The following is a 40,482-nucleotide window of genomic DNA, read 5'->3' as shown; positions in this document are numbered from 1 at the left end:
TAAAAAAGGGTCTCCCCATCAGGGCCGTTTTTCTGATGAGGTGAGCACCATTACTGTTTTTCCAGAGTATGCCGAGGCACTGGAAGGAATTGAAAGCGGTCAGAACCTGCACGTGATCTACTGGATGGACCGTGCTGATTCAGTATCTCTTAAAGTGGTTCCCCATGGTAGAACAGAGAAAAGGGGTGTTTTTTCTACCCGAGCCCCGGTAAGGCCTAATCCAATGGGTTTGTGCCTGGTTAAACTGGTCCAAATACAAGGTAACATTTTAAGGGTCAAGTGGCTGGATGCCCTGGATGGTTCCCCTGTCCTGGATATCAAACCTTTTGTGGAAAAACTGGATTGCCCCTGATTATTTAGTTTTAACAGAAGTTTTAGACAGGAAAATACTCAATAAAGATTTTTAAAAAACTCAATAATGATTTCCCCGTAAATCAATTCCCTATAAAAGTTTTTTGTGGGAATTTAAGTTTTTTTTATAGGCAAATTTTTTTCCAAACCTATTTATTTTCCAAACATACTTATGATTAGTAGTATCAATATAACAGATAGAAATTTTAATGGATTTCACGGGTTCAACTGGAAGATATATAAAGTGAATGATTGTTCTTTTTTAGAATAATTATTTTTAGGGATAGCCTATCGAGTGGGGATAGTCCTTCCCTTAAACTGAAGGTCATCTGATTAGAGGGAGAGGGGAAAATGGACTTTAAATTGGCTACAGAACTCACCAGGGACATTAAAAAAATAAAAGGGGTTTTATCGGTAATTTACCCTGGTGCGGCTGCTTCTAAAACTTTAAAAAATGTTGATCTAGTGGTGGTTCATACTGCCCCGTCAGAATCTAATTTTAGTAGGGTAAATGACCTGGTATCAGGAAAATTCCACATAAAACAGGTAACCCTTGATGAACTTGGCACCAACCCGGAATTCACCGCAGCAATGGAGGGGGAAGGAGTTTTACTCCATGGTAAATCTGTGGATATAACTGCCGAGGGCATGAATCTAAAGTCACGCATCATATTGACCTATGACACCACCAAAATGAACCAGAACGATAGAAATAAACTTAACCGCGCTCTTTATGGGGGTATATCCACTTACAAAAAGGATGGGGAAAGAATTGTTAAGGAATACCCGGGAATAGTTAGCAAAATCAATGCTCAGAAACTGGGTAAAGGAGTTTTAATGGTGGACCGCTTTAATTCATCCCTGGTGACCCAAACCCTTAAAACATTCCAGGCCCAGTGGAAAGAAATTCCAGTATGGACCTATTGATAACTTATCCCCCTTTCAGTCCTTTTCTGTACAATAAATAATATCTCGCAATTATAACCAGAAACACGACTAAAACCAGGAACAAAACAATCAAAGTAACTAAATTCATTTAAAACACCTCAAAATAATTAAATTCATTTAAACACCTTTTTTTTATCTACTTGTGGTAGTAAATAATTGTATCCCTAAGTGATATGTGTATCCATAACTGATATCTTTTTTAGAATGTTGGGATGCCAGTAATGATCAAATGGAGAACTGGATAAAATATTAATCAGTCAGGGATTAAAATATTAACTGTATAATGAATGCTTAACAGTAAAGAAATGAAACTGACCTTGTGGGGGGTGAAATTCACCTGCCATACAAATATTTTAATGAAATTAACTGATTAAAATATCAATGGGGGTAATACAGTTGAAAAAGGTTTTAAAACGGTTTTTAAAGGGGGATTCCCACTCCCTGGACGATGAAACTGTCCAGACTATTTTAAGGGATAAAGATGTCATTGTAAGTCCTGATACTCAAAGGGAGATTAGGATTCCACCGGGACAGCATGAGGATAACAGCTGGCCAGTGTTACATGCTGGGCAAGTGGCTAAGATTGTTCCTGAGAAATGGGAACTTGAAATAGGGGGCCTGGTGGATGAAGAGGTTAAACTCAATTACCAGGAGTTCATGGACTTACCCCGAGTACAGGTCTTCTCAGACATACACTGTGTCACGTCCTGGTCTAAATTAAACAATTTATGGGAGGGAGTGAGCACATCAACCATTAAAGAACTGGTAGGAATACGTCCCGAGGCTAAATATGTTCTGGTGCACGCCCATAAGAATTTCACCACCAACCTTTCCCTGGAGGATTTTTTTGCCCCGGATGTTTTACTGGCCACCCACCACAATGGAAATGCCTTAAGCTCTCCCCATGGAGGGCCGGTGCGCCTGGTTGTCCCCCGCCTGTACTTCTGGAAAAGTGCCAAATGGGTAACTGGACTGGAATTTTTGGCTGAGGATAAACGTGGATTCTGGGAGTCAGCTGGTTATCACAACCATGGAGACCCCTGGAAGGAAGAACGTTACAGCTGGCAGGAGAATTTAGAGTAAGATCTATTTTTTTTAAACCAAAAAAGAAGTTCCAGTCGGGAGATCCAGTTATGAAAGTTTTGTTTGTTGAACCTCCAAAAGTCCTGTGGTTTGTTATGGGTGAATACATGCCACCACCTCTGGGGATACTTCAGTTAGCCGCATATTTAGAGTCAAAAAATGATAAATGGGATATTTCCGTCCTGGATTGTCAGGCTGAAGGTTTGGGCTGGACTAAGTTAGAAAGATACCTGGAGCAGGCTGAAGCCGACGTGGTGGTGGCCAGTGCCCTGGCAACCTGCAACACCTATACTATTCTCCGCACACTGGAAATAGCAAAGAAGGTAAATCCTGAGGTTAAAACTGTGGTGGGAGGCCAACATTTCACCGCTCTAGCTGATGAAAGCCTTAAAATGTATCCAGAAATCGATTTCATAATCCGAGGGGAAGGAGAAGAAACTCTAAACGATTTGGTGAGGAATTTGGACCAAATACTGCCCCTTTCTGGTGTTAAGGGGCTTTCATTTCGACACGGAACAGAGATTATTCACAATCCACCCCGCCCCCTCCTGGAAAATCTTGATGATCTCCCCTTCCCGGGTTACCACCTGGTGGAGGAACATATGGACAAGTATCATTTTAAAATGATGGCCTACTCCGGGGCGGGATATGCCCTGGTGGAGGCTTCACGGGGATGCCCCCATAAATGCACCTTCTGCTCCCAATGGCAGCACTGGCAGGGAAAATGGAGGCCTAAATCCCCAGGAAGAATTGCCGATGAGATGGAGCACATCTATAATGAGTACGGTGTCAGTTTCCTGTGGCTCACCGATGATAACCTGGGCCTGGGAAGCAGAACCAGTGCACTGTGTGATGAACTCATTAGCCGTGGAATTTCCCAGGATATCTCCTGGTTCCTCCAGGCACGGAGTGATGATATTGTAAGGAATCAGGACATCCTTCCTAAAATGAGAAAAGCCGGTAACTACTGGATAATGGCGGGATTGGAACGCCACGACTCCACGGCACTCATTGATTATCACAAGGAGATTAAAGCTTCGGATGCCAAGCTTTCCATGGATTTATTAAAGGAAAACGATATCTTTTCCCAGGCCACGCTCATCACCGGGGATCGCCGTGATTCCCATGAATCCATCCAGGAGTTAAGGGATTTTGTTAACTACGTGGACCCGGACATAGCTATTTTTATGATCCTGACACCATTTCCTGGAACACCCCTCTATGAAGCTGCAGTGAAGCAGGGATGGCTGGAGGATGATAACTGGGCCAACTTTGACATGGTTCATGCCGTTATGCCCACCCAACATCTTTCCACCACCGAAGTCCAGGAAGAATTATACCAGTGTTACCGAAGCTTTTACGGTAGTATGAAGAGGCGAGTTTCTGGATTGTTCTCCCGGAATAAATTTAAAAGACAAACCTATCGTTACATGGCTGGCCAGGGGCTAATGCAATCATTCCGAGACATGTATCAAATTTGAGGGATTCCCTTGGATAAAAAGTTAATGGATCACTATAATTCACGGGATCAGTCCCGTATTCTAACATTTATTTCTTTCATGGGTCTTTTCATCCTGTTAGGATTGTACCTATTCGCCCCGGAACCAGGAACTATTTACTGGTTTCAGAAACCCCTCATATTTACCATATTTGTGGCCATCTGTATTTTGGGAGGGCTGGCTACTGTATACCCTTCTTTCTGTAAAGGGGTGCTGGAATTTAGAAAAGAAGACTTTTCTACAAAAGGCTTCTCTACAAAAGATGATTCTTACCCCATCTGTTTCCAGGGACACCACCCAGACTGTGGTCACTTTGAATCCCACACCTTCCGTATCCATGGAAAAAAATACTGCCCGGGGTGTTCCGGTCTGTTTGTGGGGGTGGTGTTGGCAGTAGCTTTTGTTTTAATCTATTATTTTAAAGGTATGCCTCTCTTATACGGTAATATTTCCTTTGGAATAGGGTGGGTAATGGTTTTTATATCCTTGTTATCCTTAACATTACGGGTAATGGGGACTAGATCAAAATTTACTGCCAATCTATTCCTGGTAGTTGGATCAGCGCTCTTAATCATTGGCCTGAACACATTTAAAGGCAATATACTGGTCGAATGTTATTTCCTTCTTTTAGTAGTATTCTTTATATTGACCCGTACAGTTACTTCTAAAAACAATCATGAAAGGATCTGCCGCAGTTGCCAAAAAACAGGGTGTCTTTATGATTCATATTAATTTTTAGGAGAATTTTGAAAATAAATCTGAGAAAAATTTGAAAACACTTTAAGGAAATTTAAAAATAACTTAAGAAAGTTAGAAAAGAATTAGGGAATATAAAATAACTTTAAGGGGATTAGAAAAGAATTAAAGAAATTTAAAATACTTTACGAAGAATCATGAAAGAAATTAAGGAAATTGGAAAATAAATTTAAGGGAATTATATATATATATATATCTATACAAAATAGGGGTTATATACCTCAATACAAAATAGGAAAATGGTGATTGCACCTATCAATCACCGATAATACTGTATTTATTCCAACAACCACTTATCCAGTGACGATTTATTTACTGCATTTATTTCCTATTTTAAGGGGACTTTTTGGTTCAATGTCTTTATTTTCTCTGGGAGCGGTAAACAGCACCGATCACTATTAACAGTCCAATGATGATGATAAACGCTGGCCAGACATATTGCCAGATGTTGGTAAAACCGGTAAAGGCGGTTACACCCACCAAGATTAATATAACTCCTCCAATGACAGGTCCTATAATGTTTCCATGGGGCAAACCGAAACATTCATTCTTCTGACGGTAGTAACGGTCGTCACGGTGATGTCGGCGCCTTCTATCATAATCAGTTACATCCCGTAATGGTTCTCCACATTTAGAACAAAATTCAGCATCATCTTCATTTTTAGTGCCACAGTTATGACAGTACACCATGGTCAATACCTCCTTATTTTAAACAGGAATATTTCATTTATTTCCCTGCTGCTTTTAAATCAACGTATAATGATATCTATTTCCCACTATTTATATTTGCCAACATTTAATGCTTTAAATTATTCATATTTCATCTGGTCGATGTGATCTTGGAGGATATGTTAAATGTTCATCTTACAGCTCCGTAAACGATTCAAGGCCGCCGCTATCTCGTACTGGCGTGGTCTGGCCAGGTTATGGGGGTTCTTCCTGCCAGGGGGTGCCAGGTAATCAAGTCCATTCCGGTTAATTTCCTCATCCAAGTCATCCAAAACATTTTTCACGGTTACTGAAGAGTTTTTGTGGGGATAATTTCTGGCCAACTGGTAAAGAGCGTAGCTAATGGCTCGTGTTTGGCTGGATTCAACCAGCTGTTCCACCGATGACAGATCAACCATTAAAGCACCAATCATCAATGTGGAAATCCCACGGCTATCAAGTTTCAACCTTTGGCCCTTGTAGGGCTGTATTGATTCTGGACGGGGGTGGCGTTTTTGGTAATGAAATTTCCCTGGTGCTTCTGCTTTACGGTTAATGGGCATTTCCCGGGCAATGTTACGGGCATCCCTGGTTACATCCCGGGGCTGGTAATGGTCCATCATAATCACGGTATCTGCTTCCTGGAAGTAATCCCCTGATCCACCCATAACCAGTACCGTAGACACACCCTGATCATGGTAAAGCTCCCCTACCCGGTCAATGAATGGGGTAATGGGTTCCTTATCCTTGTTAACCAAACGCTGCATCCTTTCATCCCGGATCATGAAGTTGGTAGCTGAAGTGTCTTCATCAAACAGGAGAAGCTTTGAACCAGCTTCCAGGGCCTCAATGATGTTGGCGGCCTGGGATGTGGAACCCGATGCATTTTCCGTGGAAAAATCACTGGTATCCCCGACTCCCGGGGGGTTGTGGATGAAACTGCTGACATCTACCTTTTCAATGCGCCGTCCATCTTCAGCCCTGATTTTAACGGCGTCTTCTCTGGTTATCACTAGTTCCCGACCATCTCCTGGGAGGTGGTTGTACACCCCCAGTTCCACGGCCTGGAGCAGGGTGGATTTTCCATGGTAACCCCCGCCTACAATGAGGGTCACCCCCTCGGGGATTCCCATGCCCTGAACAAGATTTCCATCTGTTGTTTCCAGAGAAACGGTAATAGTATCAGGAGATCTGAATGCCACTGCACGGGGTAATGGTTTAGGGGATATGCCGCTTTCTCGGGGAAGGATAGAACCAGTGGCAATAAAGGCCACCAGTCCCTCCTTCACCAGCTGCTGGCGGATATGTTCTGCATCCTCGTAGCCCTGCACATGCCGTGCTATCTCCCGAGCAGGTAAATTCCCATAAAAACAGGAGCAAGAAACAATTTCAGGTAGTACCCGTGTTAATAGTTTTTGGGCTTCACTTCCCATTATCCTACGGCCACGGGCTGGTAAACCCAGTTCAAAACGTATCTCCAGAACACGGGGGCTGATGTTAACGCAGCTGCGCTCCATGACCTCCTGCCTACCCTGATCTATACGTAAGATTCCACTTTTACCACTACCTTTTCTTCCCTTCACCCTTTTTTCAATACCCTCCGCGAAGGCCCGTGAAATATAATCCTCCAGTGCAATTTTTCGGGTTTTATTCTGGTATAACTCCCGTGGAAATGAATGATCAGGGATTTCAACCCGCAGTAGGGAGGGGCTGGCAAAGGGATCGCGTTGCACATGATCTATAAAAAGTGTAAAATAATTAAAATCATAGCTACCCTTTAAATCCAGGTAAGCCTTGTATCCTCTTCCATCAATCCGATTGAGGATGGAAATTATTTCTTCTCCAATTTTCATCTATTATCCTCTGATTTTCCCTGTTCTTTTGTATTATTGTTAACAATTCTTTGATTATATATTTTTAGGGTTTTTGCACAGTTGCCATCATTCCTTTACATTCTTAAACCGGGTTATTTTGGCCTTAAATTGTTCTTAAAGGAATAGAAACTTTTATCTAATTTAATGTCTTTTAAGGGGAGGGGGCTGTGGTTTTCATTCACCATGGGAAAAAATAGAATCCTTTATTTATACCATCCTTTTTTATATATCTTTAAGAAAGTTATAAAGTACTTACTAAATTGGTAGTAGAGATCATAATAAGCACTTATTATAATCACCGGCTGTTGATTTAGGGAGTTATCATCACTGATTTAGGGAGTCAGAATAATGCCGAAAACTACATTTTTCAACCGTCTACACCGGATCAGAAATTATCTAGCGGGGGATGAAGAAGTCCCCATAATGTACGTTCATGCTTTGGTGGCAATTATTGGTAGTGTCAGTGTTCTTTTAATCATGCAATTCGGGGAACTGCCAATGTCCTCGGTGCAGCACAGTCTCCTGGTGCTGGTGGAGAAGGCATGTGTCATTGTGGTCATTGCCTATGTAATCAGTCGTTTAAGAGTTTTCACCGAAGTACTGGAGGGTAAATTCACTCTTAAAAATCAGGCTATCCTTATCGTTATTTTTGGAGCCATATCCATCTTTGGAACCTATTCCGGGGTGGATGTTTTCGGGGCTATGGCCAATGTACGGGATCTGGGCCCCATGGTGGCCGGACTCATCGGAGGCCCTATAATGGGTTTGGGAGCAGGACTCATCGGTGGCCTCTATCGTTTAAGTTTAGGTGGTTTTACCGCTGTTCCCTGTGCCATCTCCACTATTTTAGCTGGACTTTTAGCTGGGCTGATATTCCTTATCAACAAGCGTCATTTTGTGGGGATATTCTGGGCGGTGGTCTTTGCAGTTTTAATGGAATCCCTGCACATGCTGATTAACCTGGCCATTGCTCAACCGTATTACATGGCCCTGGCTGTGGTGGAGGAGCTCACCATACCTATGATAGTCTCCAATGCCCTGGGAATCTTTATATTTGCATTCATAATATCCAACCAGCTCCGGGAACGGGAGACCATCCGGCAGAGAGATCTCTATTTTGATGAACTGGAAAGAAAAAAACATGAGTTAGAGGTGGCCAACAAAATCCAGAAAAGTTTCCTACCCGAACAACTACCTGTAATTCCAGGTTTTAGTGTTGCAGCCTTCAACATGCCGGCACATGAGGAGGGTGGAGATTTTTATGATTTCATACCTTTATCTGAGGATAAAATTGGCCTGGTGATTGCTGATGTGAGGGGGGAAAGTTTTCCTGCTTCGCTGTTAATGGCACTTTCCAGAACCATATTAAGGGGGGAAGCCAGGAACCAGGATCCTCAAAAACTTATGAGATACCTTAATAACCTCATTGCGGTCGATATTGGTCCTGAAATATTCTTAACTATTTGGTATGGGGAGTTGAACCTTAACGAAAGGTGTTTAACCTATGTGAATGCCGCCCACATTCCACCTATAATATATCGCAATGAAACCAGCCAACTGGAGGAATTGGTTCGTGGGGAAAAATCATTGGGTAGACTGGAAAATATTGAACTGGAAAAAAACCGGGTAAAAATTGAAAAAGAAGACCTTTTAATCTTTTACAACGATGGTATGATTAAAGCATTGGAAGAACCAGGAGTATCTGGTGATGAGGTACTGCGAAGGCTGGTCTCCAGCAAACATGATCTATCCCCCCAGGAACTGGTGGACGAGATAAGATTCAAGGTAATGGATTCAGGTATAAAAAGGGATGATCTGGCCCTGGCTATTTTAAAGGCAGATTAAATCTCTCGTTTTAATCTTCTTTATCATAGTTCATCCTTTAATTCTTTTTAAAATTTCATTTTTTTAATCTTTTTTTCTATCTTTTCTTATCCGATGGATTTACTCTAATAGATTATGTAACCAGGTTTTCCAGGAGGATCTTAAGGCCGATGGCAATTAAAATGGCTCCTCCTAGTATTTCTATCCGGTTTCCCAGGAAGTGACCCATCTTCTTCCCAATGTAACATCCCAGGAAGGATAATCCAAATGTTACCAGGCCTATAATCAGGATGGGCATTAGAATGGGGGTGTTAAGGAATGCGAAGCTTACTCCCACGGCAAAGGCATCTATACTGGTGGCCACCGAAAGAATTAAAATATCTTTCAGGGAAAAAACTTTACAAACATCTTCATCATCTTCTTCCCTTAAACCTTCGTAGATCATTTTTCCTCCAACCAGGAGTAGGAGGAGGAAGGCTATCCACGGGGCCCATACCTCTACCAGGGCTGCTAACTGTTCCCCGGCCAGCCATCCTGCCACGGGCATTAAGGCTTGGAATCCTCCAAAAAATAGGGCAATGATGAAAGCATGTTTGAAATTACATTTTAAGGTCATTCCTCTGGTAATAGATACACTGAAGGCATCCATGGCCAGACCAACTGCCAGGAAAAACATAGAAAAAATATCCATAACTTACTTCATGTACTGTCCAGTATATATGATTATGGTCACTACTTTAGAATTTATGGTCACTACTTTAGGATCTTCACCAGAATAGGGTTTAAATTTTCATTAGGAAACAAATTAGACGTTGTACCGAATTAATTTCACAAGTAATTAAAGAGGGTGTTAGATTGGATCATAGCCAAAACAGAGGTCAGGGAAAAGAAAAATGGGGAAAGAATAAAGAAGAATTATTAGAAAGGGGGTTTGAACTTTTCCAGCGGGGAAGTTACCAGGCAGCTCTCTTATACTTTGATGATGCCTTAGAACTGGACCCGAATAATAGCCAGATATGGGATCTGCGGGGAGTTACCCTTTCCCACCTGGGACTGATGGATGAAGCCCAGGAATCCTTTGAAGTAGCCCTGGATATTAAACCAGATAATGCACAGGCCTGGTCTAACCTGGGAATTTTATATGCATCCCAGGGCCGGTTTGAAGAGGCGGTAAACTCCTTTGATCACTCCCTGGATCTGGAAAAAGCTAATGATGAAGTTTGGAATAATAAAGGATCGGCCTTATTTGGTTTGAAAAAATATAAAGAGGCCTGTGATTCCTTCACTAAAGCCACTGGGATCAATCCCCATAATGCACCCGCCTGGGCGGGTAAGGGATCGGCCCATAACTTCCTGGAAGAATACCCGGAAGCCATCGCTGCCCTGGAACGATTCATTTACCTGGCATCCAGCACTCTTTCACCACAAGTTGAAGAAGCATGGGCCCTGTTATTGGAGTTAAAAATGAAAACAGCAGGCCAAAATAAAGAAGATAGTTTAAAAAGGGAGAAATAATAATCTAAATCACATTAGTTTAAATTTTAACTCATTATTATTTATTAAATTATTAGAACGCAGTTTTTAATAGGTTATGGTGTAAATATAATTTTTATAAAAATAAGGCTGTATAAATAGAAAGCTTCCAGAGATTAAGGGGGTTTGTAGGGGGGAAAAATGGCTTATATCTCTGGAAGCAAGTTTCTGGTTTCAACCAAAAATAGAGTTAAGCGCTAGGTTGAAACCTATATGGGGTTTTAACGTGTGTATATCCCCACTTTATAGTGTACATGAACCTAACTCCAACGTTGTTTCATGTAAAACTTAACATGAGAAATAACACACAATATGAGTGTAGTTACCACACCTTATATAAATGTTTCGGTTAATATCAATAACTAATTGGGATCAATAATCTGGGGGAGAATTTCCTTTAGAATTTCCATATTTTCTTTTCTAAGGGGTATTACCTGTCTTTCATTTTTATAATCAAATTTAAAGCGGGTAATTGGTGATCCATATTCAATATTTGAGATCTCACTTAAAGGGTATACCAGTACCTTACCCGTGCGTTCGGTGCCCCAAAAGTTTTTACGGTACTCAATCAAGGCATCTTTGGTTAATTCCAGGTCAAAGGAATCATCTTCTAAAAATAATACCGTCTGGGTAAGGTCCTTGTCACAGACTAAGCAGTTCAGGGAACCATCGGGGTTGGCCACTCCACATTCCGGGCAGATAAGTGTAAAAAGAACCAGGTCGGGATTAGCATCGGTAAACTCCGGATCATCAGGGTGATAACTCATACTCTAACCTGGTCTCATTTTACTATTAAAATTTTGTTAAACTTTAGGAAAAAAAGAGATGTCCAGAGGAAGGGCGGCGGGGTTCTTCCTCAGGACAGGGTTTTGTTAAGGCGGTGGATAAGGCAAAATCCAGATGAACATCTTGTAGTATTTTTAATCAATATTCATATTTTATGGTAATGTTGTTCATCACCATTATGGATTATTACCTCATAACAATTTAGTTTTCACAAACACTTATAATATTGAAGTTGTTTGGTGATAATAATCACAAATTGCTTTCCAACCAAAATGAATTAACTCAAAACAAGCTATGGACTACAATAAAAGCAGTAATTCCTATATCATGGTGAATAGAGGGGGTGAATAGTCATTTTTCAGCCGCACTAATGTAAATGGGCAAAACTCCTGTCAATTATTACCTATTCGGTTATATAGTCATTTTAAATCTTTTTTTCCCCCGTCGTTATCAGGGTTTATCCTGAGTCAGGAGTCCAGTCAGAAATATCAGTGGCTATACCGATCCGGCGATAAATTTCCTTATTCTGATTTATAACTGGATATGCCCGGACTTTTATTCGACGTTTTTCTCCATCGGGACGTATGACACTGCATTCAATTCCTTCTCTATGGGAGGTGGTTTTACCATTTTTTCCAAAAATGTAGGAGATGAATTTTTCCTGATCACGGGGATGGATGGATTCAATCCAGGAACGAGGGTTCTGATAAAGGTTAGAGATAGATCGTCCCCATATTTTATGGTATGATTGGCTCATGTACAGTATCTGTCCAGTAAGTGGGTCAATAATCCAGAAAACTTCGTCAATATTCTGGGACATTAACTGGAATATATCCTCCCTCATCTTCAATTTAAATTCATCCAGTTTCCTCTGGGTAATATCCCGGATAATGAAGGTGGTATAAACGTTACCTTCTGCTTCCCACGTGTTCAGGGACATTTCAAGTGGAAATTCACTCCCATCTTTCCGCATACCAAATGATTCGAATATATTCCCCACACCCAGGTCATCCTGGTGGAAAAAGTCTAGTTTAACCTGAAACTCTTCCATGTATCGCTGGGGAATGAGGGTGTCTATGTACTGGCCCATTATTTCTTCGGCTCGGTAATCAAAAATTCTTTCTAGGCTGTTGTTGGAAAATATAATCCTTTCTTCACCATCAATGATGATAATGGCATCCACTGCTGTCTGGGCCAGGTTCCGGAACTTTTCTTCACTGGTCTTCAGGGCATACTCCACCCTTTTCCTTTCAGTAATATCATTCAAGACACATATCAAACCGATTATCCGGTTTTTATTATCTTTTATGGCATTAGCCTGCATGTATGCCGGGAAAATCCGACCAGATTCAGTAACCATCTCCAGCTCCCCATCCCATCTGTTACCATTCATAATAGTCTGGTATATGTATCTCCCCAGCTCCAAATCGGCAAATAGCTTCACTGGTCCCAGGGGGATGTTCAGCTCCTCCACTGAATATCCGAATAGTTCGTTAAAGGCCCGGTTCTGATAAAAATTAGCACCATCCGGCATGGCTATGCTAATGGCATCCCCGGCACCTTCAATGCCAGCCAGTATCCGTAATATCTGACGTTCAGTTTTTTTGCGCTCGGTGATATCCCGGGATATGGCCATGATCATCTCCCTTCCCTGCAGGGTGAACACATGATTGCTGATCTCGGTGGTGAGCAGGCCACCTTCTTTGGTAACCTGAATTGCTTCAAATGTGGCTTTTCCCTTGGAATTAATGGTTCTCATGACTTCGTACAGTTTTTCCTTTGTTTCGGGGGTTATGACATCCAGGGGACCCATTTCAAGTAGTTCTTCCTTGCAGTAACCCAGTCTCTGGCAGACCACATCGTTAACTTCATAAAATTTACCGGGAGAACCATCTTCCTCAATCAGATGCAGGGATATTCCATCGTTGGCATTGTTGAACACTTCACGGAACTTCTCTTCACTCTTTTTCAGGGCATTTTCCACCATTTTCATGGGGGTGATATCCCGGGCAATGAGCTGCACTGACCCTACTTCTCCATTTTTCAGGGGCATGGGCTGGATGTTGGTACTGAAAAAATATTCTTTACCTCGGATAATGGATTTATTCTCAAAAATACGGCCCTCACCAGTATCTATAACCTTTTTTATATTGTTCATTTGTAAGTCGGCGATTTCCGGGGGGAAGAGTTCCCACATGGTCTTTCCCTGGAATTTTTCTTCTTCACAGGAAAAGAAGATGGCTGCACTTTTATTCACCAGGGTAAATTTTCCCTGGTAATCAACAATGGCAATGGGATCATCGGCATTTTCAATTAAAATACGGTATTTATTCTCACTTTCGTGGAGAGCCCGTTCCACATTCTTCTTGTAAAAGGCGGTTTGCATTGTTAATATAAATTCGCGGGGTTCAAAAGGTCGTGATAAGTAGATTTCCTTCTGGTTTATCTGGATACCTTCCAAGGTGTTGTTAGAGTTGGAGGTAATAAAAATTAATGGAATATCTAATTCTCTAATTTTTTCTAAAATAGTGTGCAGCTGGATATTATCCTGTAGCTTCTCATCCATTATAACAAGGTCTAATGAAACCGGATCAATGGACTCCGGATAAACCGGGTTATCTTCTGTTTTTACCTTTGAATTTTCGCAGTGTAACTTTTCCCACCCCTGATTTTTCCAGTTAAACACTGTGATGAGAGGGTGATACTGTGGGCGAGGGTCTGGATAATTTTACCAGTCTCAGAATCATCTGTCATGGCGAGAATTAGGATTGGTTCCGGCATGATAATTACCAGTTTTTGTTGGTTTTCCTACATGTTATTAATTACTAATGGGGAAAAAATGGAAAGTTATAATAACCAAAAATAATCACATCCACATAATTATTACTTTCCTAAGATATTATTTTTGCTTAAACTAATAATAATGGCGCGGGAATATTAACCTGGTTCAAATTAATACTCTTTCTTTGGTTCATTTTCTCCAGTCCCTATAAATGAAATCATAGGGTTTTATATTCTACTTCTTTTAAAATAAATTCTAAATTTCACTCATTTTAATAATACACTCAGAAGGGTTACTATATTTACAGGCAATGATAACATGGCGAGTACAAACAATTACGTGGTTGACCTCCAGGAGGAAGATAGGGCCATTGAAAAAATTGGGGGCAAAGCACTTAACCTGTGCAAGATGTCATCCGCCGGGTTTAAAGTCCCCTATGCATTCGTGGTTTCCGTGGATGCCTACGATTATTTTATTAAAAAAGAATTAGAATCAGAGATATCCCAAATACTAAATTCTATTGATTTTAACAGTGAAAAATCCATAGCTAGGGGATGCTCTTCCATAAAAGACATTATAACCAGTGGAACGTTGCCTACCAATTTAAGGGAAGAAATCCAGCAGAAAATAGAAGATCTTCCCCCGGGATACTATGCAGTGCGGTCCTCGGCAGTGGCCGAAGACCTTCCAGATGCCAGTTTCGCCGGGCAACTGGACAGTTTCTTAAACACGGCCCGGGAAAATATTTTAGAGAGAGTAGTTGATTGCTGGGCATCCTACTGGAATGATCGTGCAGTTAAATACCGTCATGATTCATCCATTGGACATTTAGACACTGAACTAGCTGCGGCGGGGATAGCGGTGGTGGTGCAGAGGATGGTTAACGCCGATATTAGTGGGGTGATGTTTACTGCCAATCCAGTCAACGGAAGCAATGACATAGTTATTGAATCCACGTGGGGCCTTGGTGAAGCAATAGTCTCGGGGATAGTTTCACCAGATTCCTTTGTTCTGGGAAGAGAGGGCAATCTACTTGAAAAAAACATACAATCAAAGGACCAGGGATATTTCCTTAAAAATGGTGAAAACAGGTTAATACCCATTCCTGAAGAAAAACAAAAAAAATCAAGCCTCAATACAGAAATACTTAAAAAATTACTGGCTAAGGGAGTGGAACTGGAGGAATTTTTCGGTGTACCCCAGGATATTGAATGGGCATTGGAATGTGGGGAAAAGGAAGCCCAGATATATATACTGCAGTCACGTCCCGTTACCACCCTCACCGGTGAGGGGGATGATATTTTGTGGACCCGGGCCTATGGAGATGAGTATTGGGCGGATGCCACCACCCCTCTCTTCTACGATGTCATGGGGAAAATGCTCACTGACTACGTGAACCATGAGGGTGCCCGGATAATGGGTTATAAAGAAATCACCGACACTGAACTTCTGAAACTCCATAAATCGAGGGTTTACTTCAATAGTTGGGTTTTGGAAAAGGCTTTTTCCTACTATCCTAAATTCGCCCGGTCCCAGGAACTGTTGAATTACTTCCCCCTGGAGGATCAAAAAAGAATATCCCAGTACCCCTCCATACTGCATAAAACCCTCCTTTCCCAGATTTTAATAGCCATCCGCGACCCAGACGGAATGATGCACCGCACAGATAAGGCCTACCGGAAATGGGCCCAGGGATTCATTCATAAGTGTTCATCCTTCGATGAAACTAACCTGGAAAAACTCACTGACCAGGAACTACTCACCCTCTACATGGATATAGAACAGTCCGGTATCAAACATTACCAGTTGATACGATACGGCATGGTCTCTCATTCCATAGCCACCAACCTCATGGTTAAGAACTGGCTGGTGAAATGGCTGGATGATGTGGATGGCTCCCTCTACGCGGGGTTGATCTCGGGGTTGGATGATAACAAAACAGTGGAGATGAACATCAGCCTTTCAGATCTGGCCCAAATTTTAAGAAAAGACCAGGATTTACTGCAGAAAATCAATGTCATTGACGATTTGGGCTCCTTGAGTAATTCTGATGTTGAAGATTTAATTTCCTCTAATCCATCCTTTAAAAAAGAATTCCACCAATTTATCACTGATTACGGGCACCGTTCCAACACCCGGGAAATATTGTACCCCCGTTGGAGGGAAGATCAGGCCTATGTACTGAGTGTCATCAAACTCCTCTCTTCATCTGACCTTGATCTTCGCAAAAAGGAACTGGAAAGCCGTGAACATAGATTTAAAACGGAAAAAGAAGTATTAATGAGGATTAAAAAGGTGAGAGGTGGGTTTTTAAAGGCCAAACTTTTCTTCACAGTCTTGAAACTGGCCCAGACCTATCTGACCTTCCGTGAAAATCAGAGGTTCTACCTGGATCACCTGCTTTTCCGCCAGAGACTTATGCTCCTGGACTTCGGTCGCAGATTAAAGGAGAAAGGAGTCCTTGATGCGGGGGAGGATGTATTCTTCATATATGAAAAGGAATTATTCCAGTTTTTCTCCATAGATAACCCGGGAGTACAGGGAAGTGTTACTTCCCAGTTAGTAGATGATTCCCAGTTAAGGGATGAGATTCTAGAAAGGAAAAGAGAATTCTACCGGTACCAGTGGTCATTACCACCAAAATTCTTGAAAAACGGGATTGAATTTGATGATACAGTTACGGAATACGATGCCAGTGCAGTTTACGGTGCAGCAGCCAGTCCGGGTATATTCCAGGGAGTGGCCCGGGTGGTGGAATCCATTGAAGGTTTATCTCACCTGGAAGATGGTGAAATTCTCATAACCAGTAACACTGACCCGGCCTGGACAGCGGTATTCTCCAAGATAGGGGGTCTAGTCACTGAAACCGGAGGAATCCTATCTCACGGTGCAGTCATATCCCGTGAATACCGAATTCCTGCCGTAACTGCAGTAAAAGGAGCCACTAAAATTTTTAAAACCGGGGAAAGGTTAATAGTGGATGGTAACGATGGAGTGGTATACAAAAAGGAATAGAATGGGAAATTAAAGCGGTGAAAAAAGAATTGAAATGATTTTTTAAAATCAGGGACTGATTTGTCTTCTCCTAAATGAGAACTTATAAGTGAATATTTAAAATTTAAATGAATATCAGAAAATCTGTGGAAGGGTTGATAGTTATGGATGGTCAGGAAGAACTGAAAAACCACGAAGAATGGAATGAAAGCTACTATTTTAATTTTTATGACAGGAAAAATCAGGTAACTGCCTTCATGAGGATAGGGAACAAGGTCAATAAAAATGAAAAGTCAATGTTCTTCTTTTTAATGACCCCCCAGCAGACAGCAGGGATTAAGCTGGAAACACCCTGTGATGATAAACCCTTAAGCATTGCTGGGTTAGAGTACCAGGAGCTTGGACCAGGGAAATGGAATCTCCAATTCAATGGTTCTATCTTTAATCCACTGGAAAAGGTCCCCACCGAGTTCAAGGTTAAGATGGATGTGACCTGGCAAGCTCTAAACCCGGTTATGGATTACGTGGACTGTGTGGATGAAAAACAGGCTGAAATGTCCTCCAATGTGGCCTCCGAACACTATGAACAGTTCGGAAGAGCACAGGGTATAATCGAGATTGATGGTGAATCATTCCCGGTTGAAAAGGCACTGGGTGAAAGAGATTTAAGCCGTGGTGTAAGGGAATGGGGATCCCCCAAGATGTGGATGTGGATTAACAGTGAATTCTCAACGGAAGAGGCCTTTAACGTGACCAAACTCTCCACTGATGAAGGGGATGTGGACGCCGGATATTTCTACACGAACTCCGCCAACCAGCCACTGGTAAAATCAGATATAGATGTAAAGTTCAACCAGGGAATCCCCTCTAGATTCAGTATGGTTCTGTACGATAAACAGGGATCACAGTACCCGGTGGAGGGGGAAGTGGTTAGAATGGGGATGGTACCCGTGGATGAGCAGATGATCCTCATAGAAACACTCTCCAAATACCAGTGGGAAGGTAAGGAAGGTTATGGTATAGCGGAGTTTCTGGTTCCTAAACCCTAAGAGGGACTATTTTATCATATTTATTTTAGTTAATGTTTATCACACCCGTTATTTTTTTAAAGTATTATGATGGCTAATTTGAATCTTAGACATATTGTATGCACTTAATAAATTGTACAGTTTATATAATAGTTGATTTTGCAATGAGTTGAAAAATGTATGTTATCAAAAATTAGTTCCATGGGATTAGTAGTACTTATTGTTCTTTTTGTTGTGTTTCTTTCAGGATGTACCTTATTTGATGATGTAAAAGAAACGGAATCTGATGGTGTTAACCATTTTGAGGGTAAAGGCATATCTTTTAGTGCCCCAAATACTTGGCATTCAGGTCAAGTGAAAAATGAATCCTCTGATTACTTGTTTACAATAGGGAGAGGAACAGGTCAAAATATTGATTTTATTAGTTTTCATAAGGGTTATTCCAATAAAACATTATCTGAACAGTTTAGTTCTTATAGAAAAGGAATTATAAATGATAATTTCACCATATATTCTGAAAAAGAACTTACTGTAGATGGTCTTCCTGCATATCAAATCACAACCCTTAACGTAGAGAATATACCACTAGTAACAACAGGCTTTATAAAAAATGGAATTTTATATACTATTTATGCTATTCCCAGTACCGGTAAAAATCTTACCAGCATTGAACCCGACCTTGAAATGATACTAAACACTTTCCATGCAACATAACAAATTAAGAGGCATTATCCTTATTTCTCCTTTTTAACCTGTTAGTCTATATTCTGATACCCTACTCCTAATATTCATTTTTGTATCATTTTATGAATATGGCGCGAGTCCATTGCTAATCAAAGGAGATTAGTTTGTATTGGAATGTTATCTTCTCATCTTTCAAAAAGCACACTTCAACAGTAAAAGTTTTGAATTTTTTTACGACAATTTTAATTTCTTAACTTATTTCGTTATAGAATCGTTTAACGAAGTCCTGGCTGGTTTGTTCCACAGCAGATCACCATTAAAAAAAATACGTGGAATACCAAATCATAAATATCTAGTTAAATATCAATAAAATATTAGAAATTGATTTTTAGGGAGGAATTAAGGTAAAGGGTAATTACCGTATTTTCAGGGAAATATTTGATAAATCCCCCATTGGAATGCTTTATCATAATAAAGAGGGGAAATTATTGGATATAAATCTAGTTGCTTTAGAATTATTGGGAATTTCCCAGTTAGAAGGTTTACCGGATATAAATCTATTCAACAACCCGATTATTCCCTGTAAAAAGGATGAAATCACCGAAGAAGGTGTGACAGAATTCCAGATTAAGGTGGATTTTTCTAATGTACCCGATTATATTTCCCTGGCCCAGAATTCTGTACTTTTAAAAGTAACAGTGTCTAATATTGATTCTGGTTATCTGGTGCAAGTCCAGGAATCATATTCCCCGAAAGAAGCAGAGGAACTTCTCAGCACCGAAGAAAGGTACAGAAGTTTTTTCGAGGAGGATCTAACTGGAGATTTTATTGCCACACCGGAAGGTGAATTAATAGAATGCAACCCTGCTTTTGCCGAGATTTATGGTTTTATCAGTCCTGAAGAAGCTTCTAAATCTAACATAGTGGATTTTAACCCTGCAGACTGGAAGGATTTAATAAGGCATCTGGAAACCAGGCATAAAATTAAGGGCCGCCAAACCACCCACCGGCGACAGGATGGAACGGAAATTCACATTGTCAGTAATGTTGTGGCCCGGGTGGATGAAAATGGCCAAATAACCCAGGTTAAGGGTTATGTTTTCGATGATACCGAACGTAAAGAAGCTGAAGAGGCTTTAAAACGCAGTGAAGAGAAGTATCATCGTCTTTTTGACGAGGATTTAACTGGAGATTTCATTGCCACTGTTGAGGGGGAGATTTTAGAATGTAACCCTGCTTTTGCGGAGATTTACGGGTTTAGCACAGTTGAAGATGCACTGAAATGGAATATATCTCATTCAAACCCATTTGACTGGCCTTACATGGTTACTCGCCTTAAAAACGAAGGTAAAATTTTGGGATTTCAAAGCTGGCAGCGAAGATCCGATGTTATGAGGATCCATGTGGTGGCTAACATGGTGGGTATATTCAATGACTCCGGAGATCTCACCCAGGTCAAGGGTTACATATTCAATGATACTGAACGTAAACAGGCTGAAGATAGACTGGAAAGTGGTAAAAAGCAGATTACTCATATTTTAGATAGTATTCAGGATGGGTTTATGGCTCTGGATAATCTGTGGAATTTCATATACGTGAACCGTTGTGCTGCAGATTACCTGGGAATTGATGCCGATGATCTTTTGGGCAGAAACATATGGGATCGTTTGCCTGATTTTGTGGGAACCATCTATGAGACTTCATTCCGTGAGGCCATGAATCAACAAAAAGTTCTTCATTTTAAAGCCCCCGGAATTCACAAAAGGAGCAATTGCTTTGATTTTAGTGTTTATCCTTCATCAGAGGGAATTTCTATTTATTGGAGAGATATTACTAAGTAAAACTAGTTCTTACAGTTAAGGCCATGTATTTTAAAATTCTTCTTCAAATTTCATTTCCCTAAAGGTAATGTTAAATAATGTTCCGTTGTCCTGTTTTAAATCAACCAAACCCCCTAGTTGGGCAGCTAATTTATTAACGAACCACATACTCAGGGTCTTGTCCTGAAGGTTAAAACTTTCCAGGAGAACTGGTGCATTATCGTAAACTGTCATTAAAAAAGATTCACCTTGGGGGATGATTTTAACGGTAATCTTATCCATTTCCCTGAAACTTTCCCCCTCACTGTCTTCAGAGGAAGTTGATTGCAGGTTGCGCCTTATGGAACTGGTTACCAGTTCATTGATCATCAGTCCACAGGGAATGGCAGTGTTGATATTCAGCATAACCTTGGCGTTTACTCTTACATTAACCCGGTTGTTATCCACTCCATATATTCTAAACAGGTCTATTACTAAACTTTTAATGAAATTTTCCATGTTAATGTTAGTTAAATCCTTTGATCGATACAGTTTATCATGTATTCGTGTCATGGAATTGACATGATTCTGGATCTCCTTAAATAACTCCAGTGAGGGGTCATGATCAATGTAATATGATTGGAAGTGTATCATGGCACGTATTATCTGCAAATCACTCTTTATTCGGTGTTGAATTTCCCTGAGGAGTACTTCCTTCTCTTCCAGGGCTTCCAACAACTTTTTTTGTAATTTTATCTCTTTGGTGACATCTTCAAAGGACTGCACTGCACCGATTACATCACCTTTAAAATCTTTAATGGCCATGGCTGTGAAATGCAACCATTTACCCTTCTTTCCCATCCTGGGGAAAAAGGCCACTGCTTCACAGGAATTCCCCAAACCCTTGGATTCACTCTTTCCCTGATATTTAAGCATAAATTTGGAACCATCTTCAGTTCCATACCATTTGGGGATATCCTCTAAACGTCCATTAACTATAAAATCAGCCATACATGGTCTTCGAGTATTGTAAAATACTTTCCATTGCTTATTTGTGCCTAAAATATTGTCAGCCGTGATATTACTCAGTTCTTCCAGTGCCTGGTTCCAGTAAACGATTTTATGGTCCTGGTTTATGATGAACTGGGGAGCAGACGAAGTATTGATTATATCATTTAAATTTACCTTAGTTTTTGCCAGTAATGCCTTTAATCCGGCTTTATCTATGTTTTCACCTAACCCTGTATTTGGGTTTGTGGGTGCTGACTTCTTTTTTAACATGTTAATCATCCTTTATCCGCTGATTAAAAAAATAAAATAGGTAGAACGTTATTCTACCTTAAATGGGGTTATCCGATCACTGGACTTGCAAGGGGAGTCAATAGTAGTATAATTGTTATTATTATCCCAATTACAATTAATGGTACTCCTGCTTTTAGTATCTCCTTAATTTTCACGTACCCTGTTCCGTAGGCCATGGCCACTGTTGGATCAGCCATTGGAAGCATGAATGATAGTGAACAGGCTATTGCTACTGGTACGGCGTATTGTCCTACAGGTAATCCTTGGGTTTGTGCCAGGGTAACTGACAGTGGAACTAGTATTGCGGCCAGGGCAATATTGGACATTACTTGGGTTATACAGACGGCAATTATCATCAGAACCACCATGATCAGGATGGTTGATGGATTACTTCCTAAAACACTTACAATATCCGTTATAAGCCATTCTGCTGCTCCAGTATTCAGTAATGCCGCTCCAAGGCTTAATGCTCCTCCGAAGAAGACAATTAATCCCCAGTCAACACCGTTCTGCGCATCTCTCCAGTCAAGCACTTTGAAAACAAAGAAAAGCACAGCACCGATTAAAGCAACTGAATAACTGTTAAGTCCAGTCCAACTTGCAGTGACCCACAGGGCGATGGTAAATAGGAGTATACCTAAGGAAATTTTTTCCACACGTTTCATGGGTCCTAATGATTCCAATTTATTGGAGATGGTCTTATTCCCACCTACTATTCCGCTTACTTCTGGTTTGAATACTCTACTTAAGAGTTTCCAGATAATAAGCATCATAATAATAGCCAGTGGGAATCCAAATACCATCCAGTTGGCAAAGGGGATGTGGGTGTAGGCTGCGGCCATCAGGTTGGGAGCCGTACCTATTTCCGTTCCAAATCCACCGGCCAGTGAACCGTAGGATGCACCAAGTACCATGGCTTTTGCAAAGTTACTTTTACCCTTTTCCGGGTCGTCAACACCCATTAAGGGGATGATTTCCTTGATAATAGGGAGTAGCATGGCAAAAGCCACCACATTTTCGATCCAGGCAGATAAAATACCAGTGGAGAATACCGCCACAAAGATACTTCTATCGGGGCTGGTACCGAACTTGTTTAACATGGTATAGGTTAAACGTGTGGCTAAACCGCTTTTACGGATAGCCTCGGCAATGATAAAACCACCTATCATTAAGAAAATGATGGGATTGGCAAAACCAATTACAGCACTATCAAAACTTTCAACACCGATTATGGGCTGTATAAAAAGTATTATTAAGGAAGTAACAGCGAGATGTACTGTTTCAGTGGCCCACATTATCACGGCAAAAACAAGTAAGGCAATTGCTGCATGTCCAGGATAGCTTAAACCTTGCATGGGAATTAACATTATCACTATAAAAGCAATGATGGCCAGGGGCATTCCCATAACTTTTAAGTTTATATTCGTTTTTAAGCCTCCCTTTATTTTATTTTAACAGGTAACCTAAAATCTTAACCTAATATATACTTATTTTATAATGTTTAATCATTATTAATACTTTTTGTCTGGCTAACATTAATATCAAGGATATAGTAATACTTGTTTTAAACAAGCAGGCTAATATATTCAGTAATTCTCATAGGAAATTAATTCTAATAGGAAAATAGTGGATATTGGATTGAGGTCAACTGGTTTATTGGTAGTGATGAATAAAGTAAAGATACATTTTCATGATAGAATGGAAGGTGATGAGAATGAACTGGAATTTATGGGCAGTTATTTTATCAATACTAGTAGTGATTATTGGTTTGTACGAGATTTTTGCTTTGGGAGAATACACCTGGACCAACTATCTCAGCACATTCCTTTTCGCCGTGGTAGTGGTGTTAATTTTAAATAGCATGAATAAAACACAGTAATTTTTGATTTAGATTGAAATATTTTATTTTTATACTAAAATAAGTTTTGTAACTAAAATAAGATGAAGGTAGTTTAACCCTCATCTTAGGTATTTGGACAGTTGGTACCGTCACAGTTTCCAGTACCGGCGTTGCCATTTCCCTGGCCATACTGGTACTGGTGGCTTTGATCACAGTTTCCAGTTCCTGCTGCACAGTTCTTCTGACCGTACTGGTATTGATGCTGATTTCCATCACCAGCAGAGTCACAGGATCCCTGGCACTGATTCTGGTTGCCATTACAGTTCTGTCCCTGACTCTGGTCGGTGGTCGTGGTGCTGTTGTCAGTATCATTCAATGCAAAGGCGGGAACCATGCTGACCATCATCACCAGTGCACAGATCAGTGCTGCTTTTTTTGGTATTTTCACCATATTTTTCACCTCCGTGGTGTTGTGCATTAGAGTATCTCCTGGTAAGATAAATGATTATTCCAAGTTAATGCCCAGATCTTACCCATTTTGCACTATATGAATGCTCACATTTTAATACCAAACATTGTTGATCCTTTTATTTTATAAATAAATAATTGGGCATGATTATGGAAAGATTTGGGTATAATCTTGGAATAATTACTTTTATATAGTTGATCTATTTAGTAGTGTAATGGATAATTAGGGCTTTAAACTAATATTCATTAATTATTTTGAGATACTGGTGATTTTAAATGGTAACCACTATCTTAAATAATTTTAAAACGTTGAATAATATTCAATCCATTCAAAAAGCCTTTAAAATCCATTAAAATAAAAATTTAACCGAAAAATTAGATTTTGGAAATGGAAATAATTACGGGGGCACAATTCATGGTTTACGATATGATATTACCAGCTTTACCTTTTATAGGTGGCTATTTATTTACCTACAGTCTTTACCGGATGAATATAATCAGAAAAGCAATACACATCAATGTATGGAATTTTATAGTTGGACTAGCCTTTTTAATATCTGCAGGAGCCGGTTTCCTTCTGCTTTTGTTAATGGAATTAGGGATCAAGTTATCAATAAGCCCGCAGTTACTGTACTGGCACGTAGAACTAGGTGTAACTCTGGCCCTGGTAACTGTATTCCACATCCATACCTACTGGAAATCAGCTAAGACCATGTTTGTCCCGGCCAAGAAAAGGGTGAAAACATGAAGAAAGAATCTCCCTGCCAAATGAAAAAGGGCCCAAAATCTAGTTTAGGCAGTAAACTAAATCTATCCAACCATAAAATCCAATCAAAATTATGGGGGAGGAAGATAAAATCCGTATTGGAAAGCGTCTCTTTGAAAGAAAGACTCCTGATGGTAGCTTCTACCATTCCTTTCATAGCAGCCAGTACCATGTCTTCTTCATGTGCCACCTCCTGTCCCTACGGAATGGTGAATGATCCCTACCCCGGGCAGTGTCCTAGATACGTGGACCTGGATGGGAATGGAATATGTGATCTATCCCAAACCACCACTACCACGGCCGATGACACGTCTACCACCAGTACTACGAGTGATGATACTTCCACCACCGATGGAGCCACTAGTACTGACACTGGGCATGGAAACGGGGCAAATGCTGATGATGGTGCCCTTGTTAATCAGACCGACGCAAACTCCACCGTACCCCAAGATTCCCCAAGTTTAGATAGTGGAAACCTTGACGGAGATGCAACCAATTACCAGGTGTTACCGGTAACCATGATCATTATAGGAAGTTACCTAGTAACTTATTTCCTATTTAAAAAAGGCATATTAAACCGCACTAAACATCGAAGAATTTGGAATTTACTGGTAACTCTGGGATATATCGGAAGTGGTGGTACGGGGATCATATTGGCGGTTTTAATAAATCTGGGCATAAGAACTGCTTTAAATCCCTCTTTAACTTTCTGGCACGTCGAATTATCCGTTCTCATGGTGGTGGCGACCTTAATCCATCTGCACATCTATAGAAAACCCTTTAAAAACATGTTCAGAGTCCTTTTTGGTTTTAGAACAGGTTCTGGAAAGAATTCTAATGCGTTGAGAGGGAAATCCAAATAATTTTCCCTTTCACGGTTTTTATAGAGAGAACTAAATTAATTCTACAGAAGAACATTTTTAATCTTAAGCCTTTTTTATCCTAAGCCTTCTTCATCTTAAGTTATCTTTTATAAACCTCTAATTTTATTTAAGTTCGGTAGTAGAATATTCATGGCCTAAAATGGACTGAAAATTTGCAGGGGGGAAGTAGAGTATAAATTTAAATCTACAGTAGAAATATTTAAGGGAAAAAAATCCTTGATTTTTTTTTAACTACCTTTTTTGGTGAATTCACGAACAACTATAAATGCTGGTGATGTTTTGTTATAGTAAATCCACAAGCCTCAGGAAATATTTTAGCAATTTATCTTAAATTTATATGGCCGGTGAACAAAGTTTTAGTAAACAAATGAATAACGGGGGAGTGAATTCATGAATATATCCTCACAAAGGGATGGCGGAGTGCTGATAATATCACTTCAAGGTAGACTGGATGCTTATGGTGCATTAGAATTAAATGAATCCCTAGAAAGCCTGATTACCCCTAAAGATACTGTGGTTATTTTTAACATGGGCCAAGTCAGTTATCTCAGCAGTGGAGGTATCCGCAGTTTACTGGGAGCTGAAAGAACCCTCAAGGAAAGGGAAGGATGCATACATCTCTGCAATTTGAAGTCTTACCCGCTAGATGTACTAAAAATGGCGGGCTTTGACCAGATATTCTCCATAAAGCCCACGGTAAAAGATGCCCTGCAATCAGGATCAACAGCCCCATACTCGGAAAGGGTGAACTGGATAAAAGTTCCCCCTTATGTTAATGAAACGATTTCATTAACCATTTTAGAATCATCAGAGGGTGATTCTAAATTAAATGTTGTGGGTGATATCTCCAAGGTACTCAATGCCACTTTGGGAGAAGAGGATATCTATTCCCGGAAATTCTCCAATACAGAATACTCCATTGGATTGGGAGGATTAGGGGAGAAGATGAAAGACTTCCTGGAGATCATGGGGGAGATGATCACCATTGGGGGGACCATGGTCTGGCTCCCTACTGACGGACATAACACTCCCGATTTCCTTATACCCGCAACAGACACTGGAATGGTGACCATACACACGGGATTTAATGTTGCTCTTGATGGGAATTTTAATGATGTTCTATTTGCCGAATCCCAACATGATGAAGGGTTTACCATGGATGAACTCTACGCATCCCTTTTTACCCTGGCCCGGGAAAGGGAACCTAACTTCAAAGGGATCATTAGTGTGACTATACAGGCAGACATTGAAGAATTTTACAGATCAGGAATTAAAATAGCCCCAATTAATAAATTCACTCCAAAAAATCATGAGATGATTATGCATCCTGATAATATTAAGTCATGGATGAATATAGGTACGGAACCTATGTTTAAAGGTGAAACAATGATTAGTTTTGGGGTGGGTGTTGATTTAACCACTGATCTATCTGGTTTTGATGAAGAAGTACTGGGGTCCCTGTTTTACATGCATCCTGCCAACACCGTAAATAAGCAGATGTTGCTCCATAACCATGCCGTGGTTTTCAAACATGTTCCCCTGGAGAAAAAGGGTGATCTAGATGGTGGCATAAAGAGTATTGTTCAAAATGGAGAATTCCGGGACATGAGTCATCTCTTGGATAACTCCAAAATGAAACGTGCTCTTTTAGGTGTTTCCTATATATCTAGTATTGTTTTTGAGAAAAATCAGGAAATAACACTGCGTGGGGATTGTAAAGGATGGAACGACACCTACCATGAAATAACCAGTAAAATGTTCCCGGATTCAACTGAAATTCAACTTACCCCCATAACCGGAGGGTACAGTGGTTCGGCGGTGTTTAAGGTAGATGCCTGGGATCGCTCGGGTAGAAAAGAAATGCCCTTTGTAATGAAACTGGGGCCCTGGTTCGAGTTAGGAAGTGAACTAAAGGGATATGAAGAACATGTAAAACGTTACATACAGAACAATGCCACCCATGTCATCGATCACTGTAAAATTGACGCCTTTGGGGGCTTATTGTACAATTTCGCAGGTATAAATGGGAGAGAAAGTACTATAAAGACCATGGAGGATTACTACGCTTCCCATGACACTGGAGAAGTTTTAAATGCCCTGGACAAACTCTTTAGAAATGTGCTCCGTAGCTGGTACGGGCAACCCAAACTGAAGGAACTCTACCTATACGAGGAATATGATTCTTTCTTCAAGTACGAGAAGATAAAAAATTTCACTTTAGAGAAGTTCGACCTTACATCCAGTGAAAAATACGTTGAACTCCCCTATAACTTGGGAACATCCATAAACCCACTTTACTTTGTGGAAAATGTAATGCCGGAACGCCGGTCCCAGGTGGTCAGTAGTTACGAAGCCTCCACCCACGGGGATCTGAACTTGAGGAATGTACTCCTGGATGATGATCTAAATATCTGGCTCATAGACTTCGCTGCAACCTGCTATTCTCATATCCTGCGGGATGTGGCCAAACTGGAAACTGCCTTTAAACTGGAATGTGTGGATATCAATTCCCTGGAAAAACTAAGGTACATGTTGAAACTGGAAGAAAGGTTCCTTAAGGCTAGAAATCTTAGTGATATACCACATTTACCACTTGATTCTCCCGAAAATCAACTAAATTTTGATAATAGGGACATAATCAAGGCATTTCAGTGTATAAGGAGGGTGAGAGAATATGGTAACATGATTACCCTTTTGGATGAAGATATATCCCAATATCTACTGGGATTGTTGTCCTATAACTTATCATCAATTTCATTTAGGAGTCTCAACGATTATGAGCGGGAATATGCCGGGATTTCTGCTTCTCTAATTTGTAACCGGTTGATGTAGGCTCATATCCTAATGGGTTTTAAAATGAGGGAAGTGAACTAATATTAACAGCAGTATTAACCGATAAATGCAGGGGCATGTTTTTACAGTTTTAAACTTCACGAGGACATAAATTTTTTAAATCCTATAATTAAATTGTACAATTAATCCCCGGCAGGTCTGAGTGTACTGAAATTTAATAATTTATGATTCTTGATAGGGGTTTTTTTAATGGAAAGATGGTTAACTCCGGGTGGATGTACAGTTTACCCCATCACAAAGGGCAGAAGTAATACTTACCTGGTTTTTGACGGTGATGATTCAATTTTAGTGGATACCAGTCACCGGGGGGCACTGAAAGGTCTCACCGATAAGCTGGATGATCTACTGGATGGAAGGAAGTTGTCCTGGCTGGTTTTAACCCATAGCCATTATGATCACGCAGAAAACACTGCAGTATTAAAGGAACGGTACAATACCAGGGTGATTGTCCATAAATCAGAATTATATGACTTAAAACAAGGTTTTTCACCGTTACCTACAGGCACTAATCCTATTACTCGCATTGTGTCTAATCTGGGTGGTAAAATTAGTAGTTTCAGTCATTATGAGCCAGTAGGACCGGATATTATTGTGGACGATGCCTACCCGGTAACACCACGAACCTACCTCATCCACACTCCGGGCCACACTGAAGGGTCAATGAGCTTGATTGTGGATGATGAAATTGCTTTGGTGGGCGATGCCATGTTTGGAGTATTCAACTGGTCAGTATTCCCCCCATTTGCGGATAATGTTTCTGCTCTCGAAAAAAGCTGGGGAAAACTTGCAAAAACTGGTTGTAAAATGTATTTACCTGGTCATGGAACTGAAAACAGTAGAGAATTACTTTTGAAACAGTGCAACAAGTATGGTGTTGAATTAGATTAAAAAAATTCCTCACAACTTTCAGCTCATGCCAATGGGGCACCTATTAGTTAACTTTATAAGGTGGATAAGCAATTTATTTATATATCGATATATTTGAATATATGAAACTAACAGGTGGTTGGAGTTGACGGAAAAAGAAATCAAAGACTTTGTAAAGGAAAGGTATTCAAAAATTGCAGCTAAAGAAGACTCTTCGTCATGTTCCTGTTGTTCTGAAACAGGAGTGGACAGAATAATCCAACAAGCTAAAGCCGTCGGCTATTCTGAGGAAGAAATAAAAAGCATCCCTGCCGAGGCCATATTTGGATTGGGATGTGGTAACCCTACGGCCCTAGCCGAGATAAAAAAGGGTGAAACAGTTCTGGATCTGGGGTCTGGTGGGGGAATAGATGTATTTCTGGCGGCCAACAAGGTTGGTGAAAGTGGAAAGGTCATAGGGGTAGACATGACGGAAAAAATGGTAGAAACTGCCCTTGAAAATGCTAAAGCCGGAGGATACCATAATGTGGAGTTTAAACTGGGTGAAATAGAGAATTTACCCCTTGAAGATAATTCCGTTGATCTGGTAATTAGTAACTGTGTCATAAATCTCACCCCAGACAAATCTGTAGCCTATAGGGAGGTTTACAGGGTTTTAAAAGAAGGAGGCAGAATATTAATTTCGGATATAGTCACTGAAGGTCATCTCCCTGACGAAATCCGGAAAAGTTTCCAAGCATGGTCGGAATGCATAGCAGGGGCCATGGAAAAAGAAGAATACATGGAAACCATAAGGAAGGCCGGATTTGGTAAAGTTGAAGTCATTGATGCCCATTTCTTTACAGAACCGGGCCTGGATGAACGCCTGAAAGGAAAATTAATCAGTATACAGATAAAGGCAATTAAAACTCCCAGTGACTCCGGGTTCATAGTTAAATCAGAGAACAATGATTGCGGATGTGAAGGGCCAGCCTTAAAACCATCTAAGACTAATGAAACAAGTGAAGGTTGTGGATGTTCTGGTGAAACTGTTCTCGAAACACCTGAAATTGGAGAAAGTGAAGGTCGCGGATGTGAGGGGCTGTCACCGGAAACAACTGAACAAATTGAGGAGAATGATGAATGTTCCTGTGGGTGTGGGGGAGAATTCCCTGATGAATCTCTGGTAGAAAATCCAAAAGAACCTGTAAATACCGTCAACAATAGTTTTTTAGAGGATTTTGAGAAATTTGCCCGGGCAATGGGTATTGTAAATATTGGATACACCCGGGTAAATCCGGAATTAGTCAACACCGAGGAACCAATCTACACCAATGCCATTGTCCTGACCTTAGAAATGGGTGAAGATATCATAGAAACACCCCCTGGTTCAAAAGCCCAGGAATTGAATGATGCAACCTATAAAAAAATGGGGAACATAACTTACGCCCTCTCTGATTTTATCCGGTCACAGGGCTTTGCTACCCAAGTGGCCCATCCATACGGAAGCATGTTAAATTTCTCACCCCTTGGTCAGGAAGCCGGTTTAGGATGGATAGGGCAAAGTGGGCTGTTAATAACGCCTGAACTGGGGCCCCGACAGAAAATTTCAGCAATACTGACCAGTATAGAAAATTTACCGGTTAAAACTCATAATGAACACTCTTGGATACCGGAATACTGTGAAAAATGTGGTAAATGCATTAGGGCCTGTCCAGAAAAAGCATTGATAGAACGAAAGACATGCTGTGGTAACAAGGAAATAGAATTTATTCAAGCTCGTTGCATTGGCTGCACACAAGGCTGCACTTACTGTATAGAATCGTGCCCATTCGATGAAAAGGGATATGCTCATGTTAAAGATATATTTGACCGGATAAATGCCAGGTTAAAGGATAGAAAAAATTAATACATTTCAGCTGAATATTTAGGAGATGGAAAAATGAGTTCTGAGAAAATAGCATTAGCTGCCTGCAGTGGAATGAGTCCCTATGGTCTGGTGGCCCGTGTAACGTCTGCAGATACGGTAAATGAGACTGAAAACACGATTTCTATTTGTATGGGTGCCACTGCTGCCGATAGAGAAGGTTTTAGAAATTTAATTAAAAAATATCCTATTATTGCCATAAATGGCTGTGATGGTAACTGCACCACCAAAATACTTAATCAGAAGGGAGTTACTCCTGCTAAAACTCTTAATGTACTGGAAGAACTCAAAGATGAAAATTTTAAACCTTCTGATGTTTCCAGATTGGATGAAGAAGGAGAAATTTGTGTTGAATTCATGAAAAAGAAGGTAAAAAATGAAATGGACGATTTAAAAGAAGAAAATAAAGGATAGGATCAATTAGTCCGTACCATCAAGGGTTTAACCTTCCACAGAATTTAGAATGAGTAAGTGAAACGAGTAGGTTAATTATTAACCCGGATTAGTGAAGTAAATGGAAACTATAAATGATATTCCCTCTTACCAGAAAATGGGCCGGAAGAAGTTTTTCACTATCTTAAGGAGAGAAACCAATTTAATTAACCTTCAGGATATAATGCGGGCCAGTTTATTCCTTATAGATGATGCTAAATATGTGCAGGGCAACTACCGAAAGGAATACCTGGAGTCTTACACCAAGGCTTTTATAATGCGAATCCAGGAGGTTAAAGCCCATCACGTAGAGAGTGATGAGCTTCTGGATATATCAGAAGTTCAAGATGCAGTCCGGCTATTACAAGAGCAGGAAAAACTGGCAGCAGAGGGGGAAGGATTTGATCCGGCCTTTTTTAAGATCTACAAGATCATCTCCCTTTACACCACCTTTATCCTGGCAGAATCGGTTCATCCGGTGGGCACACCCTTCCCTGGAGGCCTGCAGGTGAAATATGATGGGGAGAAATTTCTCTGCCCGGTGAAAGAAAGACAAAAAGATAATCCTGGTGCGGTTTGTGGGTTCTGCATTGCCGAACAGGATCCAGAGACTATGTGAATATGCTAGGTGGTTATTGTCCTGGTGGTTACAGAACATAGCCATTTTCGGTATTCCATTTTTACCCATCCCTACTAAATATCCATATATTTAAATATATCACCGCCTATACCAAGTCCATGAAATCATGTGAAATTGGTGGGGATAAGCCCGGTGAAGACCAGATCAAGAGGTTGAAAAAGATCATGGCCACCCTCCCTGATGATGAAGTCCTGTACGAAAATGCAGATACCCTAAAGGCCCTTGCGGATCCCACCCGCTTAAAGATCCTTCACCTGTTGAAACACGGTGAGTTATGTGTTTGTGAAATTATCACTGCTATGGAAAAACCTCAACCTACTATTTCACACCATTTAAACATTTTAAAAAAGGCAGGCTACTTAAAATGGCGTAAAGAAGGGGTATGGGTTCATTACAGTTTGTCTAATCCAAAAATTATCGATATCATTAACAAACTATGGGGATAATTAGGGCAGATTGATTTAAATACGGATTATTCCTTAAAAATCATTGAAACAGAAAAATAACCTTAAACCTATTTAGTGAATCTTTTCATAACTGCACGTGCGGCCTTGGTTTTAACCAGTATAGAAACTTTCATACCTTTTTTTAACACTATCTCTGGTTTAGGAATGGTTATATCACCATTTTCATAGACCGCGACAATTATAAAATCATCGGTGGGGCTGATATCCCCTATTTTTTTACCTACTACCTTTTCATTTTCCAGGTTAAAATCAAGTAATTCTGCATCGCCCTTTCCCATAACCACTAAATCAGCAATTTTGGGCCGTATAATCAGTTTTTCCACGTAACTGGCTGCAGTGATTTCCGGACTGATAACCGAGTCAATACCCACCTTGCGGAAGGCTTCACCGTGGCTGGGCTCACTTACCCGGGCAATGATCTTGGGAATATTAAATTCTCGTACCAGTATACAGGCCAGCAGGTTAGCCTCGTCATTTCCAGTGGCTGCCACAAAAACATCGGCACTGGACACGTTGGCTTCCTCCAGGGTTTTGGTGTCAGTACCATTGCCACAGATCACCAGTGCATCTAGCTCGGCTGCAGCATTAGTGCATAGATTTTCATCATTTTCAATTAAGGTCACATCATGACCATCCGAAATTAAAAAAGAAGCCAGGTTTAGCCCGACTCTTCCACCACCCATTACAACCACGTACATATTGACACCTTAAGTACAGAAATGATAATTTTGATTTTAATGTAGTTTCATACCCAATCTATTTCATACCTTATTTTCGTACAAACATAATGCTTGGTACACTATGAATGTTTCCATCACACTTGCAGGACTATGATTATTTTTGGGGATACAACAAGGATTATGTTGACAACTAGATCAGTAGGATTTAAAGATAAAATCCACCTCCCATATAAATTTTTCCTGAATACAGTGTAAATGTAGTTTAGAATGCTGCAAAATATATTAATAATAATTAAAGTTGTTTAAAATTAGAAATTATTCATTTAACCTATTTAATTAGCTAAATGGTTTAAGGAAAGTTCTTAAAAAGTTTTAAAAAAATGATGTAAAGGGGATAATACTTTAATTATTAGAAAATACTTCAGCAGGAAATAAATTTATGAATAAGGGAAGGAAATTGGCAAGAAATTGCACTAATGATTTAATCTCAAAAATAAGGATAATGGGGAGTTAAAAATAAAAATAGGCCAATATAATATTTAATCTATTTAAACTGCTCCATGGGGTTGGCGCTGTTTTTTCAGAACTATGGTACTATCTGCTGAGTTCTTGAGGGCAATACTGAAACCAGGTTCAGCACCAATCACCAGAGTTTCCTTCCCATTTTCTTTGGCAATGTTGATCAGTGGTAAAAAATCGGTGTTACGGGTCATTAAGGCTACAACATCAATGTTGGGGTTGTGTATGGCTTCAAAGGCTTCAACTGCCATTTGAACGTCTATATCTCCAGCAACAATAATGGGGGATAATCCCTGGTTAACTATGGCTTCAATAAGTTTATCCGAAGCGTACTGGTTCAGAAATACTTTTCCTACCCTTATCTTCCCGTAATCAGTGAGTAATTCTTGTACTACTTCAAGATCGAAGTCGAATTCTTTCCGTAGCATGTTAGGTCCATCAATTAATAAAGCAACACTTTTTACATTAGGTTCTCCCATTCGGGGGATGTATTCTTTAAATTTTTCGAGGTTACGCATTTTTCCTCCTGGTTCTATTCAAGATAAACACGAGCCAGGTGCTTTAAATGTATCATCTTTATATTTTTAAATAATTTATACTTTGTTATTATTACTATCATTAATAGTTTGTGGTTTTTTCACTTTTCTTAAGCAGTATAACCCATGTGATTCTGGATGTGGTTCTTTTAATTCTTTTAGAATTAATTAAGAACTAGTCTATTTTATTGATTCCCAATAATAAATAGCTATGCCCAAATTACACCCAATTATTCCGCACGTCTAAAGAATTTTAGGTGGTCCTAAATATCTTTAGTGGGGACAAATTCATCTATTTTTTTTAAAAATCTGGAATAGGGTTCTTAATTTAAAAAAAAGAGTTAAAGAAAGGTTGAAAAATGATCATTTAATTTTTATCACGGGAAGCTGTACCTCAGTCAAAAGTTCCCCTTCGGGAACTTGGGCGGGATCATTGAGGTATACTTCAGTTATTGGCCCCACAACATCATAACCATTTTCAACTGCATATTTGGCTAAACCGTGTATAATTGGCCCTACTTGGGTATAAGGTCCTTGGTGAAGGGCAGTTAGAACAGTATGCTCGGGCATTTCTTTGATACCTATTTTGCCTTCGGGCATAGCATTACCTTCAAAGAAAAATCCAATTTCATATTGCAGATCTTCTTCAGCCACATCTTCGGGGCTGTTGAGGTAGGTTCCATAGGCCTGGCCATTAGTTTTAAGGCCTTTTTCATTTATCCATTGTTTGATTTCTTCAATATACTCGGGAATCTTATCATAACTTCCGTGGTGTGGGATGTAGGCCACGTAGGTCTCTTTAATCCTTTTCTCTTTTACGTCCATGGTTACACCATAATTAACTTGGTGTTCTATTTTAAACTAGTTTTGCTCTTTATTTCATCACACTTTTTTTTAGCTTGGTTGGTTGGAATTACCCGATAATGATGCATTAAAATGGCAAAACATATTTTTCATCCATCTCATCCCATAATTATATCCGGAAGTGTAAGTAAACCATATTGTAATGAGAAATCATTCGGATTCAATAAATAACTGGGTTACCACCAGTCGTATTGAAACACTGGTGGATGGCATATTTGCCATTGCCATGACATTACTGGTTTTAAGCATCGGAGTGCCGGATATATCTTCTGCCTTAACTGAAGGGGCATTTATACACCAATTATGGCTATTATGGCCTAAGTTGTTAAGTTATGCACTCAGTTTCTGGATACTGGCGGGATTTTGGCGAGTTAACCACCAGCAGTTTTCCTTTATTAAACGTTCCGACACCAATTTGATCACTATAACTGTTTTCTGGTTACTTTTTATAGCCATGGTGCCCTTTTCCACCGAGATAATAGGAACCTTCGGCCAATACTTCAGTGCCAGTGTGATATTCCAGTTGAACCTGTTTTTTGCCGGAGTTCTGTATTGTGTAAACTGGATTTATGCCGTCCGTAAAGGATTGGTGGATGAAAACCTGGATGAATCATCCAAAAACCAGATTACCCGGATCAGCATGATTTTACCGGTTTTATCAATAATAGCTCTTCTTCTATCTTACTATTTCTTTGCCTGGGCTAACCTAGTCTATTTAGCCAGTCCCCTGGCCAAGAAATTGATCCAGTAAAAAAAACTCTCACTAAGGAATTGTGAACGAGGAATATTGTAATATAGTGAGAGTTTGGTTATTTTTTTTGAAAAACCCCTGTTATTGTATTTTCACCACTGGGAACTGGATTTCAGTTAACAGTTCACTTTCTGCTACCTCATCTGGACTGTTTAAATAACTTTCCGAGGGAGCACCCGCAATCTGGTATCCTTCCTTCTGGGTGTATTCGATTAAATCCATGTAAACTGATGCTGCCTCACCATAAGGGCCCTGGAAAATAGTGGAAACAGCTTGGTGTTCGGGGATGGTTTTGATATGAATATCCTCTGTTCCTTCTTTTAATTTGCCGGTAAATGCAGCTCCAACTTCCCAGTCCAGTTCTTCTTCGGTAACTTCGTGGGGACTGTTGTAGTAGGTGCCGTAAATGGGCATCTGTATTTCCACGTCCTGGGTCATGAGCCAGCCCACCACTTTTCCCAGAACCTCGGGGATCTGGGTATAGCTACCTTTCTGGTGTATGAATGCTACCTGGTACTGGGGTATTGTTTTTATTTCAATTGCCATAGCTAAACAACTCCATTTTCAATTCTGTGAATTAATATAAATTATGAAATAGAGATTAATGTGTAATTTTGCCAAGGGCAGTTGAAAAGTATTTTCGGGCATTTACCTCTTTTTGCCATCTATATATCCTAAAAAAATTAGCAATTAATATTGGGAGTATTCAAATGTTTTCACTTTAATTTACTCCCATTAGAGTTTAGAGCACACATATCCCACGAAATTATCGGACTCCACATTTTTGTGGTCAATTGAAAATCCTGATCCTTCCAGTAAACCTTCCATAATCCAATCATAGGTGCTGAATTCGTCTTTGATATGGATTTCTGTTTCAAGGGCCATGGAATCCCCAGCAACGCTGCGCATATCAGTCATGAATTTATTCAGGGCCTTTTCATGCTCCTGAACAGGAAAGGTAAACACCACATCAAAAAGATAGAGTTTACCACCAGATTTTAAGATATCTGCCATTTTAAGTAGTGCCACTGACTTCCAGAAGTCAGGGAGGTGGTGGAGGGCAGCCATGGTGATGATCTTATCTACGGCACCATCTTCATGTTTGTAACTTAAGAATCCGGCACAACGAGTTTCAACATTATTAATACCATGGGTCCCGGCATTTTCCTCCAGAACATCCAGCATTTTCTGGGATATATCAACACCAATGACTTTCCGGGAATATTTAGCCAGATTCAGGGCAATTCCTCCAGTACCACAGCCAAAATCAAGTACAGTGTCTTGGGGTGTAATCCCCAACATCCGAACGATTTCCTGAGCTTCTTCCGGGAAGTTCCTGAACTTCTGATGTTCTTCATTGTATCCCTGGGCTACTTTCGGATCTAAATAATCCACTCCTGCCTGTTTTTCAGTGTAGTACCATTTTGGATTGCTTTTCATGTTACACCCTCTTCTATCTTAATAATGGTTAATTAGTTCTATTATTTTTTGCCTGAATCATCTTTTATCCACCAAAGTCTTTAACCTTAATTTTTCGCTATGAACACAGAAAAACGGCTGATTACTGAAGCCAGGCAGATGATAAGTAACATGATAAGTAGAATCTGTCTTACCAATATTTTTGGGGATAGAATTGATAAAAAAATCATCAACATTAAATATGCTCCTAAGTACTTTCCCACCGGGTCGTAAACAGGTTTTTTAAGCCCGGAGGTCCCAATGAACATACAGAACATGATGATAATCAGCAGGAGAACCAGGGGATCGTACCAGCCATTGATGGTGTATGCCAGGAAACAGGCCAGAATAAAGATGAAATCTGATATCACATCAAGGTAGGCGCCAATATCTGAGGTTGCACCTAGTTTACGAGCAATATAGCCATCCAGAGCATCAGTTACGCCGGTGAAGATAATTATCATCAAGGAAACCAGGTACAAACCGTTGGTGAATGTGTAAATAAAGATTGGGGCAACTATAATTCGAATTACACTTAAAAAATTGGGAGTATGGGATTTTAAAGTCATTTTAATCCCTGCTTTTATTTGATTCAATCCTATTAGACTAAAAGGTATGATCTTTCGTGGAGTATACTTAATCTATTTTAATCTCGGGTTAACCCTCGTGCCCAATCCCTTATCTCATCCCAATCACGGTAATCGTGGCGTTTACTGCTATCTATTCCCTTTTTTTCCAGATCCTTTTTAATAAAACTCGTGGTAAGTTTGTACATTAATCCGTGTTTGGCTTCAGGGTCGTAAACACTACCAAAGAGTCCAGTGGCCACCGGGGGGTTCACCAAGTTCTTTGCTGCCACAGCATCCAAGTACTTTTCCTGACCCTCTGGTCTACTTTTTTCTTCATTTGCCGCACCACAACTGACGAAGAGGGCAACTTTCTGGGTGGCCAGGGTTTCCTTGTTTTTTTGCAGGAATTTAAGTGCCTTACTAGTCCATTTGCCCATTTTTATGCCACTTCCCACCACTACCAGATCGTAGCTAGATACATCCCGGTCCTTAATACTCCGGACATCTAACAGATCAGTTTCGTTCCCTTCTTCTTTTATAACACGGGCTATTTCTTCAGCTATTTCCGCAGCTGTCCCATATCTTGTTCCGTATACAACCAATGCCTTCATTTTTTTTCCTTCCTTTAACTTATTTAATCATTTTTAGTATTTTCATACAGATTTGCCGATATTTTTTCCAGTTTACTCATAATTTCAAACAGATCTTTGATTTCATTATCATCCAGACCGGCAAATAGTGAGGTAATATCTTTCACATCCTGGGGCCCTCTTTTCTCCCAGAAATCATGACATTCTTCTGTAACCTTTAAACGCAGTATTCGTCTGTTATTGGGGTCACGTTCGATTTTTAAGAATCCTCTGGATTCTAAACGTGTGGCCAGCTGTTTGACATTCTGGTGGGTGGTGCTCAGGGCATTGGCCACTTCCTGCATGGAAGGAGGACTCTCAAAGGCTGTTACCATGATGATCATCATCAGCCACTGTTTGGTAGTTATCTGGTCCGGGGCCAGTAATCTACCAATAACATAGCTCCACCTCTGCTGTACCAGGAATAAAACCACCAGGATATATTTTTCCATTTCCAGTCTTTCTGCATTGTATTCTGCCTTAATAATTTCTGAATCTCTCATTATTCTCAGCTCATGGGTACTGGGGGTAATCCATTAGATTTTTTATGTGTACTATTTATTTTATTATAGAAGGCCAGTGTGATAATTATGCCTCCTACTGTGGCTACCAGGAAAAACAGTTCCTGTTCCCAGACCACACTCACACCCTTCTGCATCATGAAATAGATCATGGATAGTATAGCAGTTCCTAGGAGAGATATCTTCACCATTACAATGGGCATTAGGGTATATCCCCACGGCTTTCTTTTTAAAAGTAAAACACCGGATATTATGGCTGCAGGTGCCAGAACAGCGAGATCCAGGGCCTGAATTCCCAGGGTGGTATAGTCTTCCAGTGATGCCGGAGCAACACCAGATAGGATGGATTGAATTATTATGCTGAGCCACATCACCGAAAGCAGGGTAGCCATGGATATGGTGAATATTCCGGCGATCTGGGTGGTGATTCCCGGTGAAAAACTCCTTTTTATGTTTTTCACATTTAGGGACAGTAACCCGTAGACAAAGGTGTACAGAGATAGGGAGAACAGTGCAACATAGACCAGGAAAAGTTGATTGTAGGATGCCAGAAATGACATGGATGAGTAGGTGTACAGGAAATAAAATACAACCCCCATCCAAAGTAGATTGCCTCTTAACGAATCTTTTGAAATAAGATACAGGGATAAAACCAGTATTGGCACACATATTACCAGTGAAATTAAGTCTTGTCCCATCATTTGGGCAGTTATAGAAACTGTGTCATTTTTATACAATCCTCTCCAGAACAATCCGGATAGAGTAGCTATAACTGCCAGTAGTCCGATTACAATTGAATTTATATATATTATTTTTTTATCCATTTATTCCCAACTCCATTATTGGTAATATATTACATATTTAGGTAATATATTACCTAA

39 protein-coding genes are annotated in these 40,482 nt (G+C 40.2%); 21 read left to right on the top strand and 18 right to left on the bottom strand.

Going from position 1 to position 40,482, the window contains the following annotated elements; all coding sequences use genetic code 11:
• From tsaA to QC759_RS08750, 5 genes are all read left to right on the top strand, one after another.
• On the top strand, positions 1 to 352 hold a 352-nt coding region (gene tsaA / locus QC759_RS08770), incomplete at its 5' end, for a tRNA (N6-threonylcarbamoyladenosine(37)-N6)-methyltransferase TrmO (protein ID WP_279845565.1).
• Positions 353 to 702: 350 nt separating this feature from the next.
• A complete protein-coding gene (locus QC759_RS08765; protein ID WP_048073138.1) occupies positions 703 to 1,278 on the top strand; it encodes a hypothetical protein in 576 nt (191 codons plus the stop codon).
• A gap of 417 nt (positions 1,279 to 1,695) precedes the next feature.
• Positions 1,696 to 2,382 carry a sulfite oxidase-like oxidoreductase gene (locus QC759_RS08760; RefSeq protein ID WP_052399965.1) on the top strand — a complete coding sequence of 229 codons (687 nt, stop codon included), beginning with the start codon at positions 1,696 to 1,698 and terminating at the stop codon, positions 2,380 to 2,382.
• A 50-nt stretch (positions 2,383 to 2,432) separates the two neighbouring features.
• Positions 2,433 to 3,863: a B12-binding domain-containing radical SAM protein gene (locus tag QC759_RS08755; RefSeq protein ID WP_048073139.1), complete on the top strand. Its 1,431-nt coding sequence runs from the start codon at positions 2,433 to 2,435 to the stop codon at positions 3,861 to 3,863.
• A gap of 9 nt (positions 3,864 to 3,872) precedes the next feature.
• On the top strand, positions 3,873 to 4,613 hold the full coding sequence (locus QC759_RS08750) for a hypothetical protein (RefSeq protein ID WP_052659980.1): 741 nt from the start codon (positions 3,873 to 3,875) through the stop codon (positions 4,611 to 4,613).
• 384 nt (positions 4,614 to 4,997) lie between these two features.
• Here the strand turns inward: QC759_RS08750 and QC759_RS08745 are convergent, their stop codons facing one another.
• Both QC759_RS08745 and QC759_RS08740 read right to left on the bottom strand, forming a co-directional pair.
• Positions 4,998 to 5,327, bottom strand: coding sequence for a zinc-ribbon domain-containing protein (locus QC759_RS08745; protein WP_048073140.1), 330 nt, complete (start codon positions 5,325 to 5,327; stop codon positions 4,998 to 5,000).
• 161 nt (positions 5,328 to 5,488) lie between these two features.
• Complete coding sequence (locus tag QC759_RS08740) at positions 5,489 to 7,198, bottom strand: ABC-ATPase domain-containing protein (RefSeq protein WP_048073141.1); 1,710 nt, start codon at positions 7,196 to 7,198, stop codon at positions 5,489 to 5,491.
• A 369-nt stretch (positions 7,199 to 7,567) separates the two neighbouring features.
• On the opposite strand from QC759_RS08740, the gene QC759_RS08735 reads away from it, so the two are divergent.
• Positions 7,568 to 9,064 (top strand): PP2C family protein-serine/threonine phosphatase, encoded by a 1,497-nt coding sequence (locus tag QC759_RS08735; protein ID WP_052659981.1) that lies wholly within the window; start codon positions 7,568 to 7,570, stop codon positions 9,062 to 9,064.
• A 112-nt stretch (positions 9,065 to 9,176) separates the two neighbouring features.
• On the opposite strand, the gene QC759_RS08730 is transcribed toward QC759_RS08735, so the two are convergent.
• Positions 9,177 to 9,734: a manganese efflux pump MntP gene (locus QC759_RS08730; RefSeq protein ID WP_048073142.1), complete on the bottom strand. Its 558-nt coding sequence runs from the start codon at positions 9,732 to 9,734 to the stop codon at positions 9,177 to 9,179.
• Positions 9,735 to 9,898: 164 nt separating this feature from the next.
• Here QC759_RS08730 and QC759_RS08725 point away from each other — a divergent pair, with 164 nt between their 5' ends.
• On the top strand, positions 9,899 to 10,558 hold the full coding sequence (locus QC759_RS08725) for a tetratricopeptide repeat protein (RefSeq protein WP_048073143.1): 660 nt from the start codon (positions 9,899 to 9,901) through the stop codon (positions 10,556 to 10,558).
• A 380-nt stretch (positions 10,559 to 10,938) separates the two neighbouring features.
• Here QC759_RS08725 and QC759_RS08720 read toward each other — a convergent pair whose 3' ends face one another.
• The 3 genes from QC759_RS08720 to QC759_RS08710 form a co-directional block, all read right to left on the bottom strand.
• Entirely contained in the window at positions 10,939 to 11,343 is a 405-nt protein-coding gene (locus QC759_RS08720) for a hypothetical protein (protein ID WP_048073144.1), read from the bottom strand.
• 476 nt (positions 11,344 to 11,819) lie between these two features.
• Positions 11,820 to 13,928: a PAS domain S-box protein gene (locus tag QC759_RS08715; RefSeq protein ID WP_276700213.1), complete on the bottom strand. Its 2,109-nt coding sequence runs from the start codon at positions 13,926 to 13,928 to the stop codon at positions 11,820 to 11,822.
• A 62-nt stretch (positions 13,929 to 13,990) separates the two neighbouring features.
• Positions 13,991 to 14,143: a hypothetical protein gene (locus tag QC759_RS08710; protein WP_243687306.1), complete on the bottom strand. Its 153-nt coding sequence runs from the start codon at positions 14,141 to 14,143 to the stop codon at positions 13,991 to 13,993.
• Between the two features lie 319 nt (positions 14,144 to 14,462).
• On the opposite strand from QC759_RS08710, the gene QC759_RS08705 reads away from it, so the two are divergent.
• The 4 genes from QC759_RS08705 (at position 14,463) to QC759_RS08690 (ending at position 20,691) form a co-directional block, all read left to right on the top strand.
• On the top strand, positions 14,463 to 17,159 hold the full coding sequence (locus QC759_RS08705) for a PEP/pyruvate-binding domain-containing protein (protein WP_048073146.1): 2,697 nt from the start codon (positions 14,463 to 14,465) through the stop codon (positions 17,157 to 17,159).
• A 107-nt stretch (positions 17,160 to 17,266) separates the two neighbouring features.
• Positions 17,267 to 18,187 carry a DUF7065 domain-containing protein gene (locus tag QC759_RS08700; RefSeq protein ID WP_279845557.1) on the top strand — a complete coding sequence of 307 codons (921 nt, stop codon included), beginning with the start codon at positions 17,267 to 17,269 and terminating at the stop codon, positions 18,185 to 18,187.
• A 159-nt stretch (positions 18,188 to 18,346) separates the two neighbouring features.
• Positions 18,347 to 18,880 carry a PsbP-related protein gene (locus tag QC759_RS08695; protein WP_048073147.1) on the top strand — a complete coding sequence of 178 codons (534 nt, stop codon included), beginning with the start codon at positions 18,347 to 18,349 and terminating at the stop codon, positions 18,878 to 18,880.
• A gap of 368 nt (positions 18,881 to 19,248) precedes the next feature.
• Entirely contained in the window at positions 19,249 to 20,691 is a 1,443-nt protein-coding gene (locus QC759_RS08690; protein WP_341776979.1) for a PAS domain S-box protein, read from the top strand.
• Positions 20,692 to 20,721: 30 nt separating this feature from the next.
• Here the strand turns inward: QC759_RS08690 and QC759_RS08685 are convergent, their stop codons facing one another.
• Positions 20,722 to 21,930, bottom strand: a complete 1,209-nt coding sequence (locus QC759_RS08685; RefSeq protein ID WP_048073778.1) for a PAS domain-containing sensor histidine kinase — start codon at positions 21,928 to 21,930, stop codon at positions 20,722 to 20,724.
• A 68-nt stretch (positions 21,931 to 21,998) separates the two neighbouring features.
• Positions 21,999 to 23,351 (bottom strand): DASS family sodium-coupled anion symporter, encoded by a 1,353-nt coding sequence (locus tag QC759_RS08680; protein WP_048073777.1) that lies wholly within the window; start codon positions 23,349 to 23,351, stop codon positions 21,999 to 22,001.
• Positions 23,352 to 23,665: 314 nt separating this feature from the next.
• Between QC759_RS08680 and QC759_RS08675 the strand changes: the two genes are divergently transcribed.
• On the top strand, positions 23,666 to 23,830 hold the full coding sequence (locus QC759_RS08675) for a hypothetical protein (protein ID WP_156104974.1): 165 nt from the start codon (positions 23,666 to 23,668) through the stop codon (positions 23,828 to 23,830).
• Between the two features lie 85 nt (positions 23,831 to 23,915).
• Here the strand turns inward: QC759_RS08675 and QC759_RS08670 are convergent, their stop codons facing one another.
• Entirely contained in the window at positions 23,916 to 24,269 is a 354-nt protein-coding gene (locus QC759_RS08670; RefSeq protein ID WP_231863013.1) for a hypothetical protein, read from the bottom strand.
• 405 nt (positions 24,270 to 24,674) lie between these two features.
• Here QC759_RS08670 and QC759_RS08665 point away from each other — a divergent pair, with 405 nt between their 5' ends.
• The 8 genes from QC759_RS08665 to QC759_RS08630 all read left to right on the top strand — a co-directional run bounded on the left by QC759_RS08665 (position 24,675) and on the right by QC759_RS08630 (position 33,053).
• Positions 24,675 to 25,007, top strand: coding sequence for a hypothetical protein (locus QC759_RS08665; protein ID WP_048071915.1), 333 nt, complete (start codon positions 24,675 to 24,677; stop codon positions 25,005 to 25,007).
• The gene (locus tag QC759_RS08660) at positions 25,004 to 25,888 is read left to right on the top strand and encodes a hypothetical protein (protein ID WP_279845554.1); all 885 of its coding nucleotides are present in this window, start codon (positions 25,004 to 25,006) and stop codon (positions 25,886 to 25,888) included. Before QC759_RS08665 ends, QC759_RS08660 begins: the two co-directional genes overlap by 4 nt.
• Positions 25,889 to 26,299: 411 nt before the next feature.
• Positions 26,300 to 28,741, top strand: a complete 2,442-nt coding sequence (locus QC759_RS08655; RefSeq protein ID WP_048071914.1) for an anti-sigma factor antagonist — start codon at positions 26,300 to 26,302, stop codon at positions 28,739 to 28,741.
• A 210-nt stretch (positions 28,742 to 28,951) separates the two neighbouring features.
• Positions 28,952 to 29,650 (top strand): MBL fold metallo-hydrolase, encoded by a 699-nt coding sequence (locus QC759_RS08650; protein ID WP_052659939.1) that lies wholly within the window; start codon positions 28,952 to 28,954, stop codon positions 29,648 to 29,650.
• Positions 29,651 to 29,774: 124 nt separating this feature from the next.
• On the top strand, positions 29,775 to 31,517 hold the full coding sequence (arsM, locus tag QC759_RS08645; protein ID WP_082055679.1) for an arsenite methyltransferase: 1,743 nt from the start codon (positions 29,775 to 29,777) through the stop codon (positions 31,515 to 31,517).
• A 33-nt stretch (positions 31,518 to 31,550) separates the two neighbouring features.
• Complete coding sequence (locus tag QC759_RS08640) at positions 31,551 to 31,949, top strand: putative zinc-binding protein (protein ID WP_048071913.1); 399 nt, start codon at positions 31,551 to 31,553, stop codon at positions 31,947 to 31,949.
• A gap of 100 nt (positions 31,950 to 32,049) precedes the next feature.
• Positions 32,050 to 32,586, top strand: coding sequence for a DUF2115 domain-containing protein (locus tag QC759_RS08635; protein ID WP_052659938.1), 537 nt, complete (start codon positions 32,050 to 32,052; stop codon positions 32,584 to 32,586).
• A gap of 119 nt (positions 32,587 to 32,705) precedes the next feature.
• On the top strand, positions 32,706 to 33,053 hold the full coding sequence (locus tag QC759_RS08630; protein ID WP_048071912.1) for an ArsR/SmtB family transcription factor: 348 nt from the start codon (positions 32,706 to 32,708) through the stop codon (positions 33,051 to 33,053).
• Between the two features lie 68 nt (positions 33,054 to 33,121).
• On the opposite strand, the gene QC759_RS08625 is transcribed toward QC759_RS08630, so the two are convergent.
• From QC759_RS08625 to QC759_RS08615, 3 genes are all read right to left on the bottom strand, one after another.
• On the bottom strand, positions 33,122 to 33,772 hold the full coding sequence (locus tag QC759_RS08625) for a potassium channel family protein (RefSeq protein WP_048071911.1): 651 nt from the start codon (positions 33,770 to 33,772) through the stop codon (positions 33,122 to 33,124).
• Positions 33,773 to 34,302: 530 nt separating this feature from the next.
• A complete protein-coding gene (locus QC759_RS08620) occupies positions 34,303 to 34,791 on the bottom strand; it encodes a TIGR00288 family NYN domain-containing protein (protein ID WP_048071910.1) in 489 nt (162 codons plus the stop codon).
• Positions 34,792 to 35,172: 381 nt separating this feature from the next.
• On the bottom strand, positions 35,173 to 35,634 hold the full coding sequence (locus QC759_RS08615) for an AraC family transcriptional regulator (RefSeq protein WP_048071909.1): 462 nt from the start codon (positions 35,632 to 35,634) through the stop codon (positions 35,173 to 35,175).
• Between the two features lie 181 nt (positions 35,635 to 35,815).
• On the opposite strand from QC759_RS08615, the gene QC759_RS08610 reads away from it, so the two are divergent.
• Complete coding sequence (locus QC759_RS08610; protein ID WP_048071908.1) at positions 35,816 to 36,424, top strand: TMEM175 family protein; 609 nt, start codon at positions 35,816 to 35,818, stop codon at positions 36,422 to 36,424.
• A gap of 81 nt (positions 36,425 to 36,505) precedes the next feature.
• On the opposite strand, the gene QC759_RS08605 is transcribed toward QC759_RS08610, so the two are convergent.
• The 6 genes from QC759_RS08605 to QC759_RS08580 form a co-directional block, all read right to left on the bottom strand.
• Positions 36,506 to 36,970, bottom strand: coding sequence for a GyrI-like domain-containing protein (locus tag QC759_RS08605; RefSeq protein ID WP_048071907.1), 465 nt, complete (start codon positions 36,968 to 36,970; stop codon positions 36,506 to 36,508).
• Positions 36,971 to 37,159: 189 nt separating this feature from the next.
• Positions 37,160 to 37,864: a class I SAM-dependent methyltransferase gene (locus QC759_RS08600; protein ID WP_048071906.1), complete on the bottom strand. Its 705-nt coding sequence runs from the start codon at positions 37,862 to 37,864 to the stop codon at positions 37,160 to 37,162.
• 86 nt (positions 37,865 to 37,950) lie between these two features.
• Positions 37,951 to 38,451 (bottom strand): CDP-alcohol phosphatidyltransferase family protein, encoded by a 501-nt coding sequence (locus QC759_RS08595; protein ID WP_048071905.1) that lies wholly within the window; start codon positions 38,449 to 38,451, stop codon positions 37,951 to 37,953.
• 77 nt (positions 38,452 to 38,528) lie between these two features.
• The gene (locus QC759_RS08590; RefSeq protein WP_048071904.1) at positions 38,529 to 39,062 is read right to left on the bottom strand and encodes a flavodoxin domain-containing protein; all 534 of its coding nucleotides are present in this window, start codon (positions 39,060 to 39,062) and stop codon (positions 38,529 to 38,531) included.
• A 23-nt stretch (positions 39,063 to 39,085) separates the two neighbouring features.
• Positions 39,086 to 39,583 (bottom strand): MarR family winged helix-turn-helix transcriptional regulator, encoded by a 498-nt coding sequence (locus QC759_RS08585; RefSeq protein WP_048071903.1) that lies wholly within the window; start codon positions 39,581 to 39,583, stop codon positions 39,086 to 39,088.
• A 5-nt stretch (positions 39,584 to 39,588) separates the two neighbouring features.
• Positions 39,589 to 40,425 (bottom strand): hypothetical protein, encoded by an 837-nt coding sequence (locus tag QC759_RS08580; RefSeq protein WP_048071902.1) that lies wholly within the window; start codon positions 40,423 to 40,425, stop codon positions 39,589 to 39,591.
• Between the last annotated feature and the right edge of the window lie 57 nt (positions 40,426 to 40,482).

It is taken from the genome of Methanobacterium formicicum, assembly GCF_029848115.1.
Classification (GTDB): Archaea; Methanobacteriota; Methanobacteria; order Methanobacteriales; family Methanobacteriaceae; genus Methanobacterium; species Methanobacterium formicicum.
The sequence above is the reverse complement of the archived record's forward strand: the minus strand, read 5'-3'. Positions and strand labels throughout refer to the sequence as shown.

Excerpts from the sequence above, each read along its gene's own strand:
- QC759_RS08765 (WP_048073138.1), top strand. The coding sequence starts at position 703 with ATGGACTTTAAATTGGCTACAGAACTCACCAGGGACATTAAAAAAATA.
- QC759_RS08755 (WP_048073139.1), top strand. The coding sequence starts at position 2,433 with ATGAAAGTTTTGTTTGTTGAACCTCCAAAAGTCCTGTGGTTTGTTATG.
- QC759_RS08745 (WP_048073140.1), bottom strand. The coding sequence starts at position 5,327 with ATGGTGTACTGTCATAACTGTGGCACTAAAAATGAAGATGATGCTGAA.
- QC759_RS08740 (WP_048073141.1), bottom strand. The coding sequence starts at position 7,198 with ATGAAAATTGGAGAAGAAATAATTTCCATCCTCAATCGGATTGATGGA.
- QC759_RS08735 (WP_052659981.1), top strand. The coding sequence starts at position 7,568 with ATGCCGAAAACTACATTTTTCAACCGTCTACACCGGATCAGAAATTAT.
- QC759_RS08730 (WP_048073142.1), bottom strand. The coding sequence starts at position 9,734 with ATGGATATTTTTTCTATGTTTTTCCTGGCAGTTGGTCTGGCCATGGAT.
- QC759_RS08720 (WP_048073144.1), bottom strand. The coding sequence starts at position 11,343 with ATGAGTTATCACCCTGATGATCCGGAGTTTACCGATGCTAATCCCGAC.
- QC759_RS08715 (WP_276700213.1), bottom strand. The coding sequence starts at position 13,928 with ATGGATGAGAAGCTACAGGATAATATCCAGCTGCACACTATTTTAGAA.
- QC759_RS08710 (WP_243687306.1), bottom strand. The coding sequence starts at position 14,143 with ATGCCGGAACCAATCCTAATTCTCGCCATGACAGATGATTCTGAGACT.
- QC759_RS08705 (WP_048073146.1), top strand. The coding sequence starts at position 14,463 with ATGGCGAGTACAAACAATTACGTGGTTGACCTCCAGGAGGAAGATAGG.
- QC759_RS08700 (WP_279845557.1), top strand. The coding sequence starts at position 17,267 with ATGAATATCAGAAAATCTGTGGAAGGGTTGATAGTTATGGATGGTCAG.
- QC759_RS08695 (WP_048073147.1), top strand. The coding sequence starts at position 18,347 with ATGTTATCAAAAATTAGTTCCATGGGATTAGTAGTACTTATTGTTCTT.
- QC759_RS08685 (WP_048073778.1), bottom strand. The coding sequence starts at position 21,930 with ATGTTAAAAAAGAAGTCAGCACCCACAAACCCAAATACAGGGTTAGGT.
- QC759_RS08680 (WP_048073777.1), bottom strand. The coding sequence starts at position 23,351 with ATGCCCCTGGCCATCATTGCTTTTATAGTGATAATGTTAATTCCCATG.
- QC759_RS08675 (WP_156104974.1), top strand. The coding sequence starts at position 23,666 with ATGAACTGGAATTTATGGGCAGTTATTTTATCAATACTAGTAGTGATT.
- QC759_RS08670 (WP_231863013.1), bottom strand. The coding sequence starts at position 24,269 with ATGCACAACACCACGGAGGTGAAAAATATGGTGAAAATACCAAAAAAA.
- QC759_RS08665 (WP_048071915.1), top strand. The coding sequence starts at position 24,675 with ATGGTTTACGATATGATATTACCAGCTTTACCTTTTATAGGTGGCTAT.
- QC759_RS08660 (WP_279845554.1), top strand. The coding sequence starts at position 25,004 with ATGAAGAAAGAATCTCCCTGCCAAATGAAAAAGGGCCCAAAATCTAGT.
- QC759_RS08655 (WP_048071914.1), top strand. The coding sequence starts at position 26,300 with ATGAATATATCCTCACAAAGGGATGGCGGAGTGCTGATAATATCACTT.
- QC759_RS08650 (WP_052659939.1), top strand. The coding sequence starts at position 28,952 with ATGGAAAGATGGTTAACTCCGGGTGGATGTACAGTTTACCCCATCACA.
- QC759_RS08640 (WP_048071913.1), top strand. The coding sequence starts at position 31,551 with ATGAGTTCTGAGAAAATAGCATTAGCTGCCTGCAGTGGAATGAGTCCC.
- QC759_RS08635 (WP_052659938.1), top strand. The coding sequence starts at position 32,050 with ATGGAAACTATAAATGATATTCCCTCTTACCAGAAAATGGGCCGGAAG.
- QC759_RS08630 (WP_048071912.1), top strand. The coding sequence starts at position 32,706 with ATGAAATCATGTGAAATTGGTGGGGATAAGCCCGGTGAAGACCAGATC.
- QC759_RS08625 (WP_048071911.1), bottom strand. The coding sequence starts at position 33,772 with ATGTACGTGGTTGTAATGGGTGGTGGAAGAGTCGGGCTAAACCTGGCT.
- QC759_RS08620 (WP_048071910.1), bottom strand. The coding sequence starts at position 34,791 with ATGCGTAACCTCGAAAAATTTAAAGAATACATCCCCCGAATGGGAGAA.
- QC759_RS08615 (WP_048071909.1), bottom strand. The coding sequence starts at position 35,634 with ATGGACGTAAAAGAGAAAAGGATTAAAGAGACCTACGTGGCCTACATC.
- QC759_RS08610 (WP_048071908.1), top strand. The coding sequence starts at position 35,816 with ATGAGAAATCATTCGGATTCAATAAATAACTGGGTTACCACCAGTCGT.
- QC759_RS08605 (WP_048071907.1), bottom strand. The coding sequence starts at position 36,970 with ATGGCAATTGAAATAAAAACAATACCCCAGTACCAGGTAGCATTCATA.
- QC759_RS08600 (WP_048071906.1), bottom strand. The coding sequence starts at position 37,864 with ATGAAAAGCAATCCAAAATGGTACTACACTGAAAAACAGGCAGGAGTG.
- QC759_RS08595 (WP_048071905.1), bottom strand. The coding sequence starts at position 38,451 with ATGACTTTAAAATCCCATACTCCCAATTTTTTAAGTGTAATTCGAATT.
- QC759_RS08590 (WP_048071904.1), bottom strand. The coding sequence starts at position 39,062 with ATGAAGGCATTGGTTGTATACGGAACAAGATATGGGACAGCTGCGGAA.
- QC759_RS08585 (WP_048071903.1), bottom strand. The coding sequence starts at position 39,583 with ATGAGAGATTCAGAAATTATTAAGGCAGAATACAATGCAGAAAGACTG.
- QC759_RS08580 (WP_048071902.1), bottom strand. The coding sequence starts at position 40,425 with ATGGATAAAAAAATAATATATATAAATTCAATTGTAATCGGACTACTG.